Annotated in this window: 50 protein-coding genes and 1 tRNA gene (1 of these 51 running past the window's edge); 29 read left to right on the forward strand and 22 right to left on the reverse strand. The window is 54.7% G+C overall.

Going from position 1 to position 57,671, the window contains the following annotated elements:
• Positions 1 to 138: 138 nt before the first annotated feature.
• Both fabF and RTX30_RS08175 read right to left on the reverse strand, forming a co-directional pair.
• On the reverse strand, positions 139 to 1,413 hold the full coding sequence (gene fabF, locus RTX30_RS08170) for a beta-ketoacyl-ACP synthase II (RefSeq protein WP_312688761.1): 1,275 nt from the start codon (positions 1,411 to 1,413) through the stop codon (positions 139 to 141).
• A 166-nt stretch (positions 1,414 to 1,579) separates the two neighbouring features.
• On the reverse strand, positions 1,580 to 2,137 hold the full coding sequence (locus RTX30_RS08175) for a helix-turn-helix domain-containing protein (RefSeq protein ID WP_312689125.1): 558 nt from the start codon (positions 2,135 to 2,137) through the stop codon (positions 1,580 to 1,582).
• On the opposite strand from RTX30_RS08175, the gene RTX30_RS08180 reads away from it, so the two are divergent.
• Complete coding sequence (locus RTX30_RS08180) at positions 2,061 to 2,336, forward strand: hypothetical protein (RefSeq protein ID WP_312689142.1); 276 nt, start codon at positions 2,061 to 2,063, stop codon at positions 2,334 to 2,336. The genes RTX30_RS08175 and RTX30_RS08180 overlap by 77 nt on opposite strands.
• Before the next feature lie 2 nt (positions 2,337 to 2,338).
• Positions 2,339 to 3,142 (forward strand): 2,5-didehydrogluconate reductase DkgB, encoded by an 804-nt coding sequence (gene dkgB / locus RTX30_RS08185; RefSeq protein WP_312688763.1) that lies wholly within the window; start codon positions 2,339 to 2,341, stop codon positions 3,140 to 3,142.
• A gap of 33 nt (positions 3,143 to 3,175) precedes the next feature.
• Here the strand turns inward: dkgB and yafC are convergent, their stop codons facing one another.
• Positions 3,176 to 4,063: a DNA-binding transcriptional regulator YafC gene (gene yafC, locus RTX30_RS08190; RefSeq protein WP_312688764.1), complete on the reverse strand. Its 888-nt coding sequence runs from the start codon at positions 4,061 to 4,063 to the stop codon at positions 3,176 to 3,178.
• 229 nt (positions 4,064 to 4,292) lie between these two features.
• On the opposite strand from yafC, the gene RTX30_RS08195 reads away from it, so the two are divergent.
• Positions 4,293 to 5,093 (forward strand): endonuclease/exonuclease/phosphatase family protein, encoded by an 801-nt coding sequence (locus tag RTX30_RS08195; protein ID WP_312688765.1) that lies wholly within the window; start codon positions 4,293 to 4,295, stop codon positions 5,091 to 5,093.
• Between the two features lie 61 nt (positions 5,094 to 5,154).
• Here RTX30_RS08195 and mltD read toward each other — a convergent pair whose 3' ends face one another.
• The gene (mltD, locus tag RTX30_RS08200; protein WP_312688766.1) at positions 5,155 to 6,525 is read right to left on the reverse strand and encodes a murein transglycosylase D; all 1,371 of its coding nucleotides are present in this window, start codon (positions 6,523 to 6,525) and stop codon (positions 5,155 to 5,157) included.
• Between the two features lie 74 nt (positions 6,526 to 6,599).
• Complete coding sequence (gloB, locus tag RTX30_RS08205; protein ID WP_312688767.1) at positions 6,600 to 7,355, reverse strand: hydroxyacylglutathione hydrolase; 756 nt, start codon at positions 7,353 to 7,355, stop codon at positions 6,600 to 6,602.
• Between the two features lie 33 nt (positions 7,356 to 7,388).
• Between gloB and RTX30_RS08210 the strand changes: the two genes are divergently transcribed.
• Positions 7,389 to 8,096 carry a class I SAM-dependent methyltransferase gene (locus tag RTX30_RS08210; protein ID WP_312688768.1) on the forward strand — a complete coding sequence of 236 codons (708 nt, stop codon included), beginning with the start codon at positions 7,389 to 7,391 and terminating at the stop codon, positions 8,094 to 8,096.
• Here RTX30_RS08210 and rnhA read toward each other — a convergent pair.
• Positions 8,093 to 8,659 carry a ribonuclease HI gene (rnhA, locus tag RTX30_RS08215; RefSeq protein ID WP_312688770.1) on the reverse strand — a complete coding sequence of 189 codons (567 nt, stop codon included), beginning with the start codon at positions 8,657 to 8,659 and terminating at the stop codon, positions 8,093 to 8,095. The two genes, RTX30_RS08210 and rnhA, sit on opposite strands and share 4 nt — an antisense overlap.
• Here rnhA and dnaQ point away from each other — a divergent pair.
• A complete protein-coding gene (dnaQ, locus tag RTX30_RS08220; RefSeq protein ID WP_312688771.1) occupies positions 8,613 to 9,344 on the forward strand; it encodes a DNA polymerase III subunit epsilon in 732 nt (243 codons plus the stop codon). The genes rnhA and dnaQ overlap by 47 nt on opposite strands.
• Before the next feature lie 135 nt (positions 9,345 to 9,479).
• A tRNA-Asp gene (locus tag RTX30_RS08225) sits at positions 9,480 to 9,556 on the forward strand.
• A gap of 46 nt (positions 9,557 to 9,602) precedes the next feature.
• Here RTX30_RS08225 and RTX30_RS08230 read toward each other — a convergent pair.
• Entirely contained in the window at positions 9,603 to 11,075 is a 1,473-nt protein-coding gene (locus RTX30_RS08230; RefSeq protein ID WP_312688773.1) for an NCS1 family nucleobase:cation symporter-1, read from the reverse strand.
• A 146-nt stretch (positions 11,076 to 11,221) separates the two neighbouring features.
• On the opposite strand from RTX30_RS08230, the gene RTX30_RS08235 reads away from it, so the two are divergent.
• The 3 genes from RTX30_RS08235 to puuE are packed head-to-tail and all read left to right on the forward strand — an operon-like array spanning position 11,222 to position 13,648.
• Positions 11,222 to 11,941: a GntR family transcriptional regulator gene (locus RTX30_RS08235; RefSeq protein WP_312688775.1), complete on the forward strand. Its 720-nt coding sequence runs from the start codon at positions 11,222 to 11,224 to the stop codon at positions 11,939 to 11,941.
• The gene (locus tag RTX30_RS08240) at positions 11,938 to 12,675 is read left to right on the forward strand and encodes an aspartate/glutamate racemase family protein (protein WP_312688777.1); all 738 of its coding nucleotides are present in this window, start codon (positions 11,938 to 11,940) and stop codon (positions 12,673 to 12,675) included. The genes RTX30_RS08235 and RTX30_RS08240 overlap by 4 nt, the downstream gene beginning before the upstream one ends.
• A gap of 31 nt (positions 12,676 to 12,706) precedes the next feature.
• Complete coding sequence (puuE, locus tag RTX30_RS08245) at positions 12,707 to 13,648, forward strand: allantoinase PuuE (RefSeq protein WP_312688779.1); 942 nt, start codon at positions 12,707 to 12,709, stop codon at positions 13,646 to 13,648.
• 33 nt (positions 13,649 to 13,681) lie between these two features.
• On the opposite strand, the gene xni is transcribed toward puuE, so the two are convergent.
• The 5 genes from xni to queF form a co-directional block, all read right to left on the reverse strand.
• Positions 13,682 to 14,434, reverse strand: coding sequence for a flap endonuclease Xni (gene xni / locus RTX30_RS08250; protein WP_312688780.1), 753 nt, complete (start codon positions 14,432 to 14,434; stop codon positions 13,682 to 13,684).
• 110 nt (positions 14,435 to 14,544) lie between these two features.
• Entirely contained in the window at positions 14,545 to 15,912 is a 1,368-nt protein-coding gene (locus tag RTX30_RS08255; protein WP_312688782.1) for an L-serine ammonia-lyase, read from the reverse strand.
• 58 nt (positions 15,913 to 15,970) lie between these two features.
• Entirely contained in the window at positions 15,971 to 17,260 is a 1,290-nt protein-coding gene (locus RTX30_RS08260; RefSeq protein WP_312688784.1) for an HAAAP family serine/threonine permease, read from the reverse strand.
• A 449-nt stretch (positions 17,261 to 17,709) separates the two neighbouring features.
• Positions 17,710 to 19,074, reverse strand: a complete 1,365-nt coding sequence (ppnN, locus tag RTX30_RS08265; RefSeq protein WP_312688786.1) for a nucleotide 5'-monophosphate nucleosidase PpnN — start codon at positions 19,072 to 19,074, stop codon at positions 17,710 to 17,712.
• A 90-nt stretch (positions 19,075 to 19,164) separates the two neighbouring features.
• The gene (queF, locus tag RTX30_RS08270) at positions 19,165 to 20,010 is read right to left on the reverse strand and encodes an NADPH-dependent 7-cyano-7-deazaguanine reductase QueF (protein ID WP_312688788.1); all 846 of its coding nucleotides are present in this window, start codon (positions 20,008 to 20,010) and stop codon (positions 19,165 to 19,167) included.
• Positions 20,011 to 20,079: 69 nt separating this feature from the next.
• Between queF and syd the strand changes: the two genes are divergently transcribed.
• The 8 genes from syd to RTX30_RS08310 all read left to right on the forward strand — a co-directional run bounded on the left by syd (position 20,080) and on the right by RTX30_RS08310 (position 28,634).
• A complete protein-coding gene (gene syd / locus RTX30_RS08275) occupies positions 20,080 to 20,625 on the forward strand; it encodes a SecY-interacting protein (RefSeq protein WP_312688789.1) in 546 nt (181 codons plus the stop codon).
• A gap of 632 nt (positions 20,626 to 21,257) precedes the next feature.
• Positions 21,258 to 21,587: a YqcC family protein gene (locus tag RTX30_RS08280; RefSeq protein ID WP_312688790.1), complete on the forward strand. Its 330-nt coding sequence runs from the start codon at positions 21,258 to 21,260 to the stop codon at positions 21,585 to 21,587.
• A complete protein-coding gene (gene truC, locus RTX30_RS08285; protein WP_312688791.1) occupies positions 21,587 to 22,381 on the forward strand; it encodes a tRNA pseudouridine(65) synthase TruC in 795 nt (264 codons plus the stop codon). Before RTX30_RS08280 ends, truC begins: the two co-directional genes overlap by 1 nt.
• Positions 22,382 to 22,386: 5 nt before the next feature.
• Entirely contained in the window at positions 22,387 to 22,836 is a 450-nt protein-coding gene (locus RTX30_RS08290; RefSeq protein WP_312688792.1) for a flavodoxin, read from the forward strand.
• 514 nt (positions 22,837 to 23,350) lie between these two features.
• On the forward strand, positions 23,351 to 24,703 hold the full coding sequence (locus RTX30_RS08295) for an MFS transporter (protein WP_312688794.1): 1,353 nt from the start codon (positions 23,351 to 23,353) through the stop codon (positions 24,701 to 24,703).
• A gap of 2 nt (positions 24,704 to 24,705) precedes the next feature.
• The gene (locus RTX30_RS08300; RefSeq protein WP_312688796.1) at positions 24,706 to 26,046 is read left to right on the forward strand and encodes an enolase C-terminal domain-like protein; all 1,341 of its coding nucleotides are present in this window, start codon (positions 24,706 to 24,708) and stop codon (positions 26,044 to 26,046) included.
• Positions 26,047 to 26,065: 19 nt separating this feature from the next.
• Positions 26,066 to 27,406, forward strand: coding sequence for a glucarate dehydratase (gudD, locus tag RTX30_RS08305; RefSeq protein WP_312688798.1), 1,341 nt, complete (start codon positions 26,066 to 26,068; stop codon positions 27,404 to 27,406).
• An 88-nt stretch (positions 27,407 to 27,494) separates the two neighbouring features.
• Positions 27,495 to 28,634 (forward strand): glycerate kinase, encoded by a 1,140-nt coding sequence (locus tag RTX30_RS08310; protein ID WP_312688800.1) that lies wholly within the window; start codon positions 27,495 to 27,497, stop codon positions 28,632 to 28,634.
• Between the two features lie 80 nt (positions 28,635 to 28,714).
• Here RTX30_RS08310 and barA read toward each other — a convergent pair whose 3' ends face one another.
• Entirely contained in the window at positions 28,715 to 31,483 is a 2,769-nt protein-coding gene (gene barA / locus RTX30_RS08315) for a two-component sensor histidine kinase BarA (RefSeq protein ID WP_312688802.1), read from the reverse strand.
• A gap of 56 nt (positions 31,484 to 31,539) precedes the next feature.
• Here barA and rlmD point away from each other — a divergent pair, with 56 nt between their 5' ends.
• The 5 genes from rlmD to eno all read left to right on the forward strand — a co-directional run bounded on the left by rlmD (position 31,540) and on the right by eno (position 39,357).
• Entirely contained in the window at positions 31,540 to 32,841 is a 1,302-nt protein-coding gene (gene rlmD / locus RTX30_RS08320) for a 23S rRNA (uracil(1939)-C(5))-methyltransferase RlmD (protein WP_312688804.1), read from the forward strand.
• Between the two features lie 52 nt (positions 32,842 to 32,893).
• Positions 32,894 to 35,131 (forward strand): GTP diphosphokinase, encoded by a 2,238-nt coding sequence (gene relA / locus RTX30_RS08325; protein ID WP_312688807.1) that lies wholly within the window; start codon positions 32,894 to 32,896, stop codon positions 35,129 to 35,131.
• A gap of 64 nt (positions 35,132 to 35,195) precedes the next feature.
• Positions 35,196 to 35,987 carry a nucleoside triphosphate pyrophosphohydrolase gene (gene mazG, locus RTX30_RS08330; protein ID WP_312688809.1) on the forward strand — a complete coding sequence of 264 codons (792 nt, stop codon included), beginning with the start codon at positions 35,196 to 35,198 and terminating at the stop codon, positions 35,985 to 35,987.
• 351 nt (positions 35,988 to 36,338) lie between these two features.
• Positions 36,339 to 37,976 carry a glutamine hydrolyzing CTP synthase gene (gene pyrG / locus RTX30_RS08335; RefSeq protein WP_312688811.1) on the forward strand — a complete coding sequence of 546 codons (1,638 nt, stop codon included), beginning with the start codon at positions 36,339 to 36,341 and terminating at the stop codon, positions 37,974 to 37,976.
• Between the two features lie 82 nt (positions 37,977 to 38,058).
• Positions 38,059 to 39,357 carry a phosphopyruvate hydratase gene (gene eno, locus RTX30_RS08340; RefSeq protein ID WP_312688813.1) on the forward strand — a complete coding sequence of 433 codons (1,299 nt, stop codon included), beginning with the start codon at positions 38,059 to 38,061 and terminating at the stop codon, positions 39,355 to 39,357.
• Between the two features lie 56 nt (positions 39,358 to 39,413).
• Here the strand turns inward: eno and RTX30_RS08345 are convergent, their stop codons facing one another.
• Positions 39,414 to 40,523 (reverse strand): SDR family oxidoreductase, encoded by a 1,110-nt coding sequence (locus RTX30_RS08345; protein ID WP_312688815.1) that lies wholly within the window; start codon positions 40,521 to 40,523, stop codon positions 39,414 to 39,416.
• Between the two features lie 387 nt (positions 40,524 to 40,910).
• Positions 40,911 to 41,867 (reverse strand): TPM domain-containing protein, encoded by a 957-nt coding sequence (locus RTX30_RS08350; RefSeq protein ID WP_312688817.1) that lies wholly within the window; start codon positions 41,865 to 41,867, stop codon positions 40,911 to 40,913.
• A gap of 199 nt (positions 41,868 to 42,066) precedes the next feature.
• On the opposite strand from RTX30_RS08350, the gene queE reads away from it, so the two are divergent.
• Positions 42,067 to 42,738, forward strand: a complete 672-nt coding sequence (gene queE, locus RTX30_RS08355; protein WP_312689127.1) for a 7-carboxy-7-deazaguanine synthase QueE — start codon at positions 42,067 to 42,069, stop codon at positions 42,736 to 42,738.
• Positions 42,739 to 43,132: 394 nt separating this feature from the next.
• On the opposite strand, the gene queD is transcribed toward queE, so the two are convergent.
• Positions 43,133 to 43,498 carry a 6-carboxytetrahydropterin synthase QueD gene (gene queD, locus RTX30_RS08360; protein WP_312689128.1) on the reverse strand — a complete coding sequence of 122 codons (366 nt, stop codon included), beginning with the start codon at positions 43,496 to 43,498 and terminating at the stop codon, positions 43,133 to 43,135.
• Between the two features lie 355 nt (positions 43,499 to 43,853).
• Between queD and cysJ the strand changes: the two genes are divergently transcribed.
• The 3 genes from cysJ (at position 43,854) to cysH (ending at position 48,206) form a co-directional block, all read left to right on the forward strand.
• Entirely contained in the window at positions 43,854 to 45,659 is a 1,806-nt protein-coding gene (gene cysJ / locus RTX30_RS08365; RefSeq protein ID WP_312688819.1) for an NADPH-dependent assimilatory sulfite reductase flavoprotein subunit, read from the forward strand.
• The gene (gene cysI, locus RTX30_RS08370; RefSeq protein WP_312688821.1) at positions 45,659 to 47,371 is read left to right on the forward strand and encodes an assimilatory sulfite reductase (NADPH) hemoprotein subunit; all 1,713 of its coding nucleotides are present in this window, start codon (positions 45,659 to 45,661) and stop codon (positions 47,369 to 47,371) included. The genes cysJ and cysI overlap by 1 nt, the downstream gene beginning before the upstream one ends.
• 100 nt (positions 47,372 to 47,471) lie before the next feature.
• The gene (gene cysH, locus RTX30_RS08375) at positions 47,472 to 48,206 is read left to right on the forward strand and encodes a phosphoadenosine phosphosulfate reductase (RefSeq protein WP_312688823.1); all 735 of its coding nucleotides are present in this window, start codon (positions 47,472 to 47,474) and stop codon (positions 48,204 to 48,206) included.
• Between the two features lie 37 nt (positions 48,207 to 48,243).
• On the opposite strand, the gene hpxZ is transcribed toward cysH, so the two are convergent.
• From hpxZ to RTX30_RS08395, 4 genes are read right to left on the reverse strand one after another with little or no spacing between them, the layout of a single operon-like run.
• On the reverse strand, positions 48,244 to 48,627 hold the full coding sequence (gene hpxZ, locus RTX30_RS08380; protein WP_312688825.1) for an oxalurate catabolism protein HpxZ: 384 nt from the start codon (positions 48,625 to 48,627) through the stop codon (positions 48,244 to 48,246).
• Positions 48,624 to 50,000, reverse strand: a complete 1,377-nt coding sequence (locus RTX30_RS08385) for an AtzE family amidohydrolase (RefSeq protein ID WP_312688827.1) — start codon at positions 49,998 to 50,000, stop codon at positions 48,624 to 48,626. Before RTX30_RS08385 ends, hpxZ begins: the two co-directional genes overlap by 4 nt.
• The gene (gene hpxX, locus RTX30_RS08390; protein ID WP_312688828.1) at positions 49,997 to 50,185 is read right to left on the reverse strand and encodes an oxalurate catabolism protein HpxX; all 189 of its coding nucleotides are present in this window, start codon (positions 50,183 to 50,185) and stop codon (positions 49,997 to 49,999) included. The genes RTX30_RS08385 and hpxX overlap by 4 nt, the downstream gene beginning before the upstream one ends.
• Before the next feature lie 9 nt (positions 50,186 to 50,194).
• On the reverse strand, positions 50,195 to 51,778 hold the full coding sequence (locus RTX30_RS08395) for a gamma-glutamyltransferase family protein (protein ID WP_312688829.1): 1,584 nt from the start codon (positions 51,776 to 51,778) through the stop codon (positions 50,195 to 50,197).
• A 117-nt stretch (positions 51,779 to 51,895) separates the two neighbouring features.
• Here RTX30_RS08395 and RTX30_RS08400 point away from each other — a divergent pair, with 117 nt between their 5' ends.
• The 3 genes from RTX30_RS08400 (at position 51,896) to hpxK (ending at position 55,448) form a co-directional block, all read left to right on the forward strand.
• Positions 51,896 to 52,735, forward strand: a complete 840-nt coding sequence (locus tag RTX30_RS08400) for a MurR/RpiR family transcriptional regulator (protein WP_312688830.1) — start codon at positions 51,896 to 51,898, stop codon at positions 52,733 to 52,735.
• 203 nt (positions 52,736 to 52,938) lie between these two features.
• Positions 52,939 to 54,180, forward strand: a complete 1,242-nt coding sequence (locus RTX30_RS08405) for an alanine--glyoxylate aminotransferase family protein (protein ID WP_312688832.1) — start codon at positions 52,939 to 52,941, stop codon at positions 54,178 to 54,180.
• Positions 54,177 to 55,448: an allantoate amidohydrolase gene (gene hpxK / locus RTX30_RS08410; protein WP_312688834.1), complete on the forward strand. Its 1,272-nt coding sequence runs from the start codon at positions 54,177 to 54,179 to the stop codon at positions 55,446 to 55,448. Before RTX30_RS08405 ends, hpxK begins: the two co-directional genes overlap by 4 nt.
• Positions 55,449 to 55,627: 179 nt before the next feature.
• Here hpxK and RTX30_RS08415 read toward each other — a convergent pair whose 3' ends face one another.
• A complete protein-coding gene (locus tag RTX30_RS08415; protein WP_312688835.1) occupies positions 55,628 to 56,398 on the reverse strand; it encodes an amidohydrolase in 771 nt (256 codons plus the stop codon).
• 118 nt (positions 56,399 to 56,516) lie between these two features.
• Positions 56,517 to 57,671: the 3' end of an acyl-CoA dehydrogenase FadE gene (gene fadE, locus RTX30_RS08420; protein ID WP_312688837.1), read on the reverse strand. Its footprint extends 1,293 nt past the window's final position; only the last 1,155 of its 2,448 coding nucleotides appear in the window; the start codon falls outside the window, past its right edge — the gene reads right to left on this strand; the stop codon is at positions 56,517 to 56,519.

Below are 57,671 nucleotides of genomic sequence, written 5' to 3' on the forward strand. Positions count from 1 at the left end.
TGCCTGTCACGCAGGGGGTCGCGGGTTCGAGTCCCGTCCGTTCCGCCACTTATTTTAAGAACCGTATCTCTCACGAGATACGGTTTTTTTTCGTCTGTTGTTTATATAATAAAAGGGCAATTAAGCCCTTTTAGTCGATCACTCCCAACGTTTTAGCAGCAGGCTGGCATTAACGCCACCGAATCCAAACCCATTTGATAACGCGTATTGCATGCTCAATTGACGCGCTTCCAGCGCCACCAGATTAACGCCATCTGCTTCAACATCGGGGTTGTGCAGGTTCAACGTTGGCGGAATTATCTGTTCGCGCAGAGTCTGAATGGTAAAGATGGCCTCAATTCCCCCCGCTGCGCCAAGCAAATGACCTGTCGCCGATTTCGTGGAGGTTACTGCCACCGGGTTAGCGCCAAAAACGCCTTTGATCGCCGCCAGTTCACCTTTATCACCTACCTGAGTCGAGGTGGCATGCGCATTAATATGCTGAATATCTTCTACTGAAATACCTGCCTGACGAATTGCGGCCTCCATTGCCCGGCGTGCGCCATTACCGTCTTCGGGGCCTGCAGTAAGATGATACGCATCAGCACTGGTGCCATAACCCACCAGTTCAGCAAGGGGCGTCGCTCCACGCGCCAGTGCATGTTCCAGTGATTCAATAACCAATAATCCGGCGCCTTCTCCCATCACAAACCCGTCACGATCGCGATCAAAAGGACGAGAGGCGGTTTCAGGTGCATCATTAAAGCTGCCCGACAAAGCTCTCGCCGCGGCAAAACCGGCAAGGCTGACGCGGTGAATTGCAGCCTCGCTGCCACCACACAACGCGATATCCGCTTCACCACTGCGGATCAGACGTGCGGCATCACCAATAGCCTGCGCACCGGCGGCACACGCTGTCACGGGCGCGCCGATCGGCCCACGAAAACCATAAGCAATTGAGACATGCCCGGCCGCGAGGTTAGCGAGAAAAGAAGGAATGGTAAAAGGAGAGAGGCGTCGTGGTCCCCGCGAGTCCGTGGTACGCACCGCGCTGGCAATCTCACCAAACCCGCCAATGCCTGTCGCAATAATGGTGGCAGTACGATCACGGGCAGCTTGATCCTCCGTGAACCACTTTGCCTGGGTCAGCGCCTCATGCGCGGCAACCAATGCAAATTCGATAAAGCGATCCATCTTTTTGCGCTCTTTAGCCGGGATGACGGCCAAAGGAGCAAAACCATGCTGCGGATCGTCGTCGACAGAAGGAACCTGTCCGGCAACTTTACATGCGATATCGTCGACAATCTCGTCAGCAAGACGTGTAATCCCGGATTTTCCCTGCACGAGGGATTGCCAGACATGCGATACGCCGCAGCCCAACGGGCTCACGATCCCCATCCCTGTCACGACAATGCGTTTTTGCGCAATGCTCATATTCTGTTCTCCTCTTTATGACCTGGCCTGCGGAACAAACCGCGCGGCATCAAAACTGACTTTGGCGTGTCTAAGAACGGCTGTGTGCGGCTTTTCGCTACGACAGCAGATATAGCGAATTGAACGTTTCTGGCGTGTGTTTGGCCCATAAAAGCGCCTTCATTGCTTACTGCCCGGCCTCAGGGCTTGCACCTGAGTAGTGTTGCGGAAGGAATTTCTGTCCGTTATCACCGGCACGTTTGCGTTCCAGATAGTCGTGGCGATAGCGCATAAGGGGAGATGCTGCAGGGCCGGGGATCATGCGGTATTTTTCTGGTGTGATGGGCTGGCCTGTGGCTTTGTCGACCAGGATAGGCTCAACCCTGCGCTGTGTTTCACTCTCTACCAGATGGATTTGCTCCCCTTCTGGTGCAAAATGGCGATTTCCCCATTCTGCCAGTGCTAGCAGCACCGGGCGGAAATCATGCCCGCGGGCAGTTAAATGGTATTCATAACGTGGCGGAGCGCTGCTATAACACACTTTTTCCAATAACCCATCGTCTACGAGCTCTTTCAGACGGCGCGACAGAATATTCGGCGCAACATTAGCGCTTTTCTGGAATTCATCAAAGCGGGTGAAGCCAGAGCAGGCATCACGCAGGATCATCATGCTCCAGCTATCTCCTATACGCCCCAGGCTACGGGCGATGGGGCAAGGGGCGTGGCAAAGTGGTTCGTTTTTCATCATCAATCTCTGGTGGCAGTATGATTTCTGTGCTCACGGTGACATAGTGACTTTTAAAATGCAAGTCACATGGCTTTGCCAGAACGGTGCATTATTGCTTTCATCGCAAAAATCCTCTGCTTATCAGGCCCTTTTTCCCGCTGCGGCGAGTGGTGATAATCACTTCACTGTTTTGGAACTCGATAAAAAAGAGGAATGATGATGTCTGTACCTGCATTTGGTCTTGGCACTTTCCGTTTAACGGATGACGCGGTGATTGCATCTGTCACCAACGCGCTGGAGCTGGGATATCGTGTTATCGATACCGCACAAATTTATGGTAATGAAGCTGCGATTGGTAAAGCCCTGGCGCAATGCGGGATCCCGCGTGAGGAGTTGTTTATTACCACGAAAATCTGGACGGAAAACCTGGGTGAAGAGGCGCTGATCCCCAGCCTGAAAGAGAGCCTGCAAAAGCTGGGCACCGATTATGTTGATCTAACACTGATCCACTGGCCTTCGCCGGGAGCCGCAGTGCCGGTTGCTGTTTCTATGCAGCAGTTGATGAAAGCAAAAGAGCAGGGGCTGACTCGTCAGATTGGCGTGTCCAACTTTACTATTCCGTTGATGGAGCAGGCGATTGCTGCCGTCGGTGCGGAAAATATCGCCACCAATCAGATTGAGCTGTCGCCGTACCTGCAAAACCGTAAGGTGGTGGGCTGGGCAAAACAGCATGGCATTCATATCACTTCGTATATGACGCTGGCTTATGGCAAGGCACTGAAAGATGAAGTCATTAGCCGCATTGCCAGTAAACATACTGCCACGCCGGCACAGGTGATCCTGGCCTGGGCAATGGCAGAAGGCTACGCCGTCATTCCTTCTTCGACAAAACGTGAAAATCTTGCCAGCAACCTTGAAGCACAATCGCTAATGTTGGATGCAGAAGACAAAGCGGCGATTGCAGAACTGGATTGCAATGATCGTCTGGTGAGCCCGGAAGGCCTGGCGCCTGAGTGGGACTAAACGAGACCACAACGGGAGCATAGCTCCCGTTGTTCAGCGGGGAACATGTTCGCTGATAAAGTCGATAAAGGCGCGAATACGTGTGCTGACGGCCCGATCGCTGTAATAGACTGCGCTAAAGGGCATCTCCACCGGCAGGCGTTTTTCTGCCAGCAGTTCCACCAACTCACCGCTGGCCAGTTCTTTATCGATCATATAATCCGACAGGCTGGCGATGCCGTTACCGCCCAGACACAGATGCTTCAGCGTTTCTCCGCTATTAGACGAAATGTCTGGCGTGACTTCATAAAGCTGACCATCCGCAGACGCGATCGGCCAGGTATTTAGCGTAGCCGGCTCGGTAAAGCCCAGGCAAATATGCTGAGCGAGTGCCTCTACAGATTCTGGTGTTCCGTGGCGGGCTAAATAGTCCGGCGAGGCTATAATCTTGCGATAGCTTTTAAATAACGGGCGTGCGCGCAAGCTGGAGTCGGTAAGTTTGCCGACGCGGATCGCAACATCAACTTTGCGTTCAATCAAATTGATAAACGTCTCACTTGAGACCAGCGATAAATTAATTTGTGGGTAACGTTCGCGAAAAGGCTTAATCAGCGGCATCAGAAAATGCAATACTACTGGCGTAGCGGCGTCAATTCGCAGTGTACCGCGCGGCACGGATGTGGTTTCCATGATCTCCGTTTCTGCCGCCGCCATCTCCTGCAGCACACTTTGCACACGTCGGAAATAACGCTCGCCCTCTTCGGTGAGACTCAACTGGCGCGTTGTCCGGTTAAGCAGATTAACACCAAGCTTGTTCTCCAGCTTTTTAACTGCACGGCTGATCGCCGAATTGGCCTGTCCCAGTCGTTCCGCTGCGCGGCTGAAACTGCCGCTTTCAACCACAGCGACAAAAATCGCCAGTTCTTCTGAGGTCGTTTTCATTTTTGCCTCTGTAGCAATATTGCAACGCTATTATTCATCCTCAGACTATTTAACCATGATACTCACCCTCAAGCCACGCAGGCTGTGCTACCGTGAAGTGATGAAGCACTTACTCACTTCAACGGAGTGTTTTTCTCCCTATTGGCGTTGAAACTGTGCGCTACAATCCCTATAACTGAAAGACAGCCAGGGACCAGGGCGCAGAAATCAATGAGGTTTGAAGCCGAAAGTGCCAAAAAATACCTATGCCATGCGTTATGTTGCCGGACAACCTGCGGAGCGTATTTTACCGCCGGGGTCTTTCGCGAGTATTGGTAAAGCGTTGCCCGCCGGGGTGCCGCTGAGCAGCGATGACAAAATCCGTGTACTGGTGTGGAATATTTTTAAACAACAGCGTGCTGAGTGGCTGTCGGTACTTCAGAATTTCGGCAAAGATGCTCACCTGGTTCTCCTGCAAGAAGCACAGACCACGCCTGAGCTGGTGAGGTTTGCGACCACTAACTATCTGGCTGCCGATCAGGTCCCTGCCTTTGTTTTACCGCAACATCCTTCTGGCGTGATGACACTCTCCTCTGCGCATCCTGTTTATTGTTGCCCTTTGCGCGAACGTGAGCCGATTCTGAGACTGGCAAAATCGGCGCTGGTCACGGTTTATCCGCTGCCCGACCAGCGCAATCTGATGGTCGTGAATGTTCATGCGGTGAATTTCAGTCTGGGCGTGGATGTTTACAGTAAACAACTGCTGCCGATTGGCGATCAAATTATGCGTCATGTCGGGCCAGTGATTATGGCCGGTGATTTCAATGCCTGGAGCCGCCCGAGAATGAACGCGCTTTACCGCTTCTCGCGGGATATGTCGCTGCGCCAGGTACGATTTACGGATGACAATCGTCGACGGGCCTTCGGGCGCCCGCTGGATTTTGTCTTTTACCGCGGTTTAAATGTGCAGGAAGCATCGGTGCTGGTTACCCGGGCCTCTGACCATAATCCGTTGCTGGTGGAGTTCACGCCCGTCAGGCCGGGCAAGTAACGGCGACAAACAGGCGAAAAAAAAGCACCGGGGGAATCGGTGCTTTTTTTATTGGTCAGGATCAGGAATCCGGCGTGCTGCTGTTTTTCACAAACAACGTCAGCTGATCGCCCGGCTGCAGATTGTCTGTATCGCTATTCCAGCGCATAACATCTTTGATGTTCACGCCGTGGCTCTTCGCGATACTGGACAACGAGTCGCCTTTGCGTACGCGATAGGTAATGCTATCGCTGTTGCTGGCAAGCCGCTGTGCACTTGTGCCTGCACCGATGGTAAGACTCTGGCCCACTTTCAGGTTCGCACCGCGAAGATCGTTCCATTGCTGGAGATCCTTCGTGGTCACGCCAAGGCGTGCTGCGATAGCAGAAAGGGTATCGCCAGAGCGAACCTTATAACCGCGCGTGGTCAGCGGTGTATTCTCAGCAACCAGCGTAGGTTGCACGGCAGCAATTTCGCCTGAAGCCAGCGATTCACGCAGCTGATCTGCATGTTTCTGCGGCACCATAACATATTGCGGCCCTGCTGAACCCAGCGTCGACCCTTTAACACCTGCGTTAAAGGCTTTCAGCTTGTTCACTGAGATGCCCGCCATTTCCGCCAGTTGTTCAACCTCAACCGGGCTGCTCAACCTGACGCGTGCCAGCGCACGGCTTTCATCTGGTGTTGGCAGACTCACGCCATAACGCTTGCTGTTCTTGAGTATGTCGCTCAGGGCCAGCATTTTCGGCACATAAATTTTGGTTTCCTGCGGCAACGACAGCGACCAGAAGTCCGTGGGTTTACCCCGCGCTTTGTTCGCTTTTATTGCCTTCAGAACGCGGCCTTCACCACTATTGTAAGCGGCAACAGTCAATAACCAGTCGCCGTCAAACATACGGTTAAGACGCTGCATCATGTCGAGTGCGGCCGTCGTAGACGCCACAACATCACGACGCGCATCGTAGCTGCGTGTCTGTTTTAAACCATAATTACGCCCGGTGCTCGGAATGATCTGCCAAATGCCTGCGGCATTGGCGCCAGACGTCGCGTGTGGGTTAAAAGCGCTCTCCACTATGGGTAGTAGTACCAGTTCCATGGGCATGTTACGTTTTTTAACTTGCCCTGCTATCCAGTACATATACGGCTCTGCCCGTAAAGTTACATCGTGGAGATAGCTCTTATTGCTTAAGTACCTTAGTTTCTGTTCGCGAATCCGGCTGTTTTCCGGAATTCCCATCTTTAGCTCGTCGCTAATGGAAGCCCACAAGTCGCTGTTACTCTGGGCGGCAAATGTTCCATCGTCCATCCACCGCGCCTGACTTGTAAACTTCCCAGCTTCCCCTTGACCAGCTGCAGAAAGGCTCTGTGCGTGCTGTTGGACCGTGCCATCGCGATTGGAGGCCTGGCACCCCACGAGCAGGACAGAGGCGAATAATATCGCTTTTGCCTTCATGTGTGTGTCAATAGTAGTTGCTTAAAAGACGAGCGATCATAACGGCGAAGTTTTCAAAAGGCAACCCGGAAATATCAGAAGTTATCTTTCTTTGACCGTAACCATGCAAAACGTGCTTCTGAGTGTTGCAAATTTGTTTCTTGGTTAATAACGTCAATTAAATCATCATCTTCGGTGCGTAAAAATAAATTAATTTGCCGCTCTTTTTTCAGAATAACGGGCAGTGTGCTTTGATTTTTTGCACGTAACTCCTTAACTTTTCGATAGTATTCGTTAAGTGCCCGATCCTGGGGCAGAATGCTCAGCGCAAACTTCATATTTCCTAAAGTGTATTCGTGGGCGCAACAAATCACCGTATCGTCCGGAAGCGCATTAATCTTACAAAAGGATTGATACATCTGCTCTGCCGTCCCTTCGAAAAGTCTGCCACACCCGCCAGAGAAAAGCGTGTCACCGCAAAACAGATAAGGAAAACTGAAGAAACAGATATGTCCTAAAGTGTGGCCTGGCGTGGCAAAGACAGAAAATTCATGCCCCAAAACGACCACAGAATCACCTTCAGCAACCACCTGAGTTGCGCCCTTATCTTGTGTTTCCGCAGGGCCGTATACCACAAGATCGGGAAAGCGTTGCAAGAGTTCTTTCACACCGCCCACGTGGTCATTGTGGTGATGGGTTAAAAATATCGCTTCGGGTTGCCAGCTATGCGCTTCAATGGCGCGCACGACAGGTGCTGCTTCGCCCGGATCAACGATCAGACAGCGTCCATCGTCATTATTCAGCACCCAGATGTAGTTATCCTGAAACGCGGGAATACTGTTAAGATTCATAAATTACCTCTCAAAGCGTAGCGGAAGGTTGTGATGAAACCGGCAAGGACTCCTCGAACATTCGTAGCACCTGCAAGCTGGGGCGACATACCCAAAGGCGCCTGGTACCGCGAGTCCCTGGAAGGTGAACTTAAGCCATGGCTGGCAAAAATGTACGGATTTCATTTACTTAAAATCGGTAATCTTAGCGCGGAAATCAATGTCGAAAGTTGCGCTATTTCCCATCAGGTGAATGTCTCACTGGCTGGCGAGCCGGCGCAAGTCAGAGCCGATCCGTTGCATCTCCCCTTTGAAGAGAAATCGATCGATGCCTGCCTGCTGGCGCACACGCTGCCCTGGTGTACCGATCCGCACCGCCTGTTACAGGAAGTCGACCGCGTATTGATTGATGATGGCTGGGTAGTGCTGAGTGGTTTCAACCCCATCAGCCTGCTTGGGCTCAGCAAAGCCATCCCGTTTGTGCGCCGTAATCCGGCGGTAAAAAGCCGGATGTTCACTCTGATGCGCCAGCTGGACTGGCTATCATTGCTGAATTTCGAGGTGTTACATTATAGCGGTTTTCGCGTGCTGCCCTGGACCAAATCTGGCGGGAAACTGCTCAGCACGCATTTACCTGCTCTGGGGTGCATGCAGTTGATTGTGGCCCGCAAACGCACAATTCCCCTGACGCTAAATCCGATGAAGCAGAGCCGTAACAAACCGCACGTCCGGCAGACGGTCGGCGCGACCCGCCAGTCTTAGCTTTCGGGTTGATAGCCCACATCTTCCTGGGTTGGGTTCATTGCGGCTGCCCGCGCCAGCTCATCGCAACGTTCGTTTTCTGGATGCCCGGCATGGCCTTTGACCCATTCCCAGCGGATTTGATGTTGGCTGAGCGCCGCATCCAGCCGCTTCCAGAGATCGACATTCTTGACCGGCTTTTTATCGGCTGTTTTCCAGCCGCGTTTTTTCCAGTTGTGGATCCACTGGGTGATCCCCTGGCGTACGTACTGGCTGTCTGTGCTGAGCACCACTTCGCAATGCTCTTTTAACCCTTCCAGCGCCACAATCGCCGCCATTAGCTCCATGCGATTGTTGGTAGTGAGACGATAACCCGCGCTGAAGAGCCTTTCATGTTGGCGATAGCGTAAAATCGCACCGTAGCCACCAGGGCCTGGATTGCCAAGGCAGGATCCATCGGTGAAAATTTCTACCTGTTTAAGCATCTCTGGTAGACTTCCTGTGTTTAAAACGACAAGTCTGACATAAATGACCGCTATGAGCACTGCAATTACACGACAGATCGTCCTCGATACCGAAACCACCGGTATGAACCAGATCGGCGCCCACTATGAAGGGCACAAAATTATTGAAATCGGTGCCGTGGAAGTCGTGAACCGTCGACTGACGGGAAATAACTTCCATATCTACCTGAAACCCGATCGGCTGGTGGATCCGGAAGCGTTCGGCGTTCACGGTATTGCCGACGAATTCCTGCTGGATAAACCGACCTTTGCCGATATTGCCGATGAGTTTATTGAGTATATCCGCGGCGCGGAACTGGTGATCCATAACGCATCGTTTGATATCGGCTTTATGGACTATGAGTTCAGCAAGCTGAATCGCGGGATCCCTAAGACCGAAACCTTCTGCAAAGTTACCGATAGCCTGGCGCTGGCGCGTAAAATGTTCCCGGGCAAGCGCAACAGCCTGGATGCACTCTGCTCGCGTTACGAAATCGACAACAGCAAACGTACACTGCACGGGGCGTTACTTGACTCCCAAATCCTTGCTGATGTCTATCTGATGATGACCGGCGGCCAGACATCGATGAAGTTTTCGATGGAAGGCGAAGGTCAGTCACAGGCAGGGGAAATGGGTATCCAGCGTGTTGTCCGCCAGGCAAGTAAGTTGCGCGTTGTTTTTGCCAGTGATGAGGAGGTAGTAGCCCATGAATCCCGCCTCGATTTAGTGCAGAAGAAAGGCGGAAGTTGCCTGTGGCGTGGCTGAATCGCATTGTAATATCAGTAAAAAACGCGACATGGGCGATTTTTGCAGCAAACGATTTAAAACGAAAGAAAAAGCGTTGACGGCGCATGGCGCAATACGTAATATGCGCCTCGTTCCCTGAAGGGAACACAACGCGGAGCGGTAGTTCAGTCGGTTAGAATACCTGCCTGTCACGCAGGGGGTCGCGGGTTCGAGTCCCGTCCGTTCCGCCACTATTCAGAAGGCCTGAATCAGTAATGATTCAGGCCTTCGTCGTTTTTACTCCTTCACGGCTACCTGCTGCGCGCTAAATCCGCTGCTTACCCTCTCACGTTCATGGCGCGCCATCCAGCGATAGCAACCCGCGCCGAGGAACGCACCGATAAACCAGCTAAAGTTGGCCACCTCATGCAAGGCCGGAATAAAACTGATCACCAGGCCAATAATGACTGCCGGTACCAGTGCCGCAATGGCTTTTGGATTGAAGCCATTTTTGTACCAGTAGCGGCCTTGCGGTGATACGGTGAAAAGATCATCAATAAACACTTTCCCGCGTTTGATCAGGTAAAAATCTGCCAACAGAATGCCAAACAATGGCCCGATAAATGCCCCCAGTACATCCAGTGTGTAGTGGATAAGTTCCGGTGACTGGAACAGATTCCACGGCGTCAACAGGACTGAACCGACTGCCGCGATCATCCCGCCGGTGCGGAAGCTGATGTTTTGTGGCGAGCAGTTAGAAAAATCAAAAGCTGGTGAGACAAAGTTAGCAACAATGTTGATGCCGATGGTCGCGGTGATCATGGTCAGCAGGCCAATCGCCATTGCCAGACTGTTGCCAATATGGCTTACCGTTTCAATCGGATCAGTGATCATCTTGCCAAAGAGCGACTGGGTGCCGGACACGATCACCACAGTCACAATCGAAAACAGTAAAAAGTTAAATGGCAGTCCCCAGCGATTGCCGCGGCGGATCTCCTGCATGCTCTTGCCGTAACGTGAAAAGTCGCCAAAGTTAAGCAGCGGACCGGAGAAATAAGACACCACCAACGCTGTTGCGGTGATCATCTGCCAGGTTTGTTCACCTGCGGTCAGCTGTTTGCTGGCCAGGGTAAATGAGATGCCATCAAAACCGGTTTGGTAAAGGATCCAGCCCGCCAGCGCCAGCATCACCACATAGACTGCCGGTCCGGCGACATCGATAAAGCGTTTTATCGCACTCATCCCATGCCAGAACACCAGCGCTTGTAACACCCACATGATGGAGAAACACACCCAGCCAAGATGCGACAACCCAAGGAAATGCCCCTGAGTCATTGGCGCGAGGGCAGGCCAGAACTTCAGCATTACCAGCATCAGCGCGTTTGCCGCCAGATAGGTTTGAATACCGTACCAGGCAAAAGCGATTAAGCCACGGATGACGGCAGGAATATTGGCGCCGAATACGCCAAATGCCTGGCGAGAAATGACCGCGTAAGGTACGCCCGCCATTTGGCTGGGTTTAGCGACCAGGTTTGCGCACAATTGCACAATACAGATCCCCAGTAGCAGGCAGATCAGCACCTGCCAGCTGGCCAGTCCGAGGGCGAAGAAGCTGGCGGCAACCACATAGCCGCCCATGCTATGCACGTCGGACATCCAGAAAGAGAAAATGTTGTACCAGCTCCAGTTCTGATTGCGGGTCGGCGCCAAATCATCATTCGTCAGGCGCGGGCTATAACGTGCATCGTAATTAGGTTCAAGATTTGGCATGGATTCTGCTCCTCTGCATACAGATAGTGACGGTGTGTCTGTGGGCTCACGTTGCATTAACCAGGCCAGGTTTTAATTTTTTGTATACAAAATAAATTAATGATGTATACAAAAATGGAACGACTGAGTAATAAAGGAAGGGCGCAATGAATCATCCTGCGGGGCTACAGACCCCATCAGATCTGGAAGATAAAGAGAATTTCATCTGGCAGTCGCTGATGACCGCCATTGTTGAGCATCAATTACCACCGGGAAGCAAATTGCCGGAAGAGGCACTGGCCGAGGTTTTTGGTGTGAGCCGAACCGGCATTCGTAAGGTACTGACGCGCCTTGCGACAGTGCAAATGATCACCATGGCGCCCAGGCGTGGTGCATTTGTCGCCAACCCAGGCGTTGAAGAATCGAAAGCCATTTTTACCACCCGCAAGATGATTGAGTGCGCAAACCTGGCGCAGGTGCTGGAACATTTACAGCCGCCGCATCTTGCCGGGCTGGAGAAGATCATTGCGCAGGAAGAAGAGGCGCACCACAGCCACGATGGCGCGGCAGCAATCCGCCACTCCGCTGCTTTTCACATTCAACTTCAGGCCATTTCCGGTAACGCGGTAGTGACCGATATCATTACCACGCTGGCACAGCGTTCTTCGCTGGTGATTGCCGCCTGGGGTGCGCCCTGGCAGCGCGGGTGCCGCTGCGACGACCATGATCACCTCATCACGCTGCTGCGTAATAAAGATTTGCCGGCGCTGAGTCACACCATGTCCCATCACTTCGATAATATTCTGTCCAGCCTGCGCTTTGAGCGCAGTGGAGAGACACTACCTGATTTTGCCCGCCTGTTCGGCACACCGGGAGAACACGAATGAACGCGTTTTGTATACAAGTTATCAACCCTAACACCAGCCCGGAAATGACCCGGACCATTGCCCAGGCAGCACGACGCGTGGCGGCAACCGGCACGACAATCCTCGCCAGCTGTCCGACCCAGGGTGTGGAGTCCATTGAAGGCCATTTCGATGAGGCAATTGCTGCCATCGGGGTATTAGAGCAGATCAAACAGGGGAGAGCGCAGGGGGCGCAGGGGCACGTTATTGCCTGTTTTGGTGACCCCGGTTTGTTGGCCGCCCGCGAAGCGGCTACCGGGCCTGTGGTGGGCATTGCCGAAGCCGCAATGCATATGGCGACGCTGGTGGCGACGCGCTTTTCGATTGTAACGACACTACCGCGCACAGTGATCATTGCCCGTCATCTGTTGCGTCAGTATGGCTTTGAACACCACTGTGCCGCTGTGCATGCCATCGATTTACCTGTGCTGGCGCTGGAAGATGGCACGGGCCTTGCACAGAAAAAGGTACGCGAACGTTGTATACAAGCGAAACGGGAAGATAACAGTGGCGCAATTGTGCTGGGGTGCGGCGGTATGGCGGATCTCGCGGATGCGCTGACCCAGGAGCTGGGGATCCCGGTCATTGATGGTGTCACGGCAGCGGTGAAAATGGTGGAATCCCTTCTCGCGCTTGGCCTGGGCACCAGTAAATATGGCGATCTCGCGTATCCCAATAAAAAGCCGCTTTCCGGATGTTTCGAAAATCTCTGCTGAAAGCGGCCCTGTATAAAGAGGTCAAATCAGCATGCAAGCAGCAACGGACAAACCTTTCTGGCACTTTACCGCTGACTATCCGCGCGATATGGCAGGCTACGCGGGTAAGCCGCCCCATGCTCAATGGCCTGGCGGAGCGCGTATTGCGGTTCAGTTTGTCCTTAACTTTGAAGAAGGCGGCGAAAATCATGTGCTGCATGGCGATAACGGTTCGGAGCAGTTTTTGTCAGACATTATTGGCGCTGCCAGCTACCCGGCACGCCATATGTCGATGGACTCACTCTATGAGTACGGCTCCCGCGCCGGTTTCTGGCGCATCCATGAAGCGTTTCAAAAACGTGGTCTGCCTCTAACGGTCTTTGGCGTGGCGATGGCGCTGGCACGCAACCCGGCGATTGTCGAGGCAATCAAAGCGGCAAACTACGATGTGGTCAGCCACGGCTGGCGCTGGATCCATTATCAGGATATGGATATCCAGACCGAGCGGCAGCACATGCAGCAGGCGGTTGAGATCCTGCATGCGCTTTTCGGTAAAAGGCCGCTTGGCTGGTATACCGGGCGCGACAGCCCAAATACCCGCAAGCTGGTGGTGGAGCAGGGCGATTTTCTTTATGACAGCGATTATTACGGTGATGATCTCCCTTTCTGGACCACTGAAGCGGGCAAACCCCATCTGATCGTCCCCTATACGCTGGATACTAACGATATGCGTTTTGCCACCGCGCAAGGGTTCAATACCGCCGAGCAGTTCTACACCTACCTGAAAGACAGCTTTGATGTGCTGTACGAAGAGGGAGAAAGCGCACCGAAGATGATGTCCGTTGGTATGCACTGCCGTTTGCTTGGTCGCCCCGGGCGATTCAGGGCGTTACAGCGTTTTCTTGATTATGTGCAAAGCCACGACGATGTGTGGATCTGCCGCCGCCAGGACATTGCCGAACACTGGGTGCAACACCACCCGTTTCAGGGGTGATTTGGCGGGCATTTGCCCGCTGGCCGCGGGCGTTTAACGCACCAGACGGAGCTGTTGTAAATTGCCGTCCAGCTGCAAGTTAGTTTGCAATCGCGCTACATCCCGGCAGGTGAACGCCATCGCTTTATGCTGCGCCAGCTTATGCCGCCACTTTTCAGGGGCCTCATCCAGGTGCTCATACAGTGCCTCCAGTGTGGGGAACTGGCTGAGCAGCTGGGTGGCGCTTTTTGGCCCGATACCGGCGACGCCCGGAATTTTAGAACTGCTGATGCCCGCCAGTCCCCAATAGTCCGGTAGCTGCTGCGGCGTGACGCCATACTCCTTTGCAATGAAAGACGCATCCAGCCAGCGTTTCTGAAAATAGTCACGAATACGGATTGTTGGAGAAAGCAGCTGACAGTAGCCTTTGTCTGTGGAGACGATGGTTGCCTGCTGCCCGGCCTGCGCCATTTTCACCGCCAGCGTAGCAGCCAGATCGTCTGCTTCATTACCCGGGGTTGCCCAGCAGCGAATGCCGCGTTGCTCAAAGGCTGCGCGCAGAGCGGGCATTTCGGCATGCAGTGTGTCTGGCATCGGCGGGCGGCCTGCTTTGTAATCGGGCAAAAGCTGGTGACGCCAGCCCTGATTACGGGCTTCATCATCAAACACTGCAACGGCATGCGTGGGCTGACTGTGCACAATCAATTGCGCCAGCGCGTGCAGGCAGGTATCCACGCAGGGCGATCCCTGTACAGCATGAATTCGGCGAATGAGATTGAGTGCGTCGACAATTAACAGATGTGCCACAGAAACCCTCCTTGAAATCGGGGCTAAGGGTAACATTGCAAGCAAATCGGCGCTATGAATCGGGGCGTGATCGGGAAAATGCCTCGCAAAACGAGGCATTTCGGGCAGGATTAATCGCAGGTCACAATTTTCATTGCCAGGCCGCCGCGCGATGTTTCGCGGTACTTGGCATTCATATCTTTACCGGTTTCGTACATGGTCTCGATAACTTTATCGAGGCAGACGCGCGGCTCGCTGGTACGGCGCAGTGCCATACGGGCAGCGTTCACGGCTTTTACTGACGCGATCGCATTGCGTTCAATACAAGGCACTTGCACCTGGCCGGCAACCGGGTCACAGGTTAACCCCAGGTTATGCTCCATGCCAATTTCCGCCGCAATACAGACTTGTGCCGGGCTGCCGCCGAGCAGTTCCGCCAGGCCCGCCGCCGCCATAGAACAGGCTACGCCAACTTCGCCCTGGCACCCTACTTCGGCCCCGGAGATCGACGCATTCATCTTGTACAGTGAGCCAATAGCGCTGGCCACCAACAGATAACGCGCGAGCGAGTTAGCATTAACCTGACGGATAAACTTGTCGTAGTACGCCAGCACGGCCGGTACGATCCCGCAAGCGCCGTTAGTCGGAGCGGTAACGACACGGCCACCCGCGGCGTTCTCTTCATTGACCGCCAGCGCGAACATATTGATCCAGTCAACAACCGCCATCGGATCGGTGGTGGTTTTGTCGCTGCTAACCAGCATACGTCGCAGCGCGGCCGCACGGCGCGGAACACGCAGTTTACCCGGCAATACGCCTTCAGTGACGATGCCCCGTTCGATACCGCCGCTCATCACTTCCCATACGCGGGCCAGGTGCTGCTCCAGCTCAGTTTTGCTGTGCAACGCCAGTTCGTTCTGCATCATCAGGCCAGAGAGTGACAAACCGGTCTCTTTGCAATGCTGTTGCAGATCCGCCGCCGTTTTGTACGGGTACGGTACTGCTACCGGATCGCTGGAGGTTTGTCCGAAGTGGGCCTCATCAACGATGAATCCGCCGCCGATGGAGTAATAAGTCTGGCTATAAAGTATCTTCTCGCCGGCAAGCGCAGTAATACGCATACCATTTTCATGCAGCGAGAGGTTATCGGCATGGAAGTTCATGCACTGATCGACCGGAAACTCGACTTCGTGTTCACCGTTCGCCAGCAGCAGACGGCCATGCGTATTAACGTCCTGAATGAACCCTGGAATCGCATCGATGTCGACGCTGTCCGGCAGGTTTCCGGCAAGGCCCATAATGATGGCGATATCGGTGTGGTGCCCTTTCCCGGTCAGTGAGAGCGAGCCGTAAACATCCACCACTACGCGGGTGACGTCGTGCAACATGCTGCGGGCAATCAGATCGTCTGTGAATTGCTTACCGGCTTTCATTGGGCCAACGGTATGCGAACTGGAGGGGCCAATGCCGATTTTAAAAATGTCGAATACGCTGATCATGACGCATTATCCATTGCAAAGAGGAACGCGCCGCCCGTTAAAGACGGCGCGAAAAAGATTAGCTGAACAGGGAGAAGAAGATCGCGGAGATAGCGATAAGACCCATGATAACGATAAATACGTTGCTGATATGGCCGCTGTATTTACGCATTGCCGGTACTTTGGCGATGGCGTACATCGGCATCAGGAACAGGATCATCGCGATAATCGGACCGCCGAGGGTTTCGATCATCCCCAGAATGCTTGGGTTCCATGTTGCGACCGCCCAGGTCGTCAGCAGCATAAACAGCGCGGTAATGCGGTTCAGCTTGTTAATTTCAATGGTTTTGCCTTTGCTACGCAGCGACTTAATAACCATACCGTTGAAACCTTCACGCGCGCCCAGGTAGTGGCCAAGGAAGGATTTGGTAATGGCGATCATGGCAATGATCGGCGCCATCCAGGCAATCAGCTCCACATTAAAGTGGTTTGCCAGGTAAGAAAGGATTGAAATGTTCTGCTCTTTCGCTGCGGCCAAATCTGCCGGAGAGAGGCTCAGCACGCAGCTGAACACAAAGAACATGACCGTCAGCACCATCATGATGTGTGCGAATGCCAGAATGCGTGAGCATTTGCGCTCCGCTTCAACGCCGTATTCTTCACGTTTTGCTACTGCAAAAGAGGAGATGATCGGGGAGTGGTTAAAGGAGAACACCATTACCGGAATCGCCAGCCACAGGGTCATCCACAGACCGTGACCGGTCGCAGAAGCACTACCGAGGGACAGGGTTTCCAGCACCGCGCCGTTCCACTGCGGGATCAGGTAGACCGCCAGCAACATCAGAGCAATAACAAACGGGAATACCAGAATACTCATCGCTTTGACGATCATCTGCTCGCCAAAACGCACGATTGTCATCATGCCAACGATCAGGATCAGCGACAGGATAGCGCGCGGCGGCGGCGTCATGCCCAACTGGTGGCTCATAAAGCTGTCGACCGTATTGGTGATAGCCACGCTGTACACCAGCAGAATAGGGTAGATAGCAAAGAAATAGAGCAGGGTAATCAGCTTACCTGCACCAATACCGAAATGTTCTTCTACCACTTCGGTGATGTCTTCGCCCGGGTTTTTACCGGAAAGCACAAAACGGGTCAGGCCACGGTGTGCGAAGAAGGTCATTGGAAAAGCAATAATCGCCATGATTATCAGCGGGATAAGTCCGCCAACGCCGGCGTTGATTGGCAGGAATAAAACACCCGCACCGATCGCGGTGCCGTAAAGGCCCAGCATCCACATGGTGTCGGTCTTCCGCCACGAACTGCGCGTTTCTGTCGAAGCGAGCGTGCTGGTTTGAGTCGTTTCCATTTATAAATCTCCTGGGAAAAGCAAAATGCTGTCATCACGGGTAAAAAGAACACCAGCAACGTCAACGGTAATATTAAATTTGGTCAATTACGGTTTTTTTATAATTTCTTTCCGTAACTATTGGCGGCGGAAAGATACATTTATGTTATGACTCTATCAGTGATCAGGATCGCAATTGCAATAATCTACCTTTTATGTGGATATATTTAGACCATCTCACTGGATTACGATCATCAGGTGGGATTTATGGGTGAGAAGGCGTCCGTCAGCCAGATTTGCGATCGAAATCTCACTCAGCAAAGAGGATAAAACCGCTATTAAACGCTTCAATTGCAGTGATTTATCAACATTATGGCCAGTTGAAATATACGAATAGCTTATAGAGGCGTTTGATTGCTGCGGGAGAAAAATCCGAGGTATAAGGGCGACTTATTGGTCGCCCTTGTCGATCAGGCACATATTTCGTAGCAGGGGATATAGGCGGAGCCAGGAAGTTTCATACGGTGCTGGGCGACAAAGCCCTGCAGTAGATCGTCCATGCGGCGCATCATTTCGCTGTCGCCGTGAATTTTGTAAGGGCCGAACTCCTCAATCGCCCGGATGCCCATCTCTTTCACGTTACCCGCCACAATGCCAGAGAAGGCACGGCGCAGATCTGCCGCCAGCACTTCCACCGGTTGGTCCGGGTAGAGTTTAAGGTTCGCCATATTCTCGTGCGTGGGTTCGAAAGGTACCTGCAGATCCGGCGCAATACGAATCGACCAGTTGAAGCTATAAGCATCGCCAGTGTTGCGGCGGTTCTCTTTCACCTGCGGCATTGCTTTTTTCATCAGGCGGGCCACTTCTGCCGCATCATTAATGATAATGGTGTAGTGGCGTCGCGCGGCCTCGCCCAGCGTATTGACGATGAATTCATCCAGCACGCGGAAATAGTCAGCGCTCTCTTTCGGCCCGGTAAGGATCAGCGGCAGAACCTGATCTTTGTTCGCCGGGTTCATTAAGATCCCCAACAAATAAAGCAGTTCTTCTGCGGTACCTACGCCGCCTGGGAAGATAACGATCCCGTGAGCGATACGCACAAACGCTTCCAGACGTTTTTCAATATCCGGCATGATGATCAATTCATTGACCAGCGGGTTTGGCGGTTCAGCGGCAATGATTGACGGTTCGGTCATGCCAATAAAACGGCCTTCTTTATAACGCTGCTGCGCATGGCCGACGGCGGCACCTTTCATGGGCGCTTCCATCGCTCCTGGCCCGCAACCGGTGCAGATGTTCAGCTCGCGCAAGCCAAGCTGCGTACCGACGCGGCGGGCATAAAGGTACTCCGTTTCATTAATGGAGTGACCTCCCCAGCAGACCACCATGCTCGGCGCTTCGCCAACGTGCAGCGCACGGGCGTTACGTAAAATGGAGAAGACCAGATTGGTAATATGGATTGAGCTTTCCAGATCCAGATGCTGGAACCGCCCGGCGTTACTGATTTGCCCATTCACGAACAGAATATCGCGCAATACCGCAAACAGGTTGGCCTGTAGCGAACGGATAATCCGGCCGTCAACAAAGGCCTCTTCCGGTGGGTTGATAAGTTCCAGCTTCACGCCGCGTTCACGGCGCAACACGTTGATATCAAAACTTTCGTAGCGGGACAGCAGCTCTTTGCTGTTATCTGTCAGGCTCCCTGAGTTCAGTACAGCGAGCGAACAGTTGCGAAACAGTTGATACAGGTCGCTGCTGGCCGTGCGTTTAAGCATATCGACTTCCAGCTGCGACAACATATCCATTGAGCCAAGCGGGCTAATATGTGTAATCAAGTGAACTCCTTACGGGACGAAAATTTTATCTTCCCTGATGATTACAATAGCCCTGGCTTATGACGTTTAACAACCCGCGCACGGAATGTTTTACTGGCGCACCAGTCGCCCGGTTGCCGGAACGAAATCGGTGTTGGTTCGCCAGGGGTTAATGTCCAGCCCACCGCGACGGGTATAACGCGCATACACGCTCAGTTTTTCCGGCTGACAAAACCGCTGAATGTCCGTGAAAATACGCTCCACACACTGTTCATGGAACTCATTGTGATGGCGGAATGAAACCAGATAACGCAGCAATTTTTCACGGTCGATTTTTGCCCCGCGATACTGGATTTGCACAGATCCCCAGTCAGGCTGGTGGGTAATCAGGCAGTTGGATTTTAACAGATGGCTGACCAACGTCTCTTCGACCACTTTTCCGCTTGCTGCATCGCGGAGTAATGCAGCGTCAAAATCGTAATTACCGATTTCAATATCCTGGTCATCAATGCAGGTTCCATGAAAGTGAGCAATCGGCTGGCCTTCCATTTCATCAATACGGTAAAGCGCGACAGTAACGTCACCTTGCGCGCAGGCGCTCAGATCGCGCGCCAGCGTGGCGCGTACCTCATCCCAGTTCGCAAACCGGGTCTGGTTGAAGCTGTTGAGGTACAACTTGAAGCTTTTTGATTCCACCAAATTCAGGCTGGCGTAATCCAGTTCCACATGGCCCACCGCGACCTGCGGTAGCCCTTTCGCATTCAGCCAGGAGAGTTCGTACAGCGTCCAGATATCTGCGCCGTGAAAGGGCAGATTATCGGCTGTTAACCCCAGCGGATCGCGATTCAGCGAGCGGGGAACGCCCTGCAGCAGCGTGGCGTCGTAGGTGTCGCGGTAATCGGTGGCTTTGCCAAGCGTCAGGCCAGACAGCGCCTGGTGGTTATCATAAGAAGACATGTTTCATCGCCATTTTGCAGGTAAACTATGCGACAGAGTTTATCCTGGCTTATGTGAAGAGAGAAATCGGTGGAAAAAGAGACGGCGCTGGCCCTCGAAGCCTTTACCCAACGTTATTGTGACGCGTGGCATGAACAACACGGCAGTTGGCCACAGAGCGAGGAGCTTTATGGCGTACCTTCTCCGTGCATCATTTCTTCCACTGCCGATCGTGTTTTCTGGCAGCCACAGCCGTTCCCGCCTGGGCGAAATGTAAACCCGATTGAACAGGCAATGGATATTGTGATACAACCTGCGGTCCACGCGTTCTATACCACGCAATTTGCCGGTGATATGACGGCGCGTTTCGCAACGGAAAGCCTGACGTTGCTGCAAACCTGGAGTGAAGAGGACTTCCTGCGTGTTCAGGAAAACCTGATTGGTCACCTCGTCACGCAGAAAAGACTCAAACTTTCGCCTACACTTTTTATTGCCACGCTCAATAGCGAGTGGGACGTGATTTCGCTTTGCAACCTGAGCGGCGAGGTCATCAAAGAAACGCTGGGAACGCGGCAACGGGTTGTTCTTGCACCCACCCTGGCGGATTTTTTGCGTCAACTCGAACCCGTTGTGTAATCCACTATACTACTCCCCTTGTAAGAGATCTCTTACACGACCTGTAGGAGATCGCCTGTTCTAATCCCTTTTATTCTCTGCGCCATCTCTTATTAACTTATTTAATATCAGTAGATTAATCTTATAACCCCTGCTTTTAGTGGCTTCTTTCACTGGATTATTTGCGTTAAGTCTCCTTGTAAGACAGGCCGTAATGGGGGATTCTATCTCTGTCGACACGGAGTGCGACGCTGAAGCGTACATCAGGATGATGTTGCTTCGAAGGACACACCAGAAGGTGCTGCAAGGAAGGTCTCAGGAACGAGGCGAGAGGAAAACGCAGGTAAGCGTAAAGGACACCTCCAGGACGGAGAATGTGAGCCGATCAGGATGCACGGCGGATCAGGAAGATCAGGGACACGCTTTAAGGATAAGGCTATGTCACATCGGGGTGGTGTGAGCATGATGCGCTGTTTAAGGATGAACTGGTCAGGAGACCACAGGAAAAGTTGTCAAGGATGAGCAGGGAGCACAATAGGTAGCTGGACTGCTGCAAAACGAACCGGGAGCACTGTTTTTTACAGTGCTCCCTTTTTTTATTTCTCTCACTCTTTGGTATCCTGCGCGCCAGTTTGTTTTATATCGGGGGAGATATGACTCTTCATGACCACGTGCGCCAGCAGCTCCAGCTTCTTGAAACCCAGTTGCGCGAACACGATTTATGGCAAAGCACCGTGCCTGATGCCAGCGCTTTCGCCAGTACCCAACCCTTTTGCATGGACACGCTCGCGCCGTTTGAGTGGCTGCAGTGGGTTTTGATCCCGCGCATGCATGCCCTGCTGGACAGCGGGCAGCCGCTGCCGCAAGCGTTCGCTATTGCACCCTATTATGAGATGGCGCTGGATGCAGCCCATCCTCATCGCGACGTTATGCTGCACCACTTGCAGCAGCTCGATGCCTTGTTTAACGACGACGAAACCTGATGCTGGAAATCATTTACCAGGATGAATGGCTGGTCGCGGTCAATAAGCCGTCGGGCTGGCTGGTGCACCGTAGCTGGCTGGATCGCGATGAGAAAGTGGTGGTAATGCAAACGGTGCGTGACCAAATTGGCCAGCACGTTTTCACTGCGCACCGTCTCGACAGACCAACGTCCGGCGTCTTGCTGATGGGGTTATCCAGCGAAGCGGGGCGTTTGCTCGCACAACAGTTTGAGCAACACCGGATCCAGAAACGCTACCATGCGATCGTGCGCGGCTGGCTAATGGAAGAGGCGCTGCTGGATTATCCGCTGGTTGAAGAGCTGGATAAAGTGGCGGACAAATTCGCCCGCACTGATAAAGGCCCGCAGCCTGCGGTAACGCATTACCGTGGGCTGGCAACCACCGAAATGCCCGTCGCTACCGGCAAGTTCCCGACGACCCGTTACGGCCTTGTAGAACTTGAGCCGAAAACCGGGCGCAAGCATCAATTGCGCCGGCATCTGGCGCATTTGCGCCATCCGATTATTGGCGACAGTAAACACGGTGATTTACGGCAAAACCGCAGTGCGGCTGAGCATTTTGGCTGTCAGCGTTTAATGCTCCATGCCAGTCAGTTAACGCTTAAGCATCCGTTTACTGGTGAGCCGTTAACCTTACGCGCCGGGCTGGATGATATCTGGATGCATGCGTTGTCGCAGTTCGGGTGGCGGGGACTTCTCCCTGAGAATGAAAGGGTTGAGTTCTCTGTGCTGAGCGGTCAGGATGAGGGCAGTCTGGACTTATCCAAGGAGTGAAAATCATGGCGGACGTTGGCATTTTTGTGGGCACCATGTACGGCAATTCGCTGTTGGTGGCAGAAGAGGCGCAGGCGATCTTAACGGCGCAAGGGCACAACGCAACGGTATATGAAGATCCTACGGCGGCGGACTGGGACAATAATCAGGGGCGATATGCGCTGGTAGTGACCTCGACCACCGGGCAAGGAGATTTACCGGATAGCATCGCGCCGCTGTTTCACCATCTGCGCGATAAGGTCGGCCACCAGCCGGCGCTGCGTTACGGTATGATCGCGTTGGGCGATAGTACCTATTCTCATTTTTGCGGCGGCGGTAAGCAGTTCGATGCGCTATTACAGGAACAGGGTGCGCAGCGCATTGGCGAGGTACTGATGATCGACGCCAGTGAAGATCCCGAGCCGGAGAGCGTCGCCAATCCGTGGGTTGAACACTGGGCAACGCTACTGAAATAATCATTCTCCTCTCCCTTCAGGGAGGGGAACCCCCCTATTTATATATACCCTTCCATCATTGTCGTCAGGCGATCCGCAGGGTGATAGCGCCACCACATTATGCGCAAACTGAATCGAGTAAGTTTCAGGCAAACGCCCCGTATTTTTCGCTCATCATCGGCAAAAAGACGTGCATTTCCACGGGGTCAAGCGACCCGTTTCACATTTTTTAAAACCGCCAGGCTTTTGACCATTCCGCGACGCGATCAGTTTTCATTTCCGTGAGGTACTCCCCATACGCCTGGGCTAATGCCATAAACCACCGGGCAGGGGTGACAGAATGTTGTGGTGTTGCACGGTGAGAGTTACCAGGCCGCTTTTTATACTTTTTCTCGCCAGTTAAAAAAATGCAGTCCGCATGGGATAGCGACCCGGCAGGGAAACTGCAAAAACACAGACATCATCCTGCCTGCCCCTACAGGTTGTGCCGTACAGGATGAATGTACATGAACATTGATGCTTCGGGAGTACAACCATGAGTACATTTAGCCAGACGGCGAGCGGTGCTGAGAAGCGCACAAACGCACGCTACTGGATTGTGGTGATGCTGTTTATCGTCACATCCTTCAACTACGGCGACCGCGCCACGCTGTCGATTGCCGGCTCGGAGATGTCCAAAGCCATTGGTCTGGATCCGGTCGGCATGGGGTATGTCTTTTCTGCGTTTTCCTGGGCTTACGTTATTGGCCAGATCCCGGGCGGCTGGTTGCTTGACCGCTTCGGCTCTAAACGCGTCTATTTCTGGTCTATCTTCACCTGGTCCCTGTTTACCTTGCTGCAGGGCTTTGTGGACGTGTTCAGCGGCTTTGGCATCATTGTGGCGCTCTTTACGCTGCGCTTTATGGTCGGCCTGGCTGAGTCTCCCTCTTTCCCTGGCAACAGTCGCATTGTCGCGGCCTGGTTCCCGGCGCAGGAGAGGGGAACGGCGGTGGCAATTTTTAACTCCGCGCAATACTTTGCCACCGTCATTTTCGCCCCGATCATGGGCTGGCTGACCCACGAAGTGGGCTGGTCGCATGTCTTCTTCTTTATGGGCGGATTAGGGATTTTCATCAGTCTGCTGTGGCTGAAAATGATCCACGAGCCCAATCAACACCCAGGCGTCAACAAGAAAGAGCTGGAGTACATTGCCGAAGGCGGTGCGTTGATCAACATGGATCAGAAAAGCGCCAAAGAGAGCGTTCCATTCTCCGAAAAATGGGGCCAGATCAAACAGCTCCTCTGCTCGCGCATGATGATCGGGGTATATGTGGGCCAATATTGCATTAATGCGCTGACCTACTTCTTCATTACCTGGTTCCCGGTTTATCTGGTGCAGGCACGCGGTATGTCGATCCTGAAAGCGGGCTTTATCGCCTCGATTCCGGCGATCTGCGGCTTCGTAGGTGGAGTGCTGGGCGGTGTGATTTCCGACTGGTTAATGCGTCGTTATGGTTCGCTGAATATGGCGCGTAAGACCCCTATCGTTCTGGGCATGCTGCTCTCCATGAGCATGGTGTTCTGTAACTATACGGACTCGGAAACGCTGATTATCGCGTTTATGGCGCTGGCATTCTTCGGCAAAGGCATCGGTGCACTGGGCTGGGCGGTGATGGCCGATACGGCGCCAAAAGAGATCAGCGGCCTGAGCGGCGGCCTGTTCAATATGTTTGGCAATATTTCCGGCATCGTCACGCCGATTGCCATCGGCTATATCGTGGGTACAACCGGTTCGTTTAACGGTGCGCTGATTTATGTCGGTATCCATGCGCTGGTAGCGGTATTGAGTTATCTGGTACTGGTGGGTGACATCAAACGCATCGTACTGAAACCTGTCACAGGACGTTAAGAATGAATACGCAAGCAAGCCCCATTATCACAGAGATGAAAGTCATTCCCGTGGCGGGACATGACAGCATGCTGATGAACATCGGCGGTGCGCATAATGCCTGGTTCACCCGCAATATTGTGGTGCTCACAGATAACGCCGGTAACACCGGCGTTGGAGAAGCGCCAGGCGGTGAAGTGATTTATAAAACGCTGGTGGACGCCACGCCGATGGTGGTTGGCCAACAAGTCGCTCGGCTGAACAAAGTGGTGCAGCGCGTCCACAAAGGCAACCAGGCGGCGGACTTTGATACTTTCGGCAAAGGCGCCTGGACCTTTGAACTGCGCGTCAATGCGGTAGCAGCACTGGAAGCGGCGTTGCTGGATCTGTTAGGCAAGGCGTTGAATGTGCCGGTATGCGAACTGCTTGGCCCCGGCAAACAGCGTGACGCCGTTACCGTGCTCGGTTATCTGTTCTATGTGGGCGATCGCACCAAAACCGATTTGCCCTACCTCGAAGCCACGCCGGGGCAGCACGAGTGGTATCACTTGCGCCACCAGCAAGCGATGAACAGCGACGCCGTGGTACGCCTGGCGGAAGCCTCGCAGGATCGCTACGGTTTTAAAGATTTCAAACTCAAAGGCGGTGTTCTGCCTGGCGAGAAAGAGATCGACACTGTGCGGGCGTTGAAAAAACGCTTCCCCGATGCGCGCATCACCGTCGATCCGAACGGGGCCTGGCTGCTTGATGAGGCCATTAGCTTGTGTAAAGGGTTGAATGATGTGCTGACCTATGCCGAAGATCCGTGCGGCGCAGAACAGGGCTTCTCCGGGCGCGAGGTAATGGCGGAATTCCGCCGCGCCACCGGCTTGCCGGTCGCCACCAACATGATTGCCACCAACTGGCGCGAAATGGGACACGCAGTGATGTTAAACGCTGTCGACATTCCGCTGGCCGATCCCCATTTCTGGACGCTCTCCGGCGCGGTGCGCGTGGCGCAACTGTGCGATGACTGGGGCTTAACCTGGGGTTGTCACTCCAATAACCATTTCGATATTTCGCTGGCGATGTTTACCCATGTGGGCGCAGCAGCCCCAGGCACGCCGACGGCCATTGATACCCACTGGATCTGGCAAGAGGGCGACGCGCGCCTGACCAAACAGCCGCTGGAAATCCGTCAGGGCAAAATTGCCGTACCCGATGCACCAGGACTCGGTGTCGAACTCGACTGGGATCAAATTGAAAAAGCGCACGCCGCATACAAAAAGTTGCCTGGTGGCGCGCGTAATGACGCAGGCCCGATGCAATATCTCATACCTGGCTGGACGTTTGACAAAAAACGCCCCGTTTTTGGACGTCATTGATAGATAGAAAGGATAAAAAATGAGTACATCTACTTCCACTCCAGTGGTCACGGCCATGCAGGTCATCCCGGTTGCCGGCCATGACAGCATGCTGATGAACCTGAGTGGCGCGCATGCGCCGTTCTTCACCCGCAATATTGTGGTTATCAAAGACAATGCCGGCCATACCGGTGTGGGGGAGATCCCCGGCGGCGAGAAAATCCGCCAGACGCTGGAAGACGCGATCCCACTGGTTGTTGGCAAAACGCTGGGCGAGTACAAAAATGTCCTTAACGCCGTGCGCAATTGCTTTGCCGATCGCGATGCGGGCGGCCGTGGCTTGCAAACTTTTGACTTGCGCACCACCATTCATGTTGTGACCGGGATAGAAGCTGCCATGCTCGACCTGCTCGGCCAGCACCTGGGCGTTAACGTCGCCTCTTTGCTTGGCGAAGGCCAGCAGCGCAGCGAAGTCGAGATGCTCGGTTACCTGTTCTTTATTGGCGACAGCAAAAAAACGCCGCTGCCCTACCAGAGCCAGCCGGATGACAAATGCGACTGGTACCGTGTACGCCACGAAGAGGCGATGACCCCGGATCGGGTGGTGCGCCTGGCTGAAGCTGCCTGGGAAAAATATGGATTTAACGATTTTAAACTGAAAGGCGGCGTGCTGGCGGGCATGGAAGAGGCGGAAGCGATCTCCGCGCTGGCAAAACGCTTCCCACAAGCGCGCGTGACGTTAGATCCGAACGGCGCCTGGTCACTGGATGAAGCGATCACCATCGGTAAGCAGCTCAAAGGCGTACTGGCGTATGCGGAAGATCCGTGCGGTGCTGAGCAGGGCTTCTCCGGGCGTGAAGTGATGGCAGAGTTCCGCCGTGCGACCGGGCTGCCAACGGCAACGAATATGATTGCCACCGACTGGCGCCAGATGGGCCACACCTTGTCGTTACAATCGGTGGATATCCCGCTGGCCGATCCGCACTTCTGGACTATGCAGGGGTCGGTGCGCGTCGCGCAGATGTGCCATGAATTCGGCCTGACCTGGGGTTCACACTCCAACAACCACTTTGATATTTCGCTGGCGATGTTCACCCATGTCGCGGCAGCTGCACCGGGGAAAATCACCGCGATTGATACGCACTGGATCTGGCAGGAAGGCAACCAGCGCCTGACCCGTGAACCGTTTGAAATCAAAGGCGGCATGGTGCAGGTGCCGGACAAACCCGGCCTGGGGGTTGAACTGGATATGGATCAGGTGATGAAAGCGAACGAGCTGTATAAAAAACACGGCCTCGGCGCACGTGACGATGCCATGGGGATGCAGTACCTGATCCCGGACTGGAAGTTTGATAACAAACGTCCGTGCATGGTGCGTTAACGAGGAGTGCCAGTCCTTGCGGGGGCTGGCATTTTCCGCTGACTTCCGGGTGTATGCTTGCGACAGTGACTATGCGTAAGGATGGCTTATGAAAATTGTTATCGCACCGGACTCCTATAAAGAAAGTTTGAGTGCTCTGGATGTAGCGACCGCGATTGAAAGCGGCTTTCGCGAAATTTTCCCCACTGCGGAGTATGTAAAAATACCGGTTGCGGATGGCGGTGAAGGGACGGTCGAGGCCATGGTCGCCGCAACGGAAGGGCGTATCGTGAAGGTGGCGGTAAAAGGGCCGCTTGCTGAGCCGGTAGAGGCGTTTTACGGTCTGTCTGGCGATGAAAAGTCGGCGTTTATTGAAATGGCGGCGGCCAGCGGGCTGGAAATCGTTCCGCCAGCGAAACGCGATCCACGCGTGACAACCTCCTGGGGGACTGGAGAGTTGATCCGCCATGCGCTGGATGCGGGCGTGAAACATATCATCATTGGCATTGGTGGCAGCGCGACCAATGACGGTGGTGCAGGAATGGTGCAGGCGCTGGGCGCCAAATTGCTGGACGACAAAGGCGAGCAGATTGCGCCGGGCGGCGCCGCACTGGAAACCCTGGCGCGCATTGATATTGGCGAGCTGGATAAACGCCTGGTGGAGTGCCGCATTGAGGTGGCCTGTGACGTGACCAACCCGCTGACGGGCAAAGAGGGCGCTTCGGCAGTATTTGGCCCGCAAAAAGGGGCCACGCCGGAGATGATCGCCCGACTGGATGAGGCGCTGGGGCACTATGCGAAAATTATCGCCCGCGACCTGGATTTGGATGTGCTGCATTTGGCGGGCGGCGGTGCTGCAGGCGGCATGGGCGCAGCGTTATACGCGTTCTGCAAAGCAGAATTGCGCCAGGGGATAGAGATCGTGACCGATGCGCTGTCGCTGGATAAGCACGTTGCCGATGCCGATCTGGTGATCACCGGCGAAGGGCGGATCGACAGCCAGACCGTGCACGGGAAAGTACCGGTAGGGGTGGCGAAAGTCGCGAAGCGTTACGCGATCCCGGTGATTGGCATCGCTGGTAGCCTGACGGCTGACGTGGAGGTTGTGCACCACCACGGCATCGATGCGGTATTCAGCGTCATCTACAAAGTGTGTTCGCTGGATGATGCGCTGGCGAATGCCGGGGAAAATGTGCGCATGACGGCCCGCAATGTGGCCGCTGTGCTGAAAGCGGGGCAAACTTTATAACCCGGTGCCGGATAGCGCTAACGCCTGTCCGGCCATATCCTCCCCGCCGGCCGGATCACGTCGCGCCGCGACCCGGCTGGCTAACCAATCAGTCGGCGTGCTTCCCGCGTAACATTGTCCATCTCATCAAGCAATTCCAGAAACTCTGGCTCGAGTTCTTCGGCCGGCACTCCGCTACGCAACTGATGCTCAATCAAATGGCATAAGTTTTTCAGCCGCGGCACGCCGCTATAACCGCAACTGCCATGGAGTTTGTGAATACCTTCCGACAGGCCTTGCGGGGCTTCGCCTACCAGTTGTTCTTCGACCATATTGCGAATTTCCGGCAGGAACTCGATCAGCATTTGCAGCATTTCTCGAGCCAAATCAGTTTTCCCGGCAGCCTGACGCAGCGCCAGTTGCCAGTCGAGGGTCACGTCCGAATTAATCTCCGGCGCGGTGGGCGCAGTGGAAGGTTCAGGCGGCGTTAACCAGGTGCTGATGTCCGGGCCGGGTTTGTAGCGCAGCAGCAGATTATGCAGTTTGTCCTCTTCGATGGGCTTCGCCAGATAATCGTTCATCCCGGCGCTGAGTAGCTTCTCTTTTTGCCCTGCCATTGCGTGGGCGGTTACGGCAATGACCGGCGTTTGCTGCTGGTGGGGGAGCTGGCGGATCAACTCGCAGGCGCGGATCCCGTCCATATCCGGCATCTGAATATCCATTAATATCAGATCGAACTGTAGCTGTTTTGCACGTTCAATCGCCTGCATGCCGCTTTCACACAGGACGACATGTTGCACCTGATCTTCCAGTAATACGCCAATAAGCTTCAGGTTTGCCGGGTTGTCGTCCACCGCCATGACCGCCATCGGCAGTTTGCTTTCATCCGCTAACGCGGTCTGCGCAATGCGCGTGGAGCGGCAATATTCCGTCAGTGCTGGCAGCAAACGCGTGCTGGTCAGCGGCTTAAGCAGGCAGGCTGCGGCACCATCCTGCTTGAGGGTTTCGGCATCCACCTGCGCATGGCACGGCAGTGCCAGCAGTAAATAGTTCGTCATCGCCGCCGCTCTGGCGAGGCGATCATGCTGCATGCTCAGGGGTTCGCGCACCGTAACCGGGATAGCCATCAACAAAATATCGTAGTGCTCCTGCGGCAGGGCAGAGAACGACGGGCTGTAAATCACCTCCAGCGGCGTCTCGCTCAGCACATCCAGCGTACTTTGCGCCGCAGCGGTGTTCGGCTCCACATAAGCCAGCCGTTTACCTGCCAGACAGCCCGTGCCTGGCATTTCGCTTATCGCGTTGGGATTGAGGTCAAGATTGATATGGAACCAGAAGGTCGAACCGCGATTCGGCTGGCTGTGGAAGGAGATATCGCCCCCCATCTCATTGACCAGTTTTTGGGTTATCACCAGGCCCAGCCCGGTACCGCCGTGACGCCGTGAAATGCTGGCATCGGCCTGACGAAACGCCTGAAACAACCGCGATTGATCGCGCTCGGGGATACCGATGCCGGTATCGCGGATTTGCACCTCAACCTGTACTTTGTTATTGCTGATGGCGCGCTTTTCGACCACCACATCAATGTTGCCGTTCTCGGTAAATTTGATGGCATTGCCCACCAGATTGGTGATCACCTGCTGTAAACGCAGCGGATCGCCAATCACATTATCCGGCACATCGTTTTTGATGTTCAGCGTCAGTTCCAGCCCTTTATCGTGAGCGGAATGTGCCAGTAGGATCACCACTTCATCCAGCGTATTGCGCAGCGGGAAGGGGATGCTCTCAAGGATCAGTTTGCCCGCTTCCAGTTTGGAGAAATCAAGCACATCGTTAATGATCGCCAGCAGATTATTGGCTGAACGCTCAATGGTCAGTAAATGGTCACGCTGGGTCGGGTTGAGTTCCGATTTCAGCGTCAGGCGGGTAAACCCAATCACTCCGTTCAACGGCGTGCGCAGTTCATGGGACATATTGGCCAGGAACTCAGATTTAATGCGCGCCGCTTCCTGGGCGCGCTTTTTCGCCAGATCCAGCTCAACGTTTTGAATCTCCATCTGCTCCAGGGTTTCCCGCAGATCGGAGGTGGACTGGTCAATATTGTGCTGCATCTCTTCGTGGTAGGCCGCCAGCGACATCGCCATCGAGTTGATGCCGTTTTTCAGCATATCCAGTTCGCCCAGCATAAAGCCTTCAACGCGACTGTCGAGTTGCCCGCGACGAATGCGATCGACGGTATTGACCATATTACGGATTGGACTGGTGACGTCGCGCATGAGTCGCCAGCCGAAAATCAGCGCAATGCCGATGCAGAACAGGATCATCAGACTGGAGATAAAAATCTCTTTGTACTGTTGTAAGCGGACCGACTTCAGATCCAGCTCCAGTGCGACATAACCGAGCATATTGCCGGTAATACTATCTACCGGGAGCGCCGTATTCGCCGGAACGTAGCCTTCTGAAAGGATCGGCGTGCGTAGCACCATGACATCGCCGTGTCGGGTCACGCTCAGCTTGCGTGGAAAAGGCTGCCCTTCCGCCAGTTTCAGATCATCGCCATCGAGCTGAAAATTGGACGATACGAAGACGTTATTCTGCCCGTCATAAATCGAAATCGCCCGTACAATGTCCGAATGGCGGCGGTGCAGCACGCTAATAAGCTGACCGATAGCGTCTTTGTCCTGCAACGTCATGCTGTACTCGCTGGAGACGGCCAGCGGTTCGATAATACTGGCTCCGGCGTCTTCCAGTTGACGCTGTAAGTCGTTATAGCGATGAACCACGAAGAAGATGCTGAGCAGCACACCGATAAGCACAGTGGGAGCCAGGATCAGGATCATCATGCGTGCGCGCAAGCTGTAGTTGGTCATGGAGTTCCGTTATGGGAGAATTAGGCCATTAATCTGTAATTGAGATATTCCCTGCAATGGCGCAATTCTACTCTGCAAAACGACGCGTGACGACTAGTCAGAAAATAACCGTAACCGTAAACGACCTCGATCCTTTTGGCCAGGGGGTTGCGCGCCATAACGGTAAGGCATTGTTTATTCCCGCTCTTCTGCCTGGCGAAACGGCAGAAATCGTCCTCAAAGAGGACAAACGGCAGTTTGCCCGTGGCGAGGTGAAACGTCGCCTGAACGACAGCCCCGAGCGCGTTTTGCCCCAGTGTCCGCATTTTGGCATGTGCGGCGGCTGCCAGCAGCAGCACGCCAGCGTTGCACTGCAGCAACGCAGCAAAAGCGCCGCGCTGGCGCGCCTGATGAAGCACGAAGTGAACGATGTGATTGCCGGCGAGCCGTGGGCCTACCGCCGACGCGCGCGCCTCAGCCTGAGCTGGCAGCCCAAAACACAGCAGCTGGATATGGGGTTTCGTCATGCCGGAGGCAGCGAGATTGTAAATATCCGCCAATGCCCTGTTTTGGTGCGCCGTCTTGAAGCATTGCTTGTGCCGCTACGCGAGTGCCTGACGCAGTTAAAAGCCGCGCGTCACCTTGGGCATGTCGAACTGGTCGATGCGGATAACGGGCCGCTGATGGTGTTGCGTCATACCGGCGCGTTAAGTTCGGCCGATAAAGAAAAACTGGAACAGTTTTCGCATTCTCACGACCTTGCGCTGTATCTCGCACCACAAAGCGAGATACTTGAACACGTTAACGGAGAAACTCCCTGGTACAGCTCGGACGGGCTACGCTTAACGTTCAGTCCGCGCGATTTTATCCAGGTCAACGACAGGGTAAATCAGCAAATGGTCGCGCGTGCGCTGGCCTGGCTGGATGTGCAGCCAGGCGACAGGGTGCTGGATCTGTTCTGTGGAATGGGCAACTTCACACTGCCGCTGGCGAAATATGCAGCCAGCGTGGTCGGGGTCGAAGGGGTTGCCGGGCTGGTGGCGAAAGCGCAGGAAAACGCCCAAAAGAATGGCTTGCAGAATGTGACATTCTTTCACGAAAATCTGGAGGAGGATGTCACAAAGCAGCCGTGGGCCAGCCGTGGGTTTGACAAAATTTTACTCGACCCGGCACGCGCGGGCGCGGGCGGTGTGATGCAACATATTATAAAATTATCACCGGCGCGGGTGGTGTACGTTTCCTGTAATCCGGCTACGCTTGCTCGCGACAGTGAAGCGCTTTTAAACGCAGGTTACCAGATCCAGCAGCTAGCGATGCTGGACATGTTCCCACACACTGGCCACCTGGAATCGATGGTATTGTTTGTGGATCACCAATGATTAATTTCGGCTTGTCGAATTCGGCAGGCCCGGTCCCTGAAAGGAGAGGACAATGGTTGCGGTACGCAGTGCGCATTTGAACAAAGCGGGTGAATTCGATCCGGGAAAATGGATCGCGAGTCTGGGCATTACCAGTCAACCGTCGTGTGAACGCTTAACCGAAACCTGGGCATATTGTCTGCGCCAAACACAAGGGCACCCGCACGCGGAAATATTGCTGTCGCGCGGCATTGAAATGGTTGAAATCCTCTCAATGCTGAGTATGGACATCGATACGCTGCGTGCCGCACTGCTGTTCCCACTGGCGGATGCCGAAGTGGTCAGTGAAGAGGTGCTGAGTGAAAGCGTCGGTGCGTCGGTAGTCAACTTGATCCATGGCGTGCGCGATATGGCGGCTATCCGCCAGCTTAAAGCCACCCACACTGACTCCGTCTCTTCTGAACAGGTCGATAACGTTCGTCGTATGCTGCTGGCCATGGTGGACGATTTTCGCTGTGTGGTCATCAAGCTGGCGGAACGCATTGCCCATCTTCGCGAGGTGAAAGACGCGCCAGAAGATGAACGCGTGCTGGCGGCCAAAGAGTGCACCAATATCTATGCGCCGCTGGCTAACCGTCTCGGCATCGGGCAACTGAAGTGGGAGCTGGAAGATTACTGCTTCCGTTACCTGCACCCGGCGGAATATAAACGCATTGCCAGGCTGCTGCACGAACGCCGTATCGATCGCGAACATTACATTGATGAATTTGTTGGCCATTTACGCGCCGAGATGAAAACCGAAGGCGTGAAAGCCGAAGTTTATGGTCGCCCTAAACATATCTACAGCATCTGGCGCAAAATGCAGAAAAAACATCTCGCCTTTGATGAGCTGTTTGACGTGCGTGCCGTGCGTATTGTGGCCGAACGTTTGCAGGACTGCTACGCGGCACTGGGGATTGTTCACACTCATTATCGCCACCTGCCGGATGAGTTTGACGATTATGTCGCCAACCCGAAACCCAATGGCTACCAGTCGATTCATACTGTGGTGCTGGGGCCGGGCGGGAAAACGGTAGAGATCCAGATTCGTACCCGCCAGATGCATGAAGACGCCGAGCTTGGCGTGGCGGCGCACTGGAAGTACAAAGAGGGCACGGCGGTGGCTGGCAGCCCGCGTTCTGCCCACGAAGACCGCATCGCCTGGCTGCGCAAGCTGATTGCGTGGCAGGAAGAGATGGCCGACTCCGGCGAAATGCTCGACGAAGTACGCAGCCAGGTGTTCGACGACCGGGTGTATGTGTTTACGCCAAAAGGCGATGTGGTGGACTTACCGGCAGGTTCCACGCCGCTGGACTTTGCTTATCATATTCACAGTGACGTGGGCCACCGCTGCATCGGTGCGAAAATCAGCGGGCGCATTGTGCCCTTCACCTACCAGTTGCAAATGGGCGATCAGATCGAAATCATCACCCAGAAGCAGCCGAACCCAAGCCGCGACTGGCTGAATCCTAACCTGGGTTACGTGACTACCAGCCGCGGGCGCTCGAAGATTCATGCCTGGTTCCGTAAACAGGATCGCGACAAAAATATCCTTGCCGGGCGGCAGATCCTCGACGACGAGCTGGCGCATCTGGGAATCAGCCTGAAAGAGGCGGAAAAACACCTGCTGCCGCGCTATAACTTCAATGAAATTGAGGAGTTACTGGCGGCAATAGGCGGCGGTGATATTCGTCTCAATCAGATGGTCAATTTCCTGCAAGCGCAGTTCAACAAGCCCAGCGCGGCAGAGCAGGATGCCGCTGCGCTGAAACAGTTGCAGCAAAAAACCTTCACGCCGCAAACGCGCAGTAAGGACAATGGGCGCGTGGTGGTCGAAGGTGTCGGCAATCTGATGCACCATATCGCGCGTTGCTGCCAGCCGATCCCCGGGGATGAAATCGTCGGCTTTATTACGCAGGGGCGCGGGATCTCTATTCACCGTGCTGACTGCGATCAGCTCGAAGAGCTGCGCACAGTGGCACCGGAGCGTATTGTCGATGCCGTGTGGGGCGAAAGCTATTCTGCGGGCTACTCGCTGGTCGTGCGTGTCACCGCTAACGATCGCAGTGGGCTGCTGCGCGATATCACCACCATTCTCGCCAATGAGAAGGTCAACGTGTTAGGCGTTGCCAGCCGGAGCGATACCAAACAGCAACTGGCCACAATCGATATGAATATCGAAATTTACAACCTGCAAGTGCTGGGCCGCGTGCTCGGTAAGCTTAACCAGGTGCCCGATGTGATTGACGCCCGCCGTTTGCACGGTAGTTGATATTCTCTTCACTCGATCCTCTCCCATAGGGAGAGGATCACTACTTTCATTTCAGGGATTTCTCATGACTCAAATCGACCGTTTGCTCGGGATTATGCAACGCCTGCGCGATCCGGAAACCGGCTGCCCGTGGGATAAGGAACAAACTTTCGCCACCATTGCCCCTTACACGCTGGAAGAAACCTACGAAGTACTGGATGCTATCTCCCGCGAAGATTTTGATGATTTACGCGGCGAGTTGGGCGACCTGCTATTCCAGGTGGTGTTTTATGCGCAAATGGCACAGGAAGAGGGGCGTTTTGACTTTAACGACATCTGCGCGGCTATCAGCGACAAACTGGAACGCCGTCACCCGCATATCTTTGGCGATGCGCACGCAGAAAACAGCACCGAGGTGCTGACGCGCTGGGAACAAATCAAAAGCGAAGAGCGGGCGGAAAAAGCGCAACATTCCGCGCTGGATGATATTCCGCACAGCCTGCCGGCGCTCATGCGCGCGCATAAAATCCAGAAACGCTGCGCGACCGTCGGTTTCGACTGGGCAACGCTCGGACCGGTGCTCGATAAAGTGTATGAAGAGATCGATGAAGTCATGCACGAAGCAAAACAGGCTGTTGTTGATGAAGCCAGACTTGAAGAAGAAATGGGCGATTTGTTGTTCGCCACCGTCAACCTTTCCCGCCACCTTGGTGTCAAAGCCGAAGTCGCGCTGCAAAAAGCGAACCTCAAATTTGAACGGCGTTTTCGCGAGGTCGAGCGAATTGTAGGCGAACGCGGCCTGGAAATGACAGGTGTCGATCTGGAAACAATGGAAAATGTCTGGCAACAAGTAAAACGCCAGGAACATGATCTTTAACGGATTTGTTCCGGTAAGCGCTGTTTGTGTGGTTTTTTAAATAACAAGCGGTTGATTTACGTCAAAAACATTTACCCAAAAATGGCTATTTTCACACTCCTTAAGTTTGTTGAAATGCCTTGAGAATCGCCTCTTCGAGTAATTCGGGACGCAGCAAGGCGGCAACCGGGCGAATCTCCAGATGCACAGAATGGCAGTGTGACGGGGGTTCGCGAAGGAAGCCAATGCAGATGCGGCCTGAAGAACGAAGGAGAGGGCAATGAAAGTTTGTGGCACAGGCCATCCTCGGGTATACTGCTTTCCCGTCCTGGTTATTCCATCGTCTTTTAAACCTAACTTCTCAGGTTCAGCATGACAACGAACTATATTTTTGTGACCGGCGGGGTCGTATCCTCTCTGGGTAAAGGCATTGCCGCAGCCTCCCTGGCAGCCATTCTTGAAGCCCGTGGCCTCAACGTCACCATGATGAAACTCGATCCGTACATCAACGTCGATCCGGGTACAATGAGTCCTATCCAGCATGGCGAAGTGTTCGTTACCGAAGATGGCGCTGAAACCGATCTGGATTTGGGTCACTATGAGCGCTTCATTCGCACCAAAATGACCCGCCGCAACAACTTCACCACCGGCCGTATTTACTCTGAAGTGCTGCGCAAAGAGCGTCGCGGCGACTATCTGGGTGCGACCGTACAGGTTATTCCGCATATCACCAACGCCATTAAAGAGCGCATCATCGAAGGTGGTGAAGGCCATGATGTCGTGCTGGTGGAAATCGGCGGTACTGTCGGCGATATCGAATCCTTACCGTTCCTTGAAGCGATCCGTCAGATGGCGGTAGAAGTGGGCCGCGAGCGCACACTCTATATGCACCTGACGCTGGTGCCGTACATGGCCGCTTCCGGGGAAGTAAAAACCAAACCGACACAGCACTCTGTAAAAGAGCTGCTCTCTATCGGTATCCAGCCGGATATTCTGATTTGCCGTTCCGATCGCGCGGTTCCTGCTAATGAACGTGCAAAAATTGCTTTGTTCTGTAACGTTCCAGAAAAAGCTGTGATTTCTCTGAAAGACGTCGATTCCATTTATAAAATCCCGGGCCTGTTGAAATCACAGGGGCTGGACGATTATATTTGTAAACGATTCAGCTTGAACTGTGCGGACGCAAACCTGGCCGAATGGGAACAGGTTATTTACGAAGAAGCGAATCCGTCAGGTGAAGTCACCATCGGTATGGTCGGTAAATACATTGAACTGCCGGATGCCTACAAATCGGTGATTGAGGCGCTGAAACACGGTGGCCTGAAAAACCGCGTGACCGTTAACATCAAGCTGATTGATTCGCAGGATGTGGAAACGCGCGGTGTCGAAATTCTGAAAGGCCTGGATGCTATCCTCATCCCTGGCGGCTTCGGCTACCGTGGTGTGGAAGGCAAGATCGCCACCGCACGCTATGCGCGTGAGAACAATATTCCTTATCTGGGCATTTGCCTGGGTATGCAGGTTGCGTTGATTGAATTTGCGCGTAACGTCGTCGGGATGGAGAACGCCAACTCCACGGAATTTGTGCCAGACTGTAAGTACCCGGTAGTGGCGCTTATTACCGAATGGCGCGATGAAGACGGCAACGTTGAGCAGCGTTCGGAGAAGAGCGATCTCGGCGGCACTATGCGCCTCGGCGCGCAGCAGTGCCAGCTTGATGATGGCAGTCTGGTTCGTCAGTTGTACGGTGAGCCGACGATCGTTGAACGTCATCGTCATCGTTACGAAGTCAACAATATGCTGTTGAAACAAATTGAAGCTGCGGGTCTGCGTGTTGCAGGCCGTTCCGGTGATGATCAGTTGGTCGAGATCATTGAGGTGCCGAATCATCCGTGGTTCGTTGCCTGCCAGTTCCATCCGGAATTTACTTCTACGCCGCGTGATGGGCATCCGCTGTTTGCCGGCTTTGTGAAAGCCGCCAGCGAGTACCAAAAGCGCCAGGCGAAGTAAAAAAGTTACAACAGCAACGCGTACCCCAGGGTACGCGTTGTTTGTCTGGAGTTTTAGTTTAACTTGTACTGAGGAAAACCTAATGTCCAAAATCGTTAAAGTCATCGGTCGTGAAATCATCGACTCCCGTGGTAACCCGACTGTTGAAGCCGAAGTACACCTGGAAGGTGGTTTCGTAGGTCTGGCAGCTGCGCCGTCAGGTGCTTCCACTGGTTCCCGCGAAGCGCTGGAACTGCGCGATGGCGACAAATCCCGTTTCCTGGGTAAAGGCGTCACCAAAGCTGTTGGCGCGGTTAACGGCCCGATCGCTCAGGCTATCCTTGGCAAAGATGCCAAAGATCAGGCTGGCATTGACAAGATCATGATCGACCTGGACGGTACCGAAAACAAATCTAACTTCGGTGCAAACGCCATTCTGGCTGTGTCCCTGGCCGCGGCCAAAGCAGCTGCTGCTTCTAAAGGCCTGCCGCTGTATGCGCACATCGCTGAACTGAACGGCACCCCGGGCAAATACTCCATGCCGGTTCCGATGATGAACATCATCAACGGTGGTGAGCACGCTGACAACAACGTCGACATTCAGGAATTCATGATTCAGCCGGTAGGCGCGAAAACAGTGAAAGAAGCCATCCGTATGGGTTCTGAAGTTTTCCATCACCTGGCGAAAGTGCTGAAAGCGAAAGGCATGAACACTGCAGTCGGTGACGAAGGTGGTTATGCGCCGAACCTGGGTTCTAACGCAGAAGCACTGGCTGTTATCGCTGAAGCGGTTAAAGCTGCTGGCTACGAGCTGGGCAAAGACATCACCCTGGCAATGGACTGTGCAGCGTCTGAGTTCTACAAAGACGGCAAATACGTTCTGGCTGGCGAAGGCAACAAAGCGTTTACTTCTGAAGAGTTCACTCACTTCCTGGAAGATCTGACCAAACAGTACCCGATCGTATCCATCGAAGACGGTCTGGACGAATCTGACTGGGATGGCTTCGCCTACCAGACTAAAGTACTGGGCGACAAAATCCAGCTGGTGGGTGACGACCTGTTCGTAACCAACACCAAGATCCTGAAAGAAGGTATCGAGAAAGGCATCGCCAACTCCATCCTGATCAAATTCAACCAGATCGGTTCTCTGACCGAAACTCTGGCTGCAATCAAAATGGCGAAAGATGCTGGCTACACTGCTGTTATCTCTCACCGTTCAGGCGAAACTGAAGATGCAACTATCGCTGACCTGGCGGTAGGTACTGCAGCTGGCCAGATTAAAACCGGTTCTATGAGCCGTTCTGACCGCGTTGCTAAATACAACCAGCTGATTCGTATCGAAGAAGCGCTGGGCGAGCAGGCACCGTTCAACGGTCTGAAAGAGATCAAAGGCCAGGCGTAATCGCTAAGCATTGATACTGATAAAAATGCCAGTCGTTTGACTGGCATTTTTTTTGACTATTTAAAGTCGACTTCCATCTGTTGCGGGATAGACAAACCGCGCGTCGTCTGGACGCAGCGGGCAATATAATCAGTAAAGCGCGGGGGTTTCGGCATTCCCATGCTCAGCAACTTATCATTACTGAAACGGACATTCAGTGTGGCAAAAGCACCGTACAGGCGCATGGCCTTCAGCATTAAACGCTCATTGCACGGGCCGAAGATATCTTTCAGCTCGCGGCGCATCTTCACCAGCGTCTCATAACTGACCTGTGCATACTTATCGCCGACCGGGGCTTTCTCCAGCGCCTGCGCCATAGCATGGTCAATATCTGCAAAACGGACGCTGTTCTCCTCACCGGCAGAAATATGCACTACTTCGCCACGCGCAATTTCACCACCGAGCAGCATAAGCAGCGCATCGGCGCAATAATCCACCGGGATCACATCAACCCGATCCTCCAATGAGCACATAAATTTTTGCAGCATCAGCCCCATGCTGAACACCCAAAAAATGCTGGTTGAAGGCTGGCAACCGTGACTGGTATGACCCACAACAATCGACGGACGGGCAATAACGAGCGGCAGCGCCGGGCACGTTTTGCGCATCAGTTGTTCAATCGTGGATTTAGAGTGCGTGTAAGCCACCAGATGCTCGGCATTCTCGCGAAATTCCGCGCTTTCCGGCACCAAAGAATCGGGTTCTGGTGTACAGGACATGGCGGTACCCACATGCAGAAAACGTTGTAAACCCGCAACCTGCTCCATACGGCGGGCAAAGGCAAGCGTCCCTTCAACATTCACCTTCCATACCAGCGGGTTGTTGCCAAACGAGGCCACCGCAGCGCAGTTCAGTACCTGAGTTACCGACTCCAGTCGTGGATCATCCAGGAAGCTTTCCGGTTCACCCAGGTCCCCCAGCAGGATCTGGTCAGATGTCAGTCGCTGCAATTTTTCTTCACTGAGATTAAATTTGCGCATGTTGCGCTTTACGCGTTCGATGCCTGCTTCGGCATTTTCTGCGCGAACCAGTAATAATAAGTGCATCGCTTCATTGCTGTTGAGGATTTTTTCTAATACTGCCCCGCCAAGAAAACCCGTAACGCCAGTTATTAATAATGTATTCATGAATGCTATCTCACATGGTCGATGGCCGGATTTTAGGCACAGAAAGCTAAACGCGAGATAAATAACATTACGCCGGGAAAAGAGGGGTCTTAAGCTTATTTTAAGGTAACGGCAAAAGGGGATTTAACTTTGACATGCAAGAATTTAAAAAAATTCCATGGTAGAGAACTAAATATTTATCTTGCTGTTTTTAAATAATTTATTTTTTATTAATTTCATTTGTCGAAACTGTTTTAAATAATTCAATATGTAAAAATAAACACGTTTGGTTACACCATTTCATGCCAGATTTAAATTGTTACCGGCAGGTATTTCTGCGACGAAATCACATTAACCCTGCCTGATAGTGACCGGGTATTTATCTCCCGGTTTTTCAAGGCCGTGACATCACCAGTTGCCTGATGAGCCTCCGCCATCGCTGGAACCGCCATCACCGCCAGAACTGCCGCTATCGCTACTACTGTGACTTGTACTGTCGCTACTGCTGTAGTGGGTGCTGTCGGTGCTGCTCCAGGTTGCCGCACTGCTGCGTAGGGTGCTCGTTTGCCTGCTTTCACGGTACTTCTGCCTTCCTGCTGCGGTCAGACGCATCGGGTAAATCAGCCAGACGCCGAACACCATCAGCATAATAGAGGCGGGTATTGCCGCGCTGAACCACACCCAGGGAATAAGCCACGGCGCATTGTCGCTAATAAACAGCAGCACCAACGCCAGCGGGAAAGAGACTATAAATAACGTCACCAAAACGCGGATCATGCCTTTAAGCGTCAGAAAGACAATCAGCAATACCAGCAGCGGCAGCGTTTTCCACAGAGAGAACCAGGCCGTCAGTTCTTGCCAGAAAGAGGGCGTTTCTGCGACCGGGAGCGGTTGACTGGCAAGTACCGTAGTGATGCCTTCAACACCGCGGATGATGCCGGTACTCAGATCGTCGAGCCTGAAAAAGGGGAGCATATGTTCGTAGATAATACGATTGGCGAGCGTGTTGGTGAGCATCTCTTCCAGCCCCTTGCCCACCTCAATTCGCACTGCGCGATCCTGCCAGGCGACCAGTAACAGCACGCCGTCATTGCGTTGCGCATTGCCAAGCTGCCACTGGTTAAATACCTGGTTGGCAAAGCGATCGATATTCTCACCCTGTGTCGTAGAAACCACCAGCACGGCAGTTTGAGTTCCGGTTCGTTCATTCAGCCCGTTGACCTGTTGGGAGAGTTGCTCGCGTTGCCATGAGGTTAATAAATCATCAGGATCGTTAACAAAGCCGCGCATCGCGGGAACCGGAGCAGCCAGAGCCTGGGCGAAAAAACCGGTCAGTACCAGCAATAATGCCAGTAAGCGTGCCATAGAGATCATCCTTGCAAGGCAGATAAAAGGGCTAAACACCCTGGCATAATAGCGGCTATCCGGAATTGATGACAATTGACTATAACTGGCAGTAAGCATTCCCTGGGGGGCATAGCCGCGCAGCGTGGCGCAAATGGCACATGATCCCCTGGCGGTTATCTGTAATAATGACCTCTTTACTCCTTCAATAAGAGCGATGATGCAGTACCCGATTAACGAGATGTTCCAGACCCTTCAAGGCGAGGGTTACTTTACCGGCGTTCCCGCCATTTTTATTCGTTTACAGGGATGCCCGGTTGGTTGCGCCTGGTGCGATACCAAACACACTTGGGATAAGCTTGCGGATCGGGAAGTGTCGCTGTTTAGCATCCTTGCAAAAACCAAAGAGAGCGACAAATGGGGCGCAGCAGACAGCGAAGAGTTGCTCGCCATCATTCAACGTCAGGGATGGACGGCCCGCCATGTGGTGATCACCGGCGGCGAACCCTGCATTCATGATCTTATTCCGCTCACCGCCCTGCTGGAGAAAAACGGTTTTAGCTGCCAGATTGAAACCAGTGGCACCCATGACGTTCGCGCATCGCACACCACCTGGGTAACCGTGTCGCCCAAGGTCAATATGCGCGGTGGCTATGATGTGCTGCAGCAGGCGCTGGAACGTGCCGATGAAATTAAACATCCGGTTGGCCGGGTGCGTGATATTGAAGCGCTGGACGCGTTACTGGCGCAGCTTAGGGATGACAAGCACAGGGTAATTGCCCTGCAGCCAATCAGCCAGAAAGATGATGCAACGCGATTATGTATCGAAACCTGTATCGCCCGTAACTGGCGATTGTCGATGCAGACGCATAAATATTTAAATATTGCCTGACAATAAACCCGCCACTGGCGGGTTTATTTTTTCTTCACTCTGGTCCTGTTTGCGCGACATATTATCCGGATAATCCTCACCGCCTTCCTGAATCATCCATGTCGGTTATTTTCCTTGCTGTCATCGAATTGGATTCAGGAAAATCTTGTCTTTTTAATCATGCCCTGTCTTCTCACCCAACGTATTCCCTTAAAGGAACACCTGACCCAGGTTAACCGGAATAAGGCAAATACGCACAACGGGTGCCGGCCAGTTAGCAGGAGATCATTCTTCCTGGCTCCGTGGCGATGTGAAGCATCATTCTGGCGTGAGCGATGGCGGATTTTTGATGCGGGAGAAAGACAGGGAATCGGCGTCAGCCCTTTGCGATGAAGGGCTGACTGCCAGTGCGGGATTACTCGCCGCGATAGACACAACCTGCGGTGCAGGTTTCTTTTATCATCACCGCGCTTAACAGCGGCATAATCGGTTTCATCTGATCCCAAATCCATTTTGCCAGTACTTCGCTGGTTGGGTTTTCCAGCCCCGGGATCTCATTCAGATAATAGTGATCCAGGCGGTCATAGAGGGGTTTAAAGGCCGCTTTTAACTCGGCGAAATCCACTACCCAGCCGGTATAAGGATCCACTTCGCCGGTGATCTCCAGACGCACCATAAAAGAGTGTCCATGCAGACGGCCGCACTTATGCCCCTGCGGTACATGCGGTAAATGGTGAGCGGCTTCGAAGGTGAAATCTTTAAACAACGTGGTAGACATAATGCACTCTCAGGCTTAAAAAACCGCCGCATGGTAGCGGAAATGACCTTTTTTAGCATTAATTAAAATCGGCAAAAGTGATTACCACAGCATGTATGGAGGCTAATTTTTGGTTTCACTATAAAATTCAATGGATTAATCAACCGCTTTTAGTGTTAATAACTATAACTAAAACAGGTTAGTTCTTTTGGTTATTTATTATTTCCAACCTTTCTTTAATTGTTATTATCCCCACCGTTAACCTTAGTTTCACTTGGTTTTTCTACATTATAACCCCGCAGGATTTTGCGTTGTCGCCAACTCACTCGCGCCGTGCAAAACGAAGAGGGATTTTTTTGCTACTGGAACATAACGACGCATGACGACTCAGGCCCCACCTTCCGCGTTGCTCCCGTTAAATTCGGAGCAACTGGCGCGCCTTCAGGCGGCCACGACTGACTTAACTCCGACCCAGCTTGCCTGGGTTTCCGGCTATTTTTGGGGCGTGCTGAACCAGCAGCCTGGCGCTGTTGTTGCCGCACCGGCTGCGGCGGCTGAGGTTCCGTCCATTACCCTGATTTCCGCCTCGCAAACCGGCAATGCCCGCCGCGTAGCCGAAGCGCTGCGTGATGATTTACTGGCGGCAAAACTTAACGTCAACCTTGTCAACGCGGGCGACTATAAATTCAAACAGATTGCGAATGAGAAGTTATTGGTGATCGTGGCATCGACCCAGGGCGAAGGTGATGCCCCGGAAGAAGCCGTGGCGTTACATAAATTCCTGTTCTCTAAGAAAGCGCCAAAACTGGAAGGAACCGCCTTTGCGGTGTTCGGTTTGGGCGATACATCGTACGAGTTTTTCTGCCAGGCCGGGAAAGATTTCGACAGTAAGCTGGCAGAACTGGGCGCCGAGCGCTTGCTGGATCGCGTGGATGCCGATGTCGAATATCAAGCCGCCGCCGCTGAATGGCGCGCCCGCGTGGTAGAGGTACTTAAAGCTCGCGTACCAAAAGATACCCCTGCGCAGGCGGTGGTGTCGGCGACAGGGGCGGTGAACGAGGTGTTCTCCAGCCCCTATACCAAAGAAGCACCGCTGACCGCGAGTCTGTCGGTCAATCAGAAAATTACCGGTCGCGATTCAGAAAAAGACGTGCGCCACATTGAAATCGATCTTGGCGATTCAGGACTGCGTTATCAGCCGGGCGACGCACTGGGCGTGTGGTATCAAAACGATCCGGCACTGGTGAAAGAGTTGGTTGAACTGCTGTGGCTGAAAGGTGACGAACCGGTCACTGTCGACGGGAAAACCCTGCCGCTGTCTGACGCGTTGCAGTGGCATTTTGAACTGACAGTTAACACCGCCAATATTGTGGAAAATTACGCCACGCTGACCCGCAGCGAATCACTGCTGCCGCTGGTCGGTGATAAAGCGCAATTGCAGCACTACGCGGCGACTACGCCTATTGTGGATATGGTGCGTTTCTCACCCGCGCAACTGGATGCCGCCGCGCTCATTAATCTGCTGCGCCCGCTGACACCGCGTCTCTATTCAATAGCCTCTTCGCAGGCGGAAGTGGAGAGCGAAGTTCACATCACTGTCGGCGTTGTGCGTTATGACGTTGAAGGTCGCGCTCGTGCTGGCGGCGCGTCCAGCTTCCTTGCCGATCGCGTGGAAGAAGAGGGCGAAGTCCGGGTATTTATCGAACATAACGATAACTTCCGTCTGCCCGCCAATCCGGAAACCCCGGTGATTATGATTGGGCCGGGTACCGGTATTGCGCCATTCCGCGCCTTTATTCAGCAGCGCGCCGCCGATGAAGCGCCCGGTAAAAACTGGCTTTTCTTTGGCAATCCGCACTTTACCGAGGACTTCCTCTATCAGGTTGAGTGGCAGCGGTATGTGAAAGAGGGCGTGCTGAACCGTATCGATTTAGCCTGGTCCAGGGATCAAAAAGAAAAAATTTACGTACAAGACAAACTGCGCGAACAGGGTGCGGAATTGTGGCGCTGGATCAATGACGGTGCGCACATTTATGTCTGCGGCGACGCCAATCGTATGGCGAAAGACGTCGAGCAGGCTTTACTGGACGTGATTGCCGAATTCGGTGCGATGGATGCCGAAGCGGCGGATGAATTTTTAAGTGAGCTGCGCGTTGAGCGCCGTTATCAGCGAGATGTCTACTAATGAGCGAAAAACATCCTGGCCCTCTGGTGGTCGAAGGCAAACTGGCCGATGCCGAGCGCATGAAGCTCGAAAGTAACTTCCTGCGCGGCACCATTGCGGAAGATTTAAACGACGGTCTGACGGGCGGATTCAACGGCGATAACTTTCTGCTGATCCGCTTTCATGGCATGTATCAACAGGATGACCGCGATATTCGCGCGGAGCGCGCAGAGCAAAAACTCGAGCCGCGTCATGCCATGCTGCTGCGCTGCCGTTTGCCTGGCGGTGTCATCACTCCCACCCAGTGGCAGGCGATCGATAAATTTGCCCATGACAACACGATTTACGGCAGCATTCGTCTGACTAACCGTCAGACTTTCCAGTTCCACGGCATTCTGAAGAAGAACGTGAAGCCGGTGCATCAGATGTTGCACTCCGTCGGGCTGGATGCGCTGGCGACCGCAAACGACATGAACCGTAACGTGCTGTGCACCTCCAACCCTTACGAGTCTGAACTGCACGCCGAAGCGTATGAGTGGGCGAAGAAGATCTCCGAACACCTGCTGCCGCGCACCCGCGCATATGCAGAGATCTGGCTGGATCAGGAAAAGGTCGCCACCACCGATGAAGAACCGATCCTTGGCCCAACCTATCTGCCGCGTAAGTTCAAAACCACGGTAGTTATCCCGCCGCAGAACGACATTGACCTGCACGCCAATGACATGAACTTCGTGGCAGTAGCGGAAAACGGCAAACTGGTGGGCTTCAACTTGCTGGTGGGCGGCGGTCTTTCTATCGAACATGGTAATAAGAAAACCTATGCCCGTACGGCGAGTGAGTTTGGCTACCTGCCAATTGAACATACGCTGGCGGTAGCCGAAGCGGTGGTCACCACCCAGCGTGACTGGGGTAACCGTACCGATCGTAAAAATGCCAAAACCAAATACACGCTGGAGCGCGTTGGCGTTGAAACGTTCAAAGCCGAAGTTGAGCGCCGGGCAGGGATCAAATTTGAGCCGATTCGCCCGTACGAATTTACCGGTCGCGGCGATCGTATTGGCTGGGTAAAAGGCATTGATAACAAGTGGCACCTGACGCTGTTTATCGAAAATGGCCGTATTCTGGATTACCCAGGCCGCCCGCTGAAAACCGGTCTGCTGGAAATTGCTAAGATCCATAAAGGGGAGTTTCGCATCACCGCTAACCAGAACCTGATTATTGCCGGTGTACCGGACAGCCAGAAAGCGAAAATCGAGAAACTGGCGCGCGCCCACGGATTGATGGACGCGGTGAAGCCGCAACGTGAAAACTCCATGGCCTGCGTCTCGTTCCCGACCTGTCCGCTGGCGATGGCGGAAGCGGAGCGTTTCCTGCCCTCTTTCGTCGACAACGTCGAGGCGGTAATGGAGAAGCACGGCGTAGGTGACGATCACATTGTCCTGCGTGTGACCGGCTGCCCGAACGGCTGCGGCCGCGCGATGCTGGCGGAAATCGGTCTGGTGGGCAAAGCACCGGGTCGCTATAACCTGCACATTGGCGGTAACCGCATCGGAACGCGTATTCCGCGGATGTACCGTGAAAACATTACCGAACCCGAGATCCTCGCATCGATTGACGAACTGGTCGCCCGCTGGGCGAAAGAGCGCGAAGAGGGTGAGGGCTTTGGCGACTTTACCGTGCGCACGGGCATCATTCGCCCGGTGCGCGATCCGGCGCGGGATTTCTGGGAATAACCCCCTGCAAGCCTGGTAGCGCTGTGCTATCAGGCCATTAACGCAGTCTGTCGGCCTGATCCGCAATGCGCTATCAGGCAACGAACACAGTGAGGAACTTATGTCCAAACTCGATCTGAATGCGCTGAACGCGCTGCCGAAAGTGGATCGCGTGCTTCAGCTCGCCGAAACGAATGCGCAACTGGAAAAGCTCAATGCCGAAGCGCGCGTCGCCTGGGCACTGGAAAACCTGCCGGGTGAGTACGTTCTCTCCTCCAGTTTTGGTATTCAGGCAGCAGTAAGCCTGCATCTGGTTAACCAGGTGGCGCCGGGGATCCCGGTGATCCTTACCGATACCGGTTATTTGTTCCCCGAGACGTACCAGTTTATTGATGAGTTAACGGACAAGCTCAAGCTCAACCTGAAAGTGTACCGTGCGGCGCAAAGCCCGGCATGGCAGGAAGCACGTTACGGCAAACTGTGGGAGCAGGGCGTTGAAGGCATTGAGAAATACAATGACATCAACAAAGTCGAGCCGATGAACCGTGCGCTGGCGGAATTGCACGCGCAAACCTGGTTTGCCGGTCTGCGCCGCGAGCAGTCCGGAAGCCGCGCCAGCCTGCCGGTGCTGGCGATCCAGCGCGGCATATTCAAAGTACTGCCCATTATCGACTGGGATAACCGCACGGTGTATCAGTATCTACAGCAGCATGGTCTTGGCTATCACCCGTTGTGGGATCAGGGCTACCTCTCGGTAGGCGACACCCACACCACCCGTAAATGGGAACCCGGTATGGCGGAAGAAGAGACGCGCTTCTTTGGCCTGAAACGCGAATGCGGGCTGCACGAAGGCTAAGCGTTATGCCCCTCTTCTACGAGAAAGAGGGGTTTTTTTATCCCATCAGGCTGACATGCGCCGCCACAATGCGCCAGCCCCAGGGAAACTTAACCCAGGTCTGCATCTGGCGCCCAATGCGCTCGCTGTTTTCTCGGGTGAATTCCGTACTCGCTACAGCCATATCGTCGCCAAATGTGGTGATGGTGGTATTGCGTAGCTGCCGTTCCAGCCCTGCGGAGGGGCGCGCATGGCGAAAATCACGGATGGCGGCAATGCCATAAAGATTTTCCGTTGCGCCGTAGCGCACGGTGCGTTCGTCATCCCAGAACAACTCATCCAGCACATCCACATCGTTACTGATTAACGCCTGTTCGTAACGGTAAAACGCCGCAGTGACTTCGTTGAGGATCGCCGGGCGGTTGATATTGTCTCGGTTCATTCTGCATCCTGTGAATAAAGAATCCCACTCTGTTCCAGCCGCCATGCGGCCTGTAAACAGTGCACTTCCTGCCAGGGTGCACCAATGATCTGCACGCCAATCGGTAAACCACTACCGGTATTGAGCGGCACCGTGACCACCGGCAACCCCAGAAAAGAGATGGGCTGCGTTAGCATGCCCATACTGGCTTTAACCGGCAGATCACACCCATTAATGCGCACGGTAGACGCGCCAATTCGCGTGGCAGTGCAGGGTGTCGCTGGCGCCAGTAACAGGTCGACATTGTTGAACAGGGGCAGCGTGTTATCGCGAAACCAGCCACGGAACCGCTGTGCCTGCAGGTACCATGCGGAGGGCGTCATCACGCCGGCCAGCAGACGCTCACGGGAGTTGGCTTCAAACCGGTCTGCATCACTGCGCAAAGCCGGAAGATAGTGATTTCCGCCTTCCGCCGCCGAAAGTAAAAATGCCGCCGTTCGGGCTAATTCGGCCTGCGGAAGAGTTAGCGTATCCGCCGCGCCCAGCGCCTGCGCGACGCGAGCGACGGCCTGACGCGCATTGTCATCACACCAGTCAGAAAAAAAACCGCCCAGCACGGCGCAGCGTAGTGTCGTTGAGCTTGTTAATTGCGGTAGCGCTGCTTCGTCGGGGCGGGAAGACTGCCAGCGGTCGTCTGCATCGTGACCCTGCAGGGTATCGTAGACGCGCGTCAAATCGTCTGTACTACGCGCCAGCGGCCCAATATGATCGAGACTGGCGACAAACGGGTGGCTGCCGCTGCGCGAAAGGCGGCCAAAGGTGGGTTTCAGACCATAAATGCCGCACAGCGAAGCGGGCACGCGAATGGATCCATTCGTGTCGCTGCCCAGCGAGAAGTTCACCATCCCGGCGGCAACGGCTGCGGCAGAACCGCCGGATGAGCCACCCGCCACGCGTTCAGGATCGCGCGGGTTGCGCGTTGGGCCGTAATGGCTGTTCTCGGTGGTGAAACCATAGGCGTAGGCATCCATATTGAGTGCCCCTGCCAGCGTCGCCCCGGCACAGTGAAGCTGGCGCAGGGCGAAGGCATCCTCCGCTGCTGGCGGTTGTGTGCTGAACAGCTCAGCCCCGGCAAGCGTGGTTATCCCTTTAATATCAAAAAGGTTTTTCACGGCGTAGGGTACGCCTGCCAGTGCGGGCAACGTTTCGCCACTGGTAAGGCGTTGATCGATCGCCACCGCTTCTGCCAGCAGCCTTGGCGCCGTGATCTCCGTAAAAGCGTTCAGCCGCGGGTTGTGCTGCGCAATGCGCGTCAGCGTTTGCTGCGCCAACTCCGTGGCGCTGAAGTGCTTTGCCCGCAGGCCGCGCTGGATCTCCCCAATCGATAAGCTCATAACCGGTACTCTCCTGCAACGTCCTGACGCTGTGGCAGGGGAAACGCCATCAACGGCTGCGCCATATCGGCAATACGGCGCAGTTGCACCTCCAGCTCCGCGCGGCGCTCATCATTCAGCGGTACCGACAGCAATTGCTCCATCAGCCGGATATACGCCGGCCAGTCGATCTCTGTGTTGTTCATGCTTGCTCCTTAAAATCCGGCGGCGCTGCCGTTGCTGCGAGGATCAAACGCCCCTTCCAGCATGCCGTTGGTATGACGCACAATCGCGCCCGCATGCCCGGTCGCCTCACTTAATCCGGGCAGCCACTCCACCTCATGGCCCCGCTCACGCAGTGCCAGAAAGGTTTGTTCACTAAAGTTTGCTTCCAGTTTCAGGCTGTCGGATGCCTGCCCCCAGGTGCGCCCCAGTAGCCAACGTGGCGCGCAGACCGCCGCCTGCAACGGCATTCCTTGCAGGATATGACGGGTAAAAATGGCTGCCTGCGTTTGTGGTTGCCCGTCGCCACCCATGGTGCCATAGACCATAGTGCGCCCGTCTTTCAGCCGTGCCGCGGCGGGATTCAGCGTATGAAAAGGTTGCTTGCCCGGCATGAGTGCCAGCAAATGCGAGGGATCGAGGCTAAATGCCGCCCCGCGGTTTTGCAGCAGGACGCCACTGTCGGGCAGCACCACTCCGCTGCCGAATTCATGGTAAATACTCTGGATAAACGAGACGGCGAGCCCATTTTTATCGACGACTCCCATCCAGACCGTGTCACCTGGCCCTTTGCCCTCGCCCCATGGCGCAGCACGATATTCATCAATGCTGGCGGCAAGCTGTTCCAGTGGCACCTGTTCCAGCAGGCTCTGGACCGGCAACGTTACATGACGGGGATCGGTGATATAGCGATCGCGCAGGCCAAACGCCTTCTTGGTGGCTTCCACTATGCGGTGGATGGTTTGTACTTCGTTGGCCTGCGCCATCTCAAGGTGGTCGGTAATGCCGAGGATCGCCAGCGATACCAGCCCCTGAGTCGGTGGCGTCATATTGAACACGTCGCCCTGGCTATGCTGGAGCTTAAGCGGTACGCGGCGCTGAGCGCGGTGCATCGCCAGATCCTGGGCGGTGATGGGGATGCCCAGCGTTTGCATTTCATCGGCTATTTGTTCTGCAAGTCCTCCACGATAAAAACTGTCCAGCCCGTCGGTGGCCAGCCGGGTCAGCGTGCGCGCCAGCCTCGGTTGGCAAAACCGGCTTCCTGCCATCGGCACAGCGCCCTGAGGGAGAAAGGTGCCGGCAAAACCGGGAACATCGACCAGCTCCTGGTATTTGCTCTGCGTGGCGTTGGCCTGCGAATGGGTTACCGGGATCCCGTCGGCGGCATAGTGGATTGCGTCCGCCAGCAGGCGTGAGAGCGGTAACGGTGCGCTGCCCAGTGCCGCAGAGACGTTTAATGCTTCATCCCAGCCGCTGAGTGTACCGGGGACGGTAAGCGCGGCCAGCGTACCGCGATGAGGAATATGCGTATGCCCGGCATACAGCGCCTGGGTCGCCTGTTGCCCGGCCGCACCACTGGCATCAATGGCCAGCGCTTCGCCCTGTGGCGGCACAATCAGCCAGAATCCATCACCGCCAATGCCATTCATATGAGGGTAGGCGACCGCAATCGTAGCGGCGGCGGCAACCATCGCCTGAATGGCGTCGCCGCCGTGGCGTAAAACCGACAGTGCCGACTCGCTGGCGAGATGGTGTGGTGTTACCGCCATACCCGAGGGGGCCATATTACTTTGCATCGTTACGCTTCCTGTTTCTTCCGGTAAGTGGGAAAGCGTAAGCAAGAGGCGTTCCAGATTGACGACATGTGTTTCACTGTGTCAGCTTATCGTGAAACAAAAGTTGCAGGAGAAGCTATGCAGCAGCTGGATGAACGACTGCGGGCGTGCTATGACCAGCTTTCGCCCCAGGAACAACGGGTTGCCTCGTTTATTATCGATCATTTTGACGATCTGGTGAGTTATAACAGTGCCGAGCTGGCGCGGCTGAGCGGGGTGTCAAAGGCCACGGTTAGCCGCCTGTTCAAGCGGCTGGGTTACGATCGGTTTAAAGTGATGCGCGATGAGCTGCGCACGTTGCGCCAGAGCGGTATGCCGTTAACGGAAAACCGCGACGCTGTACAGGGCAATACCCTGCTGGCGCGTCACTATAAGCAGGAAATGGCGAACCTGACGCAGTGGGTAAACGCGCTGGATAGCGGGCAGTTTAACGCGGTGATCGACGCGCTGGCGCAGGCGAAAAGGATCGTGATTATTGGTCTGCGCAACAGTGCGCCGGTGGCGCTGCACCTGCGCCAGCAGTTACTGCAAAGCCGTGGCCAGGTGCTGATTGTGCCGCAGCCAGGGCAGACCCTCGCAGAAGAGCTGGTGGATATCACCCCTGCCGATATGGTGGTGGTGGTGGCTTTTCGTCGTCGGCCACGGGTGGTGCGACCGCTGCTGGAAGCACTGCATAAGCAGGGCGTACCCTTGCTGGTGATCAGCGAACCGCAGGCCACGGCGATAAAAGCCCTGTGCCGCTGGCATATTAGTCTGCCGCTGGACAGCGTCTCAGCCTTCGACAGCTACAGCAGTGCCATGAGTCTGGTCAATCTGTTGGCGAATGCCTTGTTGCACACCACCCTGACGGAAGGACGGCAACGGATCCATCACATTGCTGCGCTGTACAATGAACTGGACGAACTAGAACAGCGTTGAAGCACTAAAACAGTGCGTCTGCACCATGTCGTTGACGTATAACGGGGCGTTCTTCGCCCCGACAGGTTTCCTTTTACTCCCACTCTTTCTGCGCTTGCAGGTGCTGGTGCTGCGTAATTGTCTATGGCACATTAGTTGCAGAAATAAACTTAAAGAATCTTTCGTTTCATCGTCTGTGTGATTGCACACCAAAGGATGCGCCCATGTTCGATTACCCGCAGTTCCCGCAAATCAATCCACCTCAGCGCTTGTTAATGGGGCCGGGGCCTATCAATGCCGATCCGCGCGTGCTGCGTGCGATGGCGAGCCAACTGGTGGGGCAATACGATCCGGTCATGACCGGGTATATGCAGGAGGTAATGGCGCTCTATCGCGGCGTATTTCGTACCCAGAACCGCTGGACGATGTTGGTAGATGGCACATCCCGCGCGGGTATTGAGGCGATTCTGGTGTCTGCCATACGCCCTGGAGATAAAGTGTTGGTACCGGTTTTTGGCCGCTTTGGGCATTTACTGTGTGAAATTGCCCGCCGCTGCCGTGCCGAGGTGCACACTATTGACGCCCCCTGGGGTGAGGTATTTACGCCGGATCAGATTGAAGACGCCATCGCGAGGGTGAAACCGCGTTTGTTACTGACCGTGCAAGGCGATACCTCCACCACCATGTTGCAACCGCTGGCAGAACTGGGGGAGATTTGCCGCCGACACGGGGTGCTGTTTTATACCGACGCGACAGCATCACTGGGAGGCAACGTGCTGGAAAGCGATGCCTGGGGCCTGGATGCCGTCTCCGCCGGGTTGCAGAAATGCCTTGGCGGCCCCTCCGGCAGCGCGCCTGTCACCTTAAGCCCGGCGATGGAAGCGGTGATCCGCGCGCGCAAATGTGTCGAGCAGGGTATCCGTACCGATGCTCATCAGGACGGTGCTGACGAGATGGTCTACTCCAACTATTTCGATCTCGGCATGGTGATGGATTATTGGGGGCCGGAGCGCCTGAATCATCACACTGAAGCCACCAGCATGCTGTTCGCCGCCCGCGAATGCGCGCGCATTATGTTGGAAGAGGGCATGGAGAATCTCATTGCCCGCCATGCGTTGCACGGGCGCGCTTTACTGGCGGGGATCCAGGGGATGGGGCTGGCCGTGTTTGGCGACATCAAACACAAAATGAATAATGTGCTTGGGGTCGTGATCCCCCGCGAAGTGCACGGTGAGGAAGTGCGTAAACGCCTGCTTGAGGATTTCCATATTGAGATTGGCACCTCGTTTGGCCCGTTACAGGGCAAGATCTGGCGCATTGGCACCATGGGGTATAACGCGCGCAAAGATTGCGTATTACAAACCCTGACCGCGCTGGAAGCGGTACTCAACCGTTTAGGGTTCCGCACCGTTCAGGGCGCCGGGATGCAGGCGGCGTGGGATATCTACGACGGAGCAATAGGATGATGACCGCAGAGCAGGCCGCGCGCGCGGCGCAGCGGGTGCTGGCGCGTTGCGACATTCTGGCGCACATCAGCGAAACCCCGGATCAGTTAACCCGAGTTTATTTGTCGCCGGAGCATATGCAGGCTAATGCACAGGTTGCAGAGTGGATGCAGCAGGCAGGCATGCAGACCTGGCAGGATGCTGTGGGCAACGTTTGCGGGCGCTATGAAGCGGCGCAGGAGGGGGCTCAGGCAATACTGCTGGGCTCACACCTGGATACCGTGCGTAATGCCGGGCGTTATGACGGCATGCTCGGCGTATTAACGGCCATAGAAATTGTCGACGGGTTACACCAGGCGAACCTGCGTGGCAGCCAGGCGATTGAAATCGTGGGCTTTGCTGATGAAGAAGGTACGCGTTTTAATATCACTTTGCTCGGCAGCCGCGGCCTGACCGGGAGCTGGCCCGCGCACTGGCTGGATTGTGAAGATGCCCGGGGGATCACGGTGGCGCAGGCGCTGGCGAATGTCGGGCTGGATGCATCGCGTATTGCCGAAGCCGCGCGCCCGCAGGCGGATTTTTCGGCTTACCTGGAGCTGCATATTGAACAAGGCCCCGTACTGGAGCAGGAAGAGCTGGCGATGGGGGTGGTTACGGCTATCAATGGCGCGCGTCGCCTGACCTGCCGTTTTACGGGTGAAGCCGGGCATGCCGGAACAGTTCCTATGCGCCATCGCCGCGATGCGCTTGCTGCCGCCGCCCAGTGGATAGCGTTTATTGAACAGGCCGCACAGCAAGCCGGGCCGGAACTGGTGGCCACTGTCGGCACGCTGCAGTGCGAACCTGGCGCGGTAAACGTTATCCCTGGGAGTGTGACGCTGACGCTCGATATTCGCAGCCCGCATGATGAGCAACGTGACGCGCTACTGGATCGTTTACTAAGCCAGGCAAACGAGATTGCCGCCCGGCGCGGGCTGAGTTTCAGCCATGATATTTTTTACACTATTGCCGCAACCCCTTGCGACGCATTACTGCGTTCACAACTGGCCGACGCGGTGCAGAAAGTGCAGGGAAGGGCGCTACAGTTGCCAAGCGGTGCGGGCCACGATGCCATTGCTATAGCTGAACGCTGGCCATCGGCAATGCTGTTTGTGCGCTGTGAAAAAGGGATCAGTCACCATCCGGCAGAGCGCGTAGTGGCAAGCGATGTTGCGCAGGCTCTCCAGGCCATGAGCCATGTTGTGCAACGGCGCATACTGATGTGTGACGAGATAAGGCAACCGGGGTAGCAGAGTAATGGAGACAGTTACCTGCCGCGCTCTGTCCTGCAATGGCTGCGCAAGGTACCGCCTTTTCCTGCGCAGCGCATTAGGCGTAATGCGCATCATCACCTAAGGCCCTCTCGGGCCGTTGCAGTCCAGTTAAGGCCCCTTTTCCCGCAGGGGAGAGGGGAATATGCAAGACAGGTTTACCCAAGCGTAAACGGATCGGCGTCCTGCCAGGCGGGGAACTTCTCGCGGTAGTCATTGAGCGCGCTTAATGACAATTCAGCGTCAATGCGAGTGGCCAGGTGCGGCTCGGCGGTGGCGATGATTTCGCCCTGTGGGCTGATGACCCGGCTGTCGCCGCGATAGTGGTGGCCATTGCCGTCAGTGCCGACGCGGTTGCAGCCTGCCACCCATGCGAGGTTTTCGATGGCGCGCGCCACCAGCAGCGATTGCCAGTGCAGCGATCGCGGCGCGGGCCAGTTGGCAACGTACAAGAGCAGATCATAATCGTTGCGATTGCGCGACCACACCGGGAAGCGCAGGTCATAACAAACCAGCGGCAGAATACGCCAGCCGCGCCACTCAAACACCACCCGCTCGTGACCGGCTTCATAGTGATGGTGCTCATCCGCCATGCGGAATAAGTGGCGTTTATCGTAGAAGTGCACCTTGCCTTCCGGCTCCACCAGTAAAAAGCGGTTCACCGCCCCACGCCCGGTTTGCAATGCGGCGCTGCCGGCAACCAGCGCATTGGTCTGGCGGGCTTTCTCCTGCATCCACGCCACCACGTCTTCCTCTGGCATCGACTGTTTAGCCGCTTCCATCGCAAAGCCGGTGGTGAACATTTCGGGTAACACAATCACATCGCGCCCGGTGACCTCTTCCAACTGGATGTCAAAATGGCGCAGATTGGCTGGCCCGTCCATCCAGACTAACGGTTGTTGTAACAGCGTAATTTTTAAACCCGGCACAGTGTCGACTCCCCGTAAGACAGCATTTTCACACTGTAGCATGGCAAGAAAGAGAAAAAACCCGCGATAAGCGGGTTTTGGCAGAAGGGTTAACGCGGGTGCGCGGGAGGTGGCAATATCAGGCTGCTTCCACCTTGCGCACCTTTTCCGGCGCTTTTACCACCGGTTGGGTCGCCAGGGCATCGGCCTCGAAGTCATCGACATTGATGCTGCGCAGACGGCTGGCCTCCGCTTTTATCAGCAGTGCGGCTTCATCCTGGTTGATAAGCCCGGCCGCCAGTGCCTGTTGTGCCAGGTCATCGAGACGCGTGAAGGGCAGGTTTTTCCCCAGCTCTTTGCAGACGCGTTGGTGAATCGGATCGGCAGCCATCACGTCCAGCAACGCTTCTTCCAGCAGACCGACCGGGTTATGCGCGCTGGCGGTCAGGTACTGGCCGCGGCCAATACGCGAACGGGTTGCGCTTGGGGTTTGCAGGATCTTCGCGACTTTATGATCCAGCTTATCGGACGGCGCCAGATAGTGACGACCCGTCGGGAAGATCATTACGCTCAGCGCGCCAGCAACAAAGCGGTTAGGGAAGTTGTCCAGCAGATCGCTCATCGCCTGCTCTGCCTGATGAAGCGCGTCCTGCACGCCCCAGTGAACCAGCGGCAGATCCGCTTCCTGGCGTCCTTCATCGTCGTAACGTTTCAGTACAGCCGAGGCGAGGTAAAGCTGGCTTAACACATCTCCCAGGCGTGCAGAGATACGTTCGCGGCGTTTCAGGCTGCCGCCGAGCACCGCCATCGACATATCTGAGAGCAGCGCAAGGTTGGCGCTCAGGCGGTTCAGATGCTGGTAATAACGTTTTGTGGCATCGCGGGTTGGCGTTGCGCTGGTTAAACCGCGTGTCAGGCCCAGCCAGAAGCTGCGGACGGTGTTGCTGCCCACGTGACCAATGTGTTTGAACAGCAGTTTATCAAAGGCATCCGCATCGTTATTTTGTGCGGCGGCCATCTCATCCAGGACATACGGATGGCAGCGAATGGCGCCCTGACCGAAGATCATCATGGTACGGGTCAGGATGTTAGCCCCTTCCACGGTGATGGCAATCGGCGCACCCTGGTAAGACCGGGCAAGGAAGTTGCTCTCGCCGAGCATAATGCCTTTACCGCCAGCAATATCCATCGCATCGATGATGGACTGCTGACCACGGTGGGTGCAGTGATATTTAACAATCGCCGACAACACCGCCGGTTTTTCGCCGAGCATAATGCCGTAGGTGATAAGTGA

Source organism: Kosakonia sp., from assembly GCF_032052965.1.
Classification (GTDB): domain Bacteria; phylum Pseudomonadota; class Gammaproteobacteria; order Enterobacterales; family Enterobacteriaceae; genus Kosakonia.

What these genes read in the sequence shown, in the direction of transcription:
- RTX30_RS08395 (WP_312688829.1), bottom strand. Translation starts at nt 51,778, where the DNA reads ATGCAAAGTAATATGGCCCCCTCGGGTATGGCGGTAACACCACACCAT.
- mazG (WP_312688809.1), top strand. Translation starts at nt 35,196, where the DNA reads ATGACTCAAATCGACCGTTTGCTCGGGATTATGCAACGCCTGCGCGAT.
- rlmD (WP_312688804.1), top strand. Translation starts at nt 31,540, where the DNA reads ATGGCGCAATTCTACTCTGCAAAACGACGCGTGACGACTAGTCAGAAA.
- barA (WP_312688802.1), bottom strand. Translation starts at nt 31,483, where the DNA reads ATGACCAACTACAGCTTGCGCGCACGCATGATGATCCTGATCCTGGCT.
- RTX30_RS08405 (WP_312688832.1), top strand. Translation starts at nt 52,939, where the DNA reads ATGTTCGATTACCCGCAGTTCCCGCAAATCAATCCACCTCAGCGCTTG.
- gloB (WP_312688767.1), bottom strand. Translation starts at nt 7,355, where the DNA reads ATGAATCTTAACAGTATTCCCGCGTTTCAGGATAACTACATCTGGGTG.
- dkgB (WP_312688763.1), top strand. Translation starts at nt 2,339, where the DNA reads ATGTCTGTACCTGCATTTGGTCTTGGCACTTTCCGTTTAACGGATGAC.
- RTX30_RS08260 (WP_312688784.1), bottom strand. Translation starts at nt 17,260, where the DNA reads ATGGAAACGACTCAAACCAGCACGCTCGCTTCGACAGAAACGCGCAGT.
- RTX30_RS08300 (WP_312688796.1), top strand. Translation starts at nt 24,706, where the DNA reads ATGAATACGCAAGCAAGCCCCATTATCACAGAGATGAAAGTCATTCCC.
- hpxK (WP_312688834.1), top strand. Translation starts at nt 54,177, where the DNA reads ATGATGACCGCAGAGCAGGCCGCGCGCGCGGCGCAGCGGGTGCTGGCG.
- RTX30_RS08385 (WP_312688827.1), bottom strand. Translation starts at nt 50,000, where the DNA reads ATGAGCTTATCGATTGGGGAGATCCAGCGCGGCCTGCGGGCAAAGCAC.
- cysH (WP_312688823.1), top strand. Translation starts at nt 47,472, where the DNA reads ATGTCCAAACTCGATCTGAATGCGCTGAACGCGCTGCCGAAAGTGGAT.
- yafC (WP_312688764.1), bottom strand. Translation starts at nt 4,063, where the DNA reads ATGAAAACGACCTCAGAAGAACTGGCGATTTTTGTCGCTGTGGTTGAA.
- eno (WP_312688813.1), top strand. Translation starts at nt 38,059, where the DNA reads ATGTCCAAAATCGTTAAAGTCATCGGTCGTGAAATCATCGACTCCCGT.
- pyrG (WP_312688811.1), top strand. Translation starts at nt 36,339, where the DNA reads ATGACAACGAACTATATTTTTGTGACCGGCGGGGTCGTATCCTCTCTG.
- truC (WP_312688791.1), top strand. Translation starts at nt 21,587, where the DNA reads ATGCTGGAAATCATTTACCAGGATGAATGGCTGGTCGCGGTCAATAAG.
- RTX30_RS08255 (WP_312688782.1), bottom strand. Translation starts at nt 15,912, where the DNA reads ATGATCAGCGTATTCGACATTTTTAAAATCGGCATTGGCCCCTCCAGT.
- hpxZ (WP_312688825.1), bottom strand. Translation starts at nt 48,627, where the DNA reads ATGAACCGAGACAATATCAACCGCCCGGCGATCCTCAACGAAGTCACT.
- hpxX (WP_312688828.1), bottom strand. Translation starts at nt 50,185, where the DNA reads ATGAACAACACAGAGATCGACTGGCCGGCGTATATCCGGCTGATGGAG.
- fabF (WP_312688761.1), bottom strand. Translation starts at nt 1,413, where the DNA reads ATGAGCATTGCGCAAAAACGCATTGTCGTGACAGGGATGGGGATCGTG.
- RTX30_RS08210 (WP_312688768.1), top strand. Translation starts at nt 7,389, where the DNA reads ATGAAACCGGCAAGGACTCCTCGAACATTCGTAGCACCTGCAAGCTGG.
- dnaQ (WP_312688771.1), top strand. Translation starts at nt 8,613, where the DNA reads ATGAGCACTGCAATTACACGACAGATCGTCCTCGATACCGAAACCACC.
- RTX30_RS08240 (WP_312688777.1), top strand. Translation starts at nt 11,938, where the DNA reads ATGAACGCGTTTTGTATACAAGTTATCAACCCTAACACCAGCCCGGAA.
- RTX30_RS08345 (WP_312688815.1), bottom strand. Translation starts at nt 40,523, where the DNA reads ATGAATACATTATTAATAACTGGCGTTACGGGTTTTCTTGGCGGGGCA.
- cysJ (WP_312688819.1), top strand. Translation starts at nt 43,854, where the DNA reads ATGACGACTCAGGCCCCACCTTCCGCGTTGCTCCCGTTAAATTCGGAG.
- RTX30_RS08235 (WP_312688775.1), top strand. Translation starts at nt 11,222, where the DNA reads ATGAATCATCCTGCGGGGCTACAGACCCCATCAGATCTGGAAGATAAA.
- mltD (WP_312688766.1), bottom strand. Translation starts at nt 6,525, where the DNA reads ATGAAGGCAAAAGCGATATTATTCGCCTCTGTCCTGCTCGTGGGGTGC.
- RTX30_RS08280 (WP_312688790.1), top strand. Translation starts at nt 21,258, where the DNA reads ATGACTCTTCATGACCACGTGCGCCAGCAGCTCCAGCTTCTTGAAACC.
- cysI (WP_312688821.1), top strand. Translation starts at nt 45,659, where the DNA reads ATGAGCGAAAAACATCCTGGCCCTCTGGTGGTCGAAGGCAAACTGGCC.
- puuE (WP_312688779.1), top strand. Translation starts at nt 12,707, where the DNA reads ATGCAAGCAGCAACGGACAAACCTTTCTGGCACTTTACCGCTGACTAT.
- RTX30_RS08180 (WP_312689142.1), top strand. Translation starts at nt 2,061, where the DNA reads ATGCTCCAGCTATCTCCTATACGCCCCAGGCTACGGGCGATGGGGCAA.
- queF (WP_312688788.1), bottom strand. Translation starts at nt 20,010, where the DNA reads ATGTCTTCTTATGATAACCACCAGGCGCTGTCTGGCCTGACGCTTGGC.
- RTX30_RS08290 (WP_312688792.1), top strand. Translation starts at nt 22,387, where the DNA reads ATGGCGGACGTTGGCATTTTTGTGGGCACCATGTACGGCAATTCGCTG.
- RTX30_RS08310 (WP_312688800.1), top strand. Translation starts at nt 27,495, where the DNA reads ATGAAAATTGTTATCGCACCGGACTCCTATAAAGAAAGTTTGAGTGCT.
- RTX30_RS08295 (WP_312688794.1), top strand. Translation starts at nt 23,351, where the DNA reads ATGAGTACATTTAGCCAGACGGCGAGCGGTGCTGAGAAGCGCACAAAC.
- RTX30_RS08400 (WP_312688830.1), top strand. Translation starts at nt 51,896, where the DNA reads ATGCAGCAGCTGGATGAACGACTGCGGGCGTGCTATGACCAGCTTTCG.
- queE (WP_312689127.1), top strand. Translation starts at nt 42,067, where the DNA reads ATGCAGTACCCGATTAACGAGATGTTCCAGACCCTTCAAGGCGAGGGT.
- RTX30_RS08175 (WP_312689125.1), bottom strand. Translation starts at nt 2,137, where the DNA reads ATGAAAAACGAACCACTTTGCCACGCCCCTTGCCCCATCGCCCGTAGC.
- gudD (WP_312688798.1), top strand. Translation starts at nt 26,066, where the DNA reads ATGAGTACATCTACTTCCACTCCAGTGGTCACGGCCATGCAGGTCATC.
- RTX30_RS08350 (WP_312688817.1), bottom strand. Translation starts at nt 41,867, where the DNA reads ATGGCACGCTTACTGGCATTATTGCTGGTACTGACCGGTTTTTTCGCC.
- relA (WP_312688807.1), top strand. Translation starts at nt 32,894, where the DNA reads ATGGTTGCGGTACGCAGTGCGCATTTGAACAAAGCGGGTGAATTCGAT.
- RTX30_RS08230 (WP_312688773.1), bottom strand. Translation starts at nt 11,075, where the DNA reads ATGCCAAATCTTGAACCTAATTACGATGCACGTTATAGCCCGCGCCTG.